50 protein-coding genes and 1 other annotated feature (1 of these 51 running past the window's edge) are annotated in these 57,671 nt (G+C 61.3%); of the genes, 23 read left to right on the plus strand and 27 right to left on the minus strand.

All coding sequences use genetic code 11. The annotated features are described in order from the left end of the window. Positions 1–401 precede the first annotated feature (401 nt). Positions 402–590: a Flp family type IVb pilin gene (locus tag ACFQ3C_RS06810; protein ID WP_380789828.1), complete on the minus strand. Its 189-nt coding sequence runs from the start codon at positions 588–590 to the stop codon at positions 402–404. 609 nt (positions 591–1,199) lie between these two features. On the opposite strand from ACFQ3C_RS06810, the gene ACFQ3C_RS06815 reads away from it, so the two are divergent. Continuing rightward, the gene (locus ACFQ3C_RS06815; RefSeq protein ID WP_380789829.1) at positions 1,200–2,093 is read left to right on the plus strand and encodes a DMT family transporter; all 894 of its coding nucleotides are present in this window, start codon (positions 1,200–1,202) and stop codon (positions 2,091–2,093) included. 153 nt (positions 2,094–2,246) lie between these two features. Here the strand turns inward: ACFQ3C_RS06815 and ACFQ3C_RS06820 are convergent, their stop codons facing one another. Next, positions 2,247–3,152, minus strand: coding sequence for an AEC family transporter (locus ACFQ3C_RS06820; protein WP_380789830.1), 906 nt, complete (start codon positions 3,150–3,152; stop codon positions 2,247–2,249). 517 nt (positions 3,153–3,669) lie between these two features. Here ACFQ3C_RS06820 and ACFQ3C_RS06825 point away from each other — a divergent pair. Further along, complete coding sequence (locus ACFQ3C_RS06825) at positions 3,670–4,314, plus strand: hypothetical protein (protein WP_380789832.1); 645 nt, start codon at positions 3,670–3,672, stop codon at positions 4,312–4,314. A 347-nt stretch (positions 4,315–4,661) separates the two neighbouring features. Further along, positions 4,662–5,003, plus strand: coding sequence for a hypothetical protein (locus tag ACFQ3C_RS06830; RefSeq protein ID WP_380789833.1), 342 nt, complete (start codon positions 4,662–4,664; stop codon positions 5,001–5,003). A gap of 439 nt (positions 5,004–5,442) precedes the next feature. On the opposite strand, the gene ACFQ3C_RS06835 is transcribed toward ACFQ3C_RS06830, so the two are convergent. Then, positions 5,443–5,577, minus strand: coding sequence for a hypothetical protein (locus tag ACFQ3C_RS06835; protein ID WP_380789835.1), 135 nt, complete (start codon positions 5,575–5,577; stop codon positions 5,443–5,445). A 229-nt stretch (positions 5,578–5,806) separates the two neighbouring features. Between ACFQ3C_RS06835 and ACFQ3C_RS06840 the strand changes: the two genes are divergently transcribed. Continuing rightward, positions 5,807–6,283, plus strand: a complete 477-nt coding sequence (locus ACFQ3C_RS06840; RefSeq protein WP_380789836.1) for a hypothetical protein — start codon at positions 5,807–5,809, stop codon at positions 6,281–6,283. Between the two features lie 1,214 nt (positions 6,284–7,497). On the opposite strand, the gene ACFQ3C_RS06845 is transcribed toward ACFQ3C_RS06840, so the two are convergent. Beyond that, entirely contained in the window at positions 7,498–9,216 is a 1,719-nt protein-coding gene (locus tag ACFQ3C_RS06845; RefSeq protein WP_380789837.1) for a lipase family protein, read from the minus strand. A 421-nt stretch (positions 9,217–9,637) separates the two neighbouring features. Between ACFQ3C_RS06845 and ACFQ3C_RS06850 the strand changes: the two genes are divergently transcribed. The 3 genes from ACFQ3C_RS06850 (at position 9,638) to ACFQ3C_RS06860 (ending at position 12,156) form a co-directional block, all read left to right on the plus strand. After that, positions 9,638–9,979 carry a hypothetical protein gene (locus ACFQ3C_RS06850; protein ID WP_380789838.1) on the plus strand — a complete coding sequence of 114 codons (342 nt, stop codon included), beginning with the start codon at positions 9,638–9,640 and terminating at the stop codon, positions 9,977–9,979. Between the two features lie 21 nt (positions 9,980–10,000). Then, complete coding sequence (locus tag ACFQ3C_RS06855) at positions 10,001–10,426, plus strand: lipocalin-like domain-containing protein (protein ID WP_380789839.1); 426 nt, start codon at positions 10,001–10,003, stop codon at positions 10,424–10,426. Positions 10,427–10,629: 203 nt separating this feature from the next. Beyond that, positions 10,630–12,156: a winged helix-turn-helix domain-containing tetratricopeptide repeat protein gene (locus ACFQ3C_RS06860; RefSeq protein WP_380789840.1), complete on the plus strand. Its 1,527-nt coding sequence runs from the start codon at positions 10,630–10,632 to the stop codon at positions 12,154–12,156. A 199-nt stretch (positions 12,157–12,355) separates the two neighbouring features. On the opposite strand, the gene ACFQ3C_RS06865 is transcribed toward ACFQ3C_RS06860, so the two are convergent. Next, complete coding sequence (locus ACFQ3C_RS06865; RefSeq protein WP_380789841.1) at positions 12,356–12,598, minus strand: hypothetical protein; 243 nt, start codon at positions 12,596–12,598, stop codon at positions 12,356–12,358. Between the two features lie 148 nt (positions 12,599–12,746). On the opposite strand from ACFQ3C_RS06865, the gene ACFQ3C_RS06870 reads away from it, so the two are divergent. From ACFQ3C_RS06870 to ACFQ3C_RS06885, 4 genes are all read left to right on the plus strand, one after another. Continuing rightward, the gene (locus ACFQ3C_RS06870; protein WP_380789842.1) at positions 12,747–13,931 is read left to right on the plus strand and encodes an alpha/beta fold hydrolase; all 1,185 of its coding nucleotides are present in this window, start codon (positions 12,747–12,749) and stop codon (positions 13,929–13,931) included. A gap of 228 nt (positions 13,932–14,159) precedes the next feature. Further along, positions 14,160–15,284, plus strand: a complete 1,125-nt coding sequence (locus tag ACFQ3C_RS06875) for an NAD(P)/FAD-dependent oxidoreductase (protein WP_380789843.1) — start codon at positions 14,160–14,162, stop codon at positions 15,282–15,284. Positions 15,285–15,471: 187 nt separating this feature from the next. Continuing rightward, entirely contained in the window at positions 15,472–17,274 is a 1,803-nt protein-coding gene (locus tag ACFQ3C_RS06880; RefSeq protein WP_380789844.1) for an FkbM family methyltransferase, read from the plus strand. A 422-nt stretch (positions 17,275–17,696) separates the two neighbouring features. Then, entirely contained in the window at positions 17,697–18,011 is a 315-nt protein-coding gene (locus ACFQ3C_RS06885) for a c-type cytochrome (protein WP_380789845.1), read from the plus strand. 174 nt (positions 18,012–18,185) lie between these two features. Here ACFQ3C_RS06885 and ACFQ3C_RS06890 read toward each other — a convergent pair whose 3' ends face one another. Next, positions 18,186–19,043, minus strand: a complete 858-nt coding sequence (locus ACFQ3C_RS06890; RefSeq protein WP_380789846.1) for a hypothetical protein — start codon at positions 19,041–19,043, stop codon at positions 18,186–18,188. Between the two features lie 298 nt (positions 19,044–19,341). Between ACFQ3C_RS06890 and ACFQ3C_RS06895 the strand changes: the two genes are divergently transcribed. Beyond that, positions 19,342–20,259, plus strand: a complete 918-nt coding sequence (locus ACFQ3C_RS06895) for a bile acid:sodium symporter family protein (protein ID WP_380789847.1) — start codon at positions 19,342–19,344, stop codon at positions 20,257–20,259. Positions 20,260–20,358: 99 nt separating this feature from the next. On the opposite strand, the gene ACFQ3C_RS06900 is transcribed toward ACFQ3C_RS06895, so the two are convergent. Continuing rightward, positions 20,359–21,240: an autotransporter domain-containing protein gene (locus ACFQ3C_RS06900; protein WP_380789848.1), complete on the minus strand. Its 882-nt coding sequence runs from the start codon at positions 21,238–21,240 to the stop codon at positions 20,359–20,361. A 634-nt stretch (positions 21,241–21,874) separates the two neighbouring features. Between ACFQ3C_RS06900 and ACFQ3C_RS06905 the strand changes: the two genes are divergently transcribed. After that, positions 21,875–23,326 carry an alginate export family protein gene (locus tag ACFQ3C_RS06905; protein ID WP_380789850.1) on the plus strand — a complete coding sequence of 484 codons (1,452 nt, stop codon included), beginning with the start codon at positions 21,875–21,877 and terminating at the stop codon, positions 23,324–23,326. After that, positions 23,307–24,647, plus strand: a complete 1,341-nt coding sequence (locus ACFQ3C_RS06910; protein ID WP_380789851.1) for a serine hydrolase domain-containing protein — start codon at positions 23,307–23,309, stop codon at positions 24,645–24,647. Before ACFQ3C_RS06905 ends, ACFQ3C_RS06910 begins: the two co-directional genes overlap by 20 nt. Positions 24,648–24,796: 149 nt before the next feature. Here the strand turns inward: ACFQ3C_RS06910 and ACFQ3C_RS06915 are convergent, their stop codons facing one another. After that, positions 24,797–25,972: an MFS transporter gene (locus tag ACFQ3C_RS06915; RefSeq protein ID WP_380789852.1), complete on the minus strand. Its 1,176-nt coding sequence runs from the start codon at positions 25,970–25,972 to the stop codon at positions 24,797–24,799. 275 nt (positions 25,973–26,247) lie between these two features. On the opposite strand from ACFQ3C_RS06915, the gene ACFQ3C_RS06920 reads away from it, so the two are divergent. Beyond that, complete coding sequence (locus ACFQ3C_RS06920; protein WP_380789853.1) at positions 26,248–27,063, plus strand: LuxR C-terminal-related transcriptional regulator; 816 nt, start codon at positions 26,248–26,250, stop codon at positions 27,061–27,063. A gap of 63 nt (positions 27,064–27,126) precedes the next feature. On the opposite strand, the gene ACFQ3C_RS06925 is transcribed toward ACFQ3C_RS06920, so the two are convergent. The 14 genes from ACFQ3C_RS06925 to ACFQ3C_RS06990 form a co-directional block, all read right to left on the minus strand. Next, positions 27,127–28,065 carry a hypothetical protein gene (locus ACFQ3C_RS06925; protein WP_380789854.1) on the minus strand — a complete coding sequence of 313 codons (939 nt, stop codon included), beginning with the start codon at positions 28,063–28,065 and terminating at the stop codon, positions 27,127–27,129. A 164-nt stretch (positions 28,066–28,229) separates the two neighbouring features. Beyond that, entirely contained in the window at positions 28,230–28,898 is a 669-nt protein-coding gene (locus ACFQ3C_RS06930; RefSeq protein WP_380789855.1) for an NnrU family protein, read from the minus strand. Between the two features lie 253 nt (positions 28,899–29,151). Continuing rightward, positions 29,152–29,571, minus strand: a complete 420-nt coding sequence (locus tag ACFQ3C_RS06935) for a c-type cytochrome (protein WP_380789856.1) — start codon at positions 29,569–29,571, stop codon at positions 29,152–29,154. Positions 29,572–29,706: 135 nt separating this feature from the next. Next, complete coding sequence (locus ACFQ3C_RS06940; protein ID WP_380789857.1) at positions 29,707–29,952, minus strand: acyl carrier protein; 246 nt, start codon at positions 29,950–29,952, stop codon at positions 29,707–29,709. Continuing rightward, positions 29,949–31,148: a dihydrolipoamide acetyltransferase family protein gene (locus ACFQ3C_RS06945; protein ID WP_380789859.1), complete on the minus strand. Its 1,200-nt coding sequence runs from the start codon at positions 31,146–31,148 to the stop codon at positions 29,949–29,951. Before ACFQ3C_RS06945 ends, ACFQ3C_RS06940 begins: the two co-directional genes overlap by 4 nt. A gap of 1 nt (position 31,149) precedes the next feature. Continuing rightward, positions 31,150–33,144, minus strand: a complete 1,995-nt coding sequence (pdhA, locus tag ACFQ3C_RS06950) for a pyruvate dehydrogenase (acetyl-transferring) E1 component subunit alpha (protein ID WP_380789860.1) — start codon at positions 33,142–33,144, stop codon at positions 31,150–31,152. Further along, positions 33,141–34,859, minus strand: a complete 1,719-nt coding sequence (gene acsA, locus ACFQ3C_RS06955; RefSeq protein ID WP_380789861.1) for an acetate--CoA ligase — start codon at positions 34,857–34,859, stop codon at positions 33,141–33,143. The genes pdhA and acsA overlap by 4 nt, the downstream gene beginning before the upstream one ends. A 232-nt stretch (positions 34,860–35,091) precedes the next feature. After that, a complete protein-coding gene (locus ACFQ3C_RS06960) occupies positions 35,092–36,303 on the minus strand; it encodes an MFS transporter (protein WP_380789862.1) in 1,212 nt (403 codons plus the stop codon). 107 nt (positions 36,304–36,410) lie between these two features. Then, positions 36,411–37,265, minus strand: a complete 855-nt coding sequence (locus ACFQ3C_RS06965) for a universal stress protein (protein ID WP_380789863.1) — start codon at positions 37,263–37,265, stop codon at positions 36,411–36,413. A 13-nt stretch (positions 37,266–37,278) separates the two neighbouring features. Then, a complete protein-coding gene (locus ACFQ3C_RS06970; protein WP_380789864.1) occupies positions 37,279–38,769 on the minus strand; it encodes a SulP family inorganic anion transporter in 1,491 nt (496 codons plus the stop codon). 61 nt (positions 38,770–38,830) lie between these two features. Continuing rightward, positions 38,831–38,889 (minus strand) — a sequence feature (sul1 is cis-regulatory element that is thought to sense ions involved in sulfur or methionine metabolism; They are found in Alphaproteobacteria). Between the two features lie 178 nt (positions 38,890–39,067). Next, the gene (cynS, locus tag ACFQ3C_RS06975; RefSeq protein ID WP_380789865.1) at positions 39,068–39,538 is read right to left on the minus strand and encodes a cyanase; all 471 of its coding nucleotides are present in this window, start codon (positions 39,536–39,538) and stop codon (positions 39,068–39,070) included. A gap of 30 nt (positions 39,539–39,568) precedes the next feature. Further along, positions 39,569–40,471, minus strand: coding sequence for an ABC transporter ATP-binding protein (locus tag ACFQ3C_RS06980; protein WP_380789867.1), 903 nt, complete (start codon positions 40,469–40,471; stop codon positions 39,569–39,571). Between the two features lie 12 nt (positions 40,472–40,483). Next, positions 40,484–41,317, minus strand: a complete 834-nt coding sequence (gene ntrB, locus ACFQ3C_RS06985; protein WP_380789868.1) for a nitrate ABC transporter permease — start codon at positions 41,315–41,317, stop codon at positions 40,484–40,486. A 3-nt stretch (positions 41,318–41,320) separates the two neighbouring features. Then, positions 41,321–42,697 carry a CmpA/NrtA family ABC transporter substrate-binding protein gene (locus ACFQ3C_RS06990; RefSeq protein ID WP_380789870.1) on the minus strand — a complete coding sequence of 459 codons (1,377 nt, stop codon included), beginning with the start codon at positions 42,695–42,697 and terminating at the stop codon, positions 41,321–41,323. A 207-nt stretch (positions 42,698–42,904) separates the two neighbouring features. On the opposite strand from ACFQ3C_RS06990, the gene ACFQ3C_RS06995 reads away from it, so the two are divergent. The 3 genes from ACFQ3C_RS06995 to ACFQ3C_RS07005 all read left to right on the plus strand — a co-directional run bounded on the left by ACFQ3C_RS06995 (position 42,905) and on the right by ACFQ3C_RS07005 (position 47,027). Further along, a complete protein-coding gene (locus tag ACFQ3C_RS06995) occupies positions 42,905–44,761 on the plus strand; it encodes a sigma 54-interacting transcriptional regulator (RefSeq protein WP_380789871.1) in 1,857 nt (618 codons plus the stop codon). A 237-nt stretch (positions 44,762–44,998) separates the two neighbouring features. Further along, positions 44,999–46,303, plus strand: a complete 1,305-nt coding sequence (locus ACFQ3C_RS07000) for a D-amino acid dehydrogenase (RefSeq protein ID WP_380789872.1) — start codon at positions 44,999–45,001, stop codon at positions 46,301–46,303. Positions 46,304–46,514: 211 nt separating this feature from the next. Next, complete coding sequence (locus ACFQ3C_RS07005) at positions 46,515–47,027, plus strand: fasciclin domain-containing protein (RefSeq protein ID WP_380789873.1); 513 nt, start codon at positions 46,515–46,517, stop codon at positions 47,025–47,027. Positions 47,028–47,310: 283 nt separating this feature from the next. On the opposite strand, the gene ACFQ3C_RS07010 is transcribed toward ACFQ3C_RS07005, so the two are convergent. Next, positions 47,311–47,547: a VPEID-CTERM sorting domain-containing protein gene (locus ACFQ3C_RS07010; RefSeq protein ID WP_380789874.1), complete on the minus strand. Its 237-nt coding sequence runs from the start codon at positions 47,545–47,547 to the stop codon at positions 47,311–47,313. A gap of 987 nt (positions 47,548–48,534) precedes the next feature. Between ACFQ3C_RS07010 and ACFQ3C_RS07015 the strand changes: the two genes are divergently transcribed. The 4 genes from ACFQ3C_RS07015 (at position 48,535) to ACFQ3C_RS07030 (ending at position 54,473) form a co-directional block, all read left to right on the plus strand. Beyond that, a complete protein-coding gene (locus ACFQ3C_RS07015) occupies positions 48,535–49,491 on the plus strand; it encodes a TAXI family TRAP transporter solute-binding subunit (RefSeq protein WP_380789875.1) in 957 nt (318 codons plus the stop codon). Further along, entirely contained in the window at positions 49,488–49,976 is a 489-nt protein-coding gene (locus ACFQ3C_RS07020; protein WP_380789876.1) for a DUF1850 domain-containing protein, read from the plus strand. Before ACFQ3C_RS07015 ends, ACFQ3C_RS07020 begins: the two co-directional genes overlap by 4 nt. A 73-nt stretch (positions 49,977–50,049) precedes the next feature. Further along, positions 50,050–52,092, plus strand: a complete 2,043-nt coding sequence (locus ACFQ3C_RS07025; RefSeq protein ID WP_380789877.1) for a TRAP transporter permease — start codon at positions 50,050–50,052, stop codon at positions 52,090–52,092. Between the two features lie 209 nt (positions 52,093–52,301). Beyond that, positions 52,302–54,473 (plus strand): S8 family peptidase, encoded by a 2,172-nt coding sequence (locus tag ACFQ3C_RS07030; protein ID WP_380789878.1) that lies wholly within the window; start codon positions 52,302–52,304, stop codon positions 54,471–54,473. Between the two features lie 143 nt (positions 54,474–54,616). Here ACFQ3C_RS07030 and hemP read toward each other — a convergent pair whose 3' ends face one another. The 3 genes from hemP to ACFQ3C_RS07045 form a co-directional block, all read right to left on the minus strand. Further along, positions 54,617–54,757, minus strand: a complete 141-nt coding sequence (hemP, locus tag ACFQ3C_RS07035) for a hemin uptake protein HemP (protein ID WP_380791111.1) — start codon at positions 54,755–54,757, stop codon at positions 54,617–54,619. Positions 54,758–54,783: 26 nt separating this feature from the next. Then, positions 54,784–54,963, minus strand: a complete 180-nt coding sequence (locus ACFQ3C_RS07040; RefSeq protein ID WP_380789879.1) for a hypothetical protein — start codon at positions 54,961–54,963, stop codon at positions 54,784–54,786. A gap of 142 nt (positions 54,964–55,105) precedes the next feature. After that, positions 55,106–55,801 (minus strand): fumarylacetoacetate hydrolase family protein, encoded by a 696-nt coding sequence (locus tag ACFQ3C_RS07045; RefSeq protein ID WP_380789880.1) that lies wholly within the window; start codon positions 55,799–55,801, stop codon positions 55,106–55,108. A gap of 248 nt (positions 55,802–56,049) precedes the next feature. Between ACFQ3C_RS07045 and ACFQ3C_RS07050 the strand changes: the two genes are divergently transcribed. Continuing rightward, positions 56,050–56,517 (plus strand): MarR family winged helix-turn-helix transcriptional regulator, encoded by a 468-nt coding sequence (locus ACFQ3C_RS07050; RefSeq protein ID WP_380789881.1) that lies wholly within the window; start codon positions 56,050–56,052, stop codon positions 56,515–56,517. A gap of 9 nt (positions 56,518–56,526) precedes the next feature. On the opposite strand, the gene ACFQ3C_RS07055 is transcribed toward ACFQ3C_RS07050, so the two are convergent. Continuing rightward, a protein-coding gene (locus ACFQ3C_RS07055; RefSeq protein WP_380789883.1) for a TRAP transporter large permease crosses the window boundary here: on the minus strand, positions 56,527–57,671 show its 3' portion. Its footprint extends 160 nt past the window's final position; the window shows 1,145 of its 1,305 coding nt (coding positions 161–1,305); its start codon lies off the right edge, out of view; it ends in the stop codon at positions 56,527–56,529.

Consider the following 57,671-nt stretch of genomic DNA (forward strand, 5'->3'; position numbering starts at 1 on the left):
CAAGGGCCAGCGTGTGATGAATGGCTGGCGCAATGCCGGGCTGGCCTGGAGCTACAAGATCAGCGATTCACAGGCTTATGACGGTGACCGCTACTGAAGCGAACCTCCCAGGGCTCCCGCATCGCCTTGAGCGGGGGCCCGACTTTATTATCCCCAAAAAGAATGTCATCCCAGAAATGTCCGTGACTTGAGGGTTGTCGAATTCTTTACGACCAAGCGTGTAGCAGGAAAGGATCGTGCCAGCATCCAGCCGAGGTTCAATTGCCCCTATCTCAGGTTCAATTCTTGCCGACAGGGGCGGCAGGGTTTCCATGATCGTCCCCAGCGCGAAATCACCACAGATGCAGGGCGTCAGTACGCCGCGTTGCGTGCCGAAGGCGTGTCAAACAAGGCACCAGAGGTCAGATTGTTATCGAGAGAAACCAAGTGCCCCATGCGACGAAGCTGGCTGAAAGAGAGGATCCGAAAACTGCAACAACGCCAATCACGCTGCCCACCAGCAACCCAAGCAGCATCAGGTACTCCATTAAAGCGACGCCGCTCTCTTCACGACCGAACAACTTTATCATTGAGAATGATTGCTTGATCATTTCGGTTTCCTTTTATCAAAACAGCTCAAAAAACTTGTAACACCTCGAGCTCACTGCATTCCGGTTTTCGAATTGGGTTCAACGTCTTTATCTTTAGTCGGCATTGCTTGCCTGAGCCTACACCAGCGCTTACCCTGATCCAAAAAATAAATGCAATTTCCGTCATTCTTTCATTCATAGTTATATCAATTGGCCATGATTTCGCTGATTGTGTACGGTTTCTTTCTTGCTTGCGGGGCTTACCCGATGGCCACGATCACGCCACAGGGCCGTGCGTAACCGCCGTATGTATATCGGCCTTTCAGGCAAAGTGCCGCTAACGACTGCTTTGCGCCCTCAATGCCAAGCGCCGCACCCTGAATGAAGGTGGCTTTCGCTCTGTCAGCAATCACTGATCTGGCCTTCAGGATGAACGCTGTATCCAATCACCCCTTCTGGACGCAAATCCAGGTGGGAAACCTTCGTCCCTGTCTCAAATGATCCTCACGCCAGAACATAACTGATCCCTGTCTTTTCTTATTTCCTCCGCTCTCTTGCCTCTCGGCATGGCTCCTCCTACTGCAGGTTCATCGTAGCTTCACATAATTCGTCAGATTGAGCGCAGCCCAGATGCCAACCAGTTCCCCTTCACACGTCACTGGCTACGCTGCGGCATGGACCATAGTTCTGGTCTGGTCATTTTGGCTGATCGTGAGCCGGGTTGCCAATGACAGTGGGCTAACGGTCTATGATCTGGCCGCGATGCGCTATGGCTTGGCGTCGCTGGTGGCACTGCCGCTTTGCCTTTACTACAAGCCCTGGCGTGGACTACGTCTGTCGCAAATCGCCGTGCTCTCGTTTATTTTGGGGCCCGTCTACATTCTGATTGTGTTTTCAGGCTTTCTTTATGCACCCGCCGCACATGGCGGAATTTTCATGAATGGGGTGCTGCCCTTGATCAGCATCCTTTTCGGGATTTTCCTTTTCCGCAAACTGCCTGGAACGCAGCAGCTTCTGGGCGCGGCGCTGATCCTTGTGTCTTCGGTTGTGCTGGCATGGGATACCAGCGTCACCAACATCCAGAATGCATGGGTCGGTGATCTGATGTTTGTGGTCGGAGCAATCTTTTTCTCTTCATATGTCATCCTGTCCGAGCGGTGGCAGCTCCGTCCGATGCAGATCATCTTTTGTGGGACCGTCGTCAACGCGGCTCTCTATCTGCCTGTCTGGGTTCTTTGGCTGCCTTCCGGACTTGCAGACGCGCCCTTGCGCCCGTTATTGCTCCAAGCTGTCTACCAAGGTTTTGTGCCAAACCTTATTGGTCTGCTCTTCGTGGCCCATGCATCACGGACAATCGGGAACGGAAACACCTCGTCCATCCTTGCCGCGGTGCCGGGTGGAGGAGCCCTTTTGGGACTGCTTATTCTGGGCGAAAGCTTGAGCGTGATAAGTGTCCTGGCGCTTGTTATTTTGACGATTGGCCTGTTGATGAGCGTGCGCCGGAGAACCCCTCAACTGGGCTGAAGGACGGCTTCTTGCCTTTCTGTCCTGTCCGGAAACATGACGGTCATTCGTAGACGGCCGCTTCGCGTCGCAGCGTCCAAGAAACACCCGAACGCGGCGTTCTTGTGCGCGCTGGAGCGTATGTGTGCAGCAGTTCCACAGCATCCGGTGGTGTCAGAGGCTAAGGGCCCACAGAACCAGTGGAATGGTGGCGATGGCGGCAATGGTCTGCGAGGTGACGATCCCTGCCATCAGCGTGCCGTCGCCATTCAACTGTCGGGTCAGCACATAGGACGTGGGGGCCGTGGGGATGGCCGAGAAAACGACCACCACCAGCGCCGCAACCCCGCTGAGGCCGAAGGCATACGCTATGAGCGCGGCAAGCAGGGGCATCAGCAGAAGGCGCAGGGCGCCGGCTGCAGCAAGGGTCAACCCGTCGCGACGCAAGGCGGCGGGTTGCAGAGCGGCCCCCACGCATAGCAGACCAAGCGGAAGGCTGGCTTGTGCCAAAAGGTCAAGAAAGCGCCCGGTGCCAAAGGGTAGCCCCCATCCAGTCAGGGCCAGCGCAATGCCCCCCAGACAAGCCAAGATCAGCGGGTTGCGCGCCACTGTGCGTAGCATGGCAAGGGGGGTGCGGGCCTGACCTGCCTCGGTCAGGGCCATGATCGACAGGACGTTGACCAAAGGCACGGCGACGGCAAGGTAAAGCGCCGCCTGTTCGATCCCGACAGGTCCAGCCAGCGTCGCCAGGATGGCCAGCCCCAGATAGGTGTTGAAGCGGACCGTGCCTTGCAGCAGCGGGCCAAAGCGGGCCGCCGGCATGGGGCGGGCGCGCCGGGTCAGGGCCAGGGCGATTGCGGCGAGCAGGATGATTGCGACGGCCGCACCTCCCAGACGCAGCACCTGTGGATCGCGAACAGGGGCATCGGCCAGACTAGTGATCAAAAGGGCCGGAAATAGCAGGAAATAGTTGATCCGTTCGGCGGCGGGCCAGAAACCGGGATCGGGAAAGCCGCGCTGGAAAAGGAAATAGCCAAGGCAGATCAGCGCGAAAAGGGGCCAGATGGTGAAGAAAAGCAATGTGATATCTCGCTGGCCCTGCCCTGCGTAGACCGGGATCCGCGCGGGTTCGTTGAACTACCCGTTAAAGACCGAAGCGCGGGGAGGGGCAAGCGGATTGCTGGACGGCAAGGAAGCCGGGCATCGGGGTGAAGTCCATAACGGGATCATACCATCCCAGTTGGTGGACCACTTCAGAAGGGGCACTCTAACTGGCGAGAACTGCAAGGAAATTTTCAGATACGATCTTGTTTTTACTTGTATTTTTGAAAGCGGCGAGGATCGGCTTTCGTGTGCGGCCCTTGAAATCTGTTCCTTTTTTGATACGGTTCACCCATGCTTCAATCAGATGACTTTATAGCAAAGCTTTCGTTTGGATGACCTTGATACCGAGACATCACAGCGGTCGACAGGCTCGAAAAGAACTGGCCCTCGACGATCCGATGTCCCGCGCCTTGCGAGCCGATCCAGCGCCAAAGCCTACTCGGCAAGTTGCTTTCAGGAGGGTCACTTGTCCTGCGTCCTGAAATGGTTTGCCGTGCTCACGCTGCTGTTGAGCCGCGCGGCGCTTTCCGAAACACTCCAGTGTTCGGATTACAGGTTTCGCGTTTCGTCGCAGGATGAAGCCCTTGCCAAGTACACTTGTGCCGTGGCGTCGCGGGCGGCAACCAGGCTTGCCGATTGCAACGTGATTGTCACTCGTCCGGTTCTTTTCGAATTGAAAGACGAAATGCCGGACGGTTGCATAGGGCTTTATCATTGCGGCGAAGACCGGATCGAACTGCCCACGCTAGAGACATTGCAGCGCATCCGAAAACCGGACAGCAGTCTCTCGCATCTCCCTCTCAGGGTATTTTTTGAAAGCGCGTTGACACATGAACTTGCACACCAAGCATTCGATACATTGCCCTGCCCTTTTGACGGTTGCCTGATCGCAAGTGAATATCTCGCCTACAACATGCAAATCATGTCGCTGCCCTCAGAACATCTGGCAGCTTTCGAAGCCAAGCTGGAGATGGACATCAAGGTACCTCGCGACGCCCTGAACCCCATATTGCTTTTCATGGCGCCCGATACTTTCATGCTTCGCGCGTGGACCCATCTGAATCAACGGCCTGATGCCTGCGCGTTTATTGACGACGTGATGCAGGGACGCATCCGAATGGACAATCCTCACCCTTGACGTGTGGGGCCCCTGCAAAGGGGTGCTTGTGCTGCCTTCTGCAGGGCCTCGATCTATCTCTGACGGATCACCGGCCTCGCCAGCCCCGAGCCAGGCGGTGCCGTCGCGCTCCGGACTGTACAGGCTGACTCTGCAGGGATGGCGGTGCAAGTGTGGGGCTGGTCGCTGAAAGCGAACTGAGTTCTCTGGTGCAATAGCCGGGTATACGCCAGCAAAGGTCAGCAAGTCGCGGAAGGCCGAACAGGGCACAACGGACGGACTCTCGATTGTTACCCATTTTTCTGTGGCCTGCCCCTGAGATTTCCCGCTAGTCTACTCTGAGTGGACAACTTGGGGTGGACTGTGACGTGAGTAACGGAAAGTTTGCACGAAGTTTATTGATATCGCTGGTTGCAGTTCAGCTGTTCGATATTGCGATTCATGTCGGCACCGGTCAGGTGGAGCCGGTCCGCATTCTTTCAAACGTGATAATTGGAAGTTGGGCCATATGGGGCCTTTTCAGCAAAGCGGCTGCTCTGTCAGGTCTTATCGCGATCGTGTTCTATGTAGGTCTGAACGGGTGGTTTGTTGCAATACACGGAATCACCAACCCGGATCAGGGCGGAGCGTTACGAATTACCTTGTTCTTCCTTGTTGGCTTGAGCACTGCAATCGCACTCTGGATTAGGGCAATAGTCGATCGAGATTAAGCGCCACCCAAAGGATCGGCCCTTCAACCCGGCCAACTGCCGCCGCAGCCGTTGCTCCAAGGACTGACGTTTACCACCCACCTGCTCTCACGCCAGAGCATTGCAGAAATGGCATCAGTGTTGGCCGCCGTGTACCGTCGGTTCGAATCCTGCTGCCCCAGCCAACTCACCTGAATAAATTGCGGTTCAGTCGGGCTATGCCTTGACGTGCGGGCCGGGTGTCGGTCGAGCAAACCGGTGGCCCAGGGGGATGGCACGGCTTCATCATCGCACCTCAAAAGAAACGACTACGGATGCTGGGCGGCAGTACACCGCGTTGCGAACCGAAAGCGGGATGCGAGGGGCCTGTCTTTCAACGGGGGGCAGGGTCGCTGACAGGGGCACAGATGGCCCAACGTGGTGTCTGAGCCAGTGATTCAGCAGAGTCCGTGCAGAACGGTCACGTATGTTTCTTTGCGAGTGCGGCGATTTCCGCGTTCCATTTTTCCCGCACGGAATAGGCTTCCCGCACTGGAACTCTGGCGATCTGCTCATCGAGAAAGGTTTGAAACTCCTTGCCGTAGGTGTGCCGCACATCCGAACCCTCCTGATTGCAGAGGCAACAGTGACAGCCAGACCCAGTTCATGGATCCTACCACTACGCGCAGCCAAAACCAAAAGAGCGATCAATAGACCTCAGATTGTCCAGAACAGCGAAAGTCCATTTCGAACCCGAGACAGCTATTGGCCCGTAGCGTTTCGAGACCCTATACTGCAGGAAGGCGATGGGCATAGCCATTGCAGTATTGGAAAGGCAAGCCTGAATGGATCTGTCAAACATCGCCGATATTGCCGATCTGGTCGCAGCCTTGGCAATTGTCGCCTCACTTGCGTTTGTCGGTTTCGAACTTCACATGACACGCAAGCAATCCGAACTTTCGAATTGGCGTGAGGTGTTGCAAGCTTTCACGGATTACAAGGCCGCAACGAATGACATCGCCTTCGCGGCTTTTCTGGTGCGCGCACATGAAGACTACGAAGCTTTGGATCCCGCCGAAAAAATGAGTTTCGGTTTGTTTCTGGAGCAAGGCGTCCACATCCTGGGCAACTTCCTGAAGCACAACGATTCACTGCCGCGCAAACTCGTCGGTCTGGAAGACGCGATAATGAACACCTTTGCAGAGATGCTGACCACGCCGGGAGGCGCGGCATGGTGGGCCGAGGCTCATGACCGAAAAAGGTTCATGCAGGATACCTTCAGGGTGGTTGATGGTCTGCTGGAACGTCGTCAAAATGCCTGACCCAATCGCGGGTCATGCCGGTGATGAGGTCGAAAAACGATAGCGGTCAACCTCTGGTGTGTCCGCATGGCAGAACTTGGTCGTGAGCGCCACGAAGGTCCGTTAGCGGCCCGGAGCGGTCTTTCAAAATCCGTGCAGCAAAAGTCGTCTTAGAGCTCAAATTAGACCAACGCGTGGGGAGTTTGTACGCTTTAAGGATATTGCGGCCCAGAGCCCCCCGCGCACCTTTGGCAAAGCCTCGCAACACGCAGAGCGGGCTTACGGGCCCGTTCCATCCCCGCCATCCACCGGGCTTTCTTGGATCTATATGAATCCTTCGCCGCCGCAATTCCGGCACCGCATGGTTTTCAAGCCAGAACATGCGCTGCAGCGGGTATGGGTCGGGTTCCCACGCGCATCACGTCCGGATACCACGTCCCCCCGTCCGCCGCATATCTCGCAAGGTATGCGACCGGAGCCACTGCAACGGGTGCATCTCCGCTTCTCTGGCTTTGGTTGTTCTCGACCTGTTTGCTTCCACATCGGGCTTTTGTCCTTGGTGCATCGATTGGCATATGCGACAGCGTCAGTCTGCACTCTGCACCCTTGAAAAGCAAAGTCGGAAACCCCCGGCGAGAACGCCGAGGGCTGCACGGGCCTTCATGGCCATGGTCCAGTGCGTGTTGCTTTTTTCGACACACAGGGCTTCGCGCTTTCCGCAAAGCAGTAGAATGCGCCAGATGTGTTGCGAATGGTTATTGGCCCGGCTGCATCCAACCCGTGTGGCGGTCCACTGTCAGTCTTTGGACCAGCGACCCTTCCTTCGTGACAATCTCGCTGTGATGGTATCGTCTCCGCCTTTGGGCATTTAGCCACAGATGCGATCATCTGACCCAAAACGGATCGGCTTTGCGTTGCCGCAGATCAACTCTCCCGTCGATCAGGCGAGCGTGATACATATTGAGCGTCCTTTATCCGCGGATGTTTGGGAGTCATTCTGAAACAGAAAACTCAAGCAACGCGGTCTTCTCGAACCAAAAGCCTTCCAAGGGTTGATCTTTTCTGTTCCGCGCCAAAGCGACACTATCCGCTCAATTGACCGGGTCTGGAAACCTTGATCCAGAAAAAGCCAGTTCGGGTTGATAGCAGGGCGGGTTCGCGTTCTCTGGATAGCGCGGAACATCCTTGCTCCTGAAACGCGTCGGTATGGAAAGCATGGGGCGGTTGGGTCGAACTCAGCCTCGGTCCATCAGTCGTTGGAACAATGCGTAATCCGCGCGCAGCCGTTGGATTTCGGAATCTGCAGAGTAATCTGCATAGAAGCCTTCGATCGCGTCAAAGAACCTGTCGAACACAGATGGCTGACCCCAATCAGTGCGTGCGATCCCCGGTGCGAATTCTTTCATGGGCCGATATCGCCATCCTGTTGCCGGCAGGCTTGGGTCGGACAACGCGCCAAGCATCCGGTCTCGGATATCCGAGGGTTCATGCAGCTTTGGATTGGCAAGCCCAAAGCGATTTGCAGGCGCGACGTAGACCGTTTGACCCACATGATGGCCACCGAGAAAGCGGATCGTCGTAATCGGGTCGGAAGCATGGAGCACCCGAAAACCGGCGGGTCGATCCGTGGCGGTCAGGCGCCGCAGAATATCAGGGTCATTGACGGGGAGTGCGTCAGGATCAGACAGGGTAATTCCAAGTTCCGGCTTACTGAAGAATTGTTCCTGCAACCTGCCAGAGGTCAGCGCCTGCGCCCAAGTGGTGTCCCCACTGACAGGTGCTGCGAAGTTGACCAGCTTTATGGATGACCAGGGCCAGGCGCGAAGTTGCCGCGGCATGTCTGGGCCCTGCCCATCCGGTCCAAATCGCTCTCCCAGCAACATCGCGCTCACGAAGTGCTGCGCAAGGCCACCACCAAGGCTATGTCCGGTCACGTAGATCCTCTTTGGCGCCCGTCCGCCCGCGCGGCTGGCGATGCGTGAAAAAACCGCCCTGAGATTGGGCAGCATGCTTCTCATGCTGTGGGCAAATCCACGATGAACCTGGCCGATGGCAGAGATGTCATTGGCCTGAATGAAATCGTAGCCCAGATCAGTGATCCAGTCAGGGTTTCCGCGCGCCCCACTGTCACTGAATGCCAGTCCCGCGGCACGTGTCAAAGAGCCGCTACGGCTGCCACGGAAGACAATGTGAACATCATAGTCACGACTGCCGTCGATATGTCGCATAAGGACAAAGCCCATCAGGCTTTGCGAGGCGGGTTGGTTTTCTTCGCCCTTGTCGCCGGTACCGCCTTCAAAGGCTATGAGCAGGTCACGCGCTCCGGGCAGACCTGCGGATCCGGCGCGCGCGACATCAGCAATGCGGGCGACACCTTCGCCTGCGGCAGTGGGACGCGCGCACATCTGAACCTCGGCTATGCGCCCCGTGATCGCCTGAGGGGTCTGTTGCTCGGCCCAGGTGGCTTCGGCGATGGATGCGGCCGGCACCCAGGGTCTGAGGGTGTCGTAGCGAAACAGGATTGGTTCGTGGCGTGGATTGTCAGCAAACCCCTGAAGCCTTCCCGGACCGCGATAACCGAAAGGCACTGGCGCCGCCGTTGACTGACGCGACTGCATCGAGCCAGCCCAGGCCTGCACCCTTTGCCGGTAGATATAGCTTGCCGCTGCGTTCGCGTGCTTCACGTAATAAGGGTCGAACGGCCAAACGAGAGATTGTGCATAAAGCTGATAGCTCAGGATGCATAAATCCATGTGAAACGGCAGGGGATGATATGGCAGCCCCTTGAGATCCGCAGATGTCGGCACCTCGGTGGGCGGCGACACCGTCATCGGGCTACAGGCACCAACTGCGGCAAATGAGGCCGCCCCTAGAATGAGGTCTCGCCGGCGCGGCAATGCTGCGGGTCCCGATTCATGATCGAGGCGGAATTCTCCGCGTTTATCAGAAATCATGGCAATTCCCGCGACCAGCGCGCCCCAACCGACATTCCGCAAGTGGCCTGCCATTTGATGGGATGATGGTCTGATGTCGCCAACCGATCAAGCGTTTTACACCCCACAGGTTGCAAAAGCTTGCCTGGACCACCGAAAGGAAGATGCCGGTCGCCAAGGCGCACAAGCCCAATCAACGCCGCGCAAGACTGACACTCAGTGGGACAAATGCATTGAAAATCCCGCTGCTTGGCAAGACGGGCACGGCTGCGATCACACCAAAAAGGCGAGGTTGGCTTCTGAAAAGCCGTGTCTCACGATCGCTTAGCAGTGCCAGATTTAACCGCGCCGGCTGCCATCCATCACGCGGTCGCCCCGCGCAGCAGCGCGGCAAAAGGCCAGCATGACGGTGAGGGATACAAGAAGGTATGCGATCAGCAGGATGGCAACGGTGCTCATTGTTTTGCGTCTCCCACGTGTTTCGGGCCTTCTGACCGTCCCTGACCGAAACCCTGGAGGCTCCGCGCACTGCGTGCTGTCGCCCAAGGGCAGTTCGTCAACTTTGTTCGCCATGGATTTTCAGCACAAAAGCAGCAAAATTAAGGCAATCCGCTTTTTTCAAGGAACCTTTGTCCAGAACTGGGAGGTTTTGTCCAGAATCCCGCAAGCTCCGGACGTCAAAATGGGGCTGATGGCAGCAGGGGTATTGCGCGGCACAACAGCCCGTGATCGGGTGAAATCGGTGCTATCATGGAAAAACGCCGAAGTTTATCCAAGACACTGAATATTGAATCGTGGAGGGGGCATGACAAGCGAAAGTGCATTGATCGGATCGTGGAGGATGCAAGAGTGGACCCGCACATCCGTCAGGACCGGAGAGATCAGCGATGCTCTGGGGCCTTCACCGATTGGCTATATTGCATATCATCCTGACGGCCGGATGATGGCCACCGTTTTCCGAAGTGACCGACCGGGGCCCAAGCATGGCGGGTGGACGGATGCCGAGAAGGCACAATTGTTTGACAGCATGCTGGCCTATGTCGCGTCATACCATCTGGAGGGGGATCAGGTCGTGCATCACGTCGATGGCTCGTGGAATCCGAACTGGTTCGGTGATCTGTCACGTCCATTCAAGCTTGCGGGTGATCGGCTGGTGATCAGCGGTGCCCCCGGCATTGATCCGGCAACCGGCGAAGACGTTGTTTACCGCATGGAATTCATCAAGGTCTAGAATACGACCGGTGTTCAGGCGTGGCGCGGCGCGTGTCCGGTCAAAACCATGCGATGGCGCGCATTGAATTTTCTTGGAAAATTCGGAAACTGGCGGCCCGCCAGCTTCCTTTGTGTCGGGTTTTGGGCTGGACACCCGCCAGAAATCACAGTTCCCTTTTCCACAAGGCCGTTTTCGCCGCTGATCGCCGACAGGGGATATCCATGACAGGCAACTTGTCTTTTCCTGGTTTCGAACTTCGCCCGGCTGAACGCGTGCTGTTGATCGAAGGACAGGTGACGCCAGTTGGCGCGCGGGCCTTTGATGTGCTGGCCTTTCTGGCGGCAAACCGTGACCGGGTGGTCAGCAAGGACGAATTGCTGGATCACGTCTGGCCCGGTGTGGTCGTCGAGGACGGCAATCTGACCGTGCAGGTTTCGGCCCTGCGCAAACTGTTGGGCAAGGGGATCATCTCGACCGTCACGGGTTTTGGTTATCGCTTCACACCGCCAGAGGGCGCCGGGGCGCCAAGGCCATCCGAGGGGCCGCCGCTGTCAGACAAGCCGTCGCTTGCCGTGTTGCCCTTTGCCAACCTGTCCGGTGACATGTCGCAAGAGTATTTTGTCGACGGGGTGGTCGGGGACATCATCAACGGCCTGTCCCGCGTCCGGGCGTTTTTCGTGATCGCGCAGAATTCCAGCTTCACCTTCAAGGGCCGCAACGTATCGGTCGGAGAGGTCGGGCGGGAACTGGGCGTGCGCTATGTGCTGGAGGGCAGTTTCCAGCAGGCCGGCCAGATGCTGCGCGTGAGCACCCAACTGGTCGAGGCCGAAACCGGGCGCATGATCTGGAGCGCGCGGTTTGACGGGGCACGGGATGACGTGTTCGCCTTGCAGGACAAGATCACCGAAAGCGTGGTGGCGGCGATCGAACCCAAGCTGATCATGGCCGAGATTGAACGGGCAAAGGCCAAGCCGACGGCCAGTTTGCAAGCCTATGATTTTTGCCTGCAAGCCCTGCCATCGGCGCTGGCCTGTTTTTCGCTGCCAGTGTTTGACGAGGCGCTTCGGTTGCTGTGTTTGGCGATCAAGGCCGATCCGGACTATTCCTATTCCAAGGCGCTTTATGCCTACGCGCATCTTGTCGCCGCCTCAAATCGGTTGATCCACCGCGAACGCGAGAAGGCGGCAATTCCCTATGCGCAGGCGGCGCTTGAACATCACATGGATGACCCCGCGACGCTGGCCTATGCGGGGGTTGCACTTGCCTTTTTGGGGCGCAGGTTCGACCCGGCCATGGACGCGCTGGATCACGCATTGCTGCTCAGCCCCAATTCCACCATCGTCCTGAGGAGTGCGGGATATGTCCGGCTTTACAGGGCCGAGCCGGATCAGGCCATCCTGCACTTTCAGCGGTCGATGCGATTGAATGCCTTGGATCCGCAAATAGCGATTGACCAGACAGGGCTGGGTCTTGCGCTGATGCAGAAGCAGCAATACGCACAGGCCGAGGACTATTTCAGGCGCTCGCTTGCCGGCATGCCGGGTTTTCAAACAGCCTTGCGCGGATTGATGCAATGTTATTTCAAGCTTGGCCGCATGGACGCGCTGCAAGAGGCCGGTGATCGGCTGCGTTCAATCCATCCCGATTTGACCCTCGCGGCAGTTCGCGAGTCAAACCCGGTCGTGGATCGCGGGTTCGTCGAAGAAATGTGTGATGCGCTACGTGCGGCCGGGTTTCCCGAGGCTTAGTGGATCACGTTCAGAAAACGGTCGACGCACTGGACCGCGCCTGCACGGCGCGGCCGGGCTGCCAGGGGTAAATGTCAGCCTGGCCGCGCTGTGTTGAATTGCATTGCGGGAGGTCTCGAACAAGACGGTGACCGCAACCGGGTTGGACGTGGCGTCTTCGTGCAGGTGAGGATGGACCCAGCAGGCCGCAAATCGCAGCTTACGCCGGCGTCCGATGACCGGCAGGCAAGGCAGTCCGCGCACCGCTCGCAGCCTTGGTCATCGGGGCGATCCTGATCCAGGTTTGACGCCAGATCATGGCGCCCAGAAGCGCAAGCCCCCTGCCGATCGCATCAATGGCCTTGCAGGCATCCTCGTTGCGGATCTCATGGGCGCGGCGGGTGTAATGGGCATAATCAATCGCGCCGCTTGATGTGGTCTTGTAGTCATGCTGGATGGTCATGTCAGGTCTCCTTGTTGTTCGATGTATTGAACTTACCGACCCTTGAACGCCCGCGCTTGAAGAAGACCTTCAGAACACCTTGGGATTTCCTTGATTTTCAATGCGAAACCTTTGACCCTAGCTCCGAACTGCTTGGGGGGCTTCTGAAATGCGCTACCGCTTTTCCGATTGCGTGCTGGACACGGTCAGCCACAGCTTCACACGCGATGGCGAAACCATTCCGCTTGAGCCGCAGGTTTTCGATCTTCTGCATCTTCTCGCGGAGCGGGCGGGAGAGCTTGTGACAAAGGACGAGCTGATCGAAGCTGTCTGGAACGGGCGCATCGTATCAGAAGCGACGATCAGTTCGCGCATCAATGCCGCGCGCAGCGCGGTGGGTGATACCGGAAAGGATCAACGCATCATCCGCACCATACCGCGTCGCGGTTTCGAATTGATGGTTGATGCGTCCCAAGAGCCCGTGTCCGCGGATGCCGCCGACGGCCTTGTGACGCAGACCGTGCGATATACCTCATCGGTGGACGACACGCAGATCGCTTACGCCATTTCGGGAACCGGACCGCCCTTGATGCGCGCCGGGCATTTCCTGACCCATCTCGAAAAGGACGCGCGCAACTCGGTCTTCCGGTCCTCAATCGAGATGTTCAGCGCGCATCACAAGCTGATCCGTTATGATCAAAGAGGCACCGGATTATCGCAGACAGACGTCGAGGAATTATCCATCGAGGCTTATGCCAATGACCTTCTGGCGGTCGCCGACGCTGTCGGGCTGGACAGGTTCCCGATCTTCGCGACCTCGCAAGGCGTGCCAATCGCAATTCATTTCGCCGCGACCCACCCTTCCAGAGTCAGCCGGCTTGTTCTGTGCGGCGGTTTCGCCCAAGGCCGTATGGTCCGAGACGACAACTATTCCCGCGAAGAGGCAGAGGTTCTGATGACCCTTGTCAGGATGGGATGGGGAAAACCCGACAGCGCGTTCATGTCGGCCTTCATTTCGATGTTCTGCCCGGATGCTTCACGCGCGGAACGCGCAAGCCTGGTAGAAAGCCAGCTGGCTTCGGCCACAGCCGAAATGGCGGCGCGCGTCCGCATGACGATCGACAAGTTCAATGTGGTGGACCTGCTTGGCCAAGTGCAGGCTCCGACCTTGGTCATTCACGCCAGTGGTGATGCCCTGCACCCCGTGTCGCAGGGCCGGTTGCTGGCGTCGAAAATCCCGGCTGCCGAATTCAGGCTGGTCGAAAGCAACAACCACATCTTTCTGAAATCGACCCCGGCCTGGGACGAGATCATGTCAGCCGCGCTGGAGTTTCTTGGCCGGGACAAGGTTTGATCAGGGCGCGTCCAGTCCGGCCAAATGCCCGTTGTCCTGCGGGACGCCGTGCATTGCGCGGCTGCACGGGGTCATCTTCGCAATGCTTGACTTATCAAGCAATGTCCCGCCTACTTCTGCCTTGTTTCATGTGAAAATGCGTATTCGTTCAATGAACCAGACCCTTCTCCAACAGACCTGACGTATTTTCGGGCCGCTGCGGGCTCGGTCGCATCAGCAAGGGTCACCATGAAATCACGAGTCCTTATTCTGGGCGCCGGCTTTGGCGGCCTGGAACTGGCCACGCTTCTGTCGGAAGCCCTGAGAGAAAGCGCGGATGTCACCCTGATCGACCGCAGGGATAACTTCGTTTTCGGGTATTCAAGGATCGACGTGATGTTCGGCAAGACCAAGCTGGACGATGTCAGCCTGCCCTACACGGCCTTCGAAAAACCCGGCATACACCTGGTCAAGGAGACGATCACGGCCATCGACGCCACCGCGAAGCGCGTGACCACTGATGGCGGAACATATGAGGCCGACGTCCTCGTGATCGCACTTGGCGCCGATTATGACATGGCGGCGACGCCGGGCCTTATCGAACATGGCAACGAGTTTTATTCCGACGCCGGCGCGGACCGGTTAAGCAAGGTGCTGCCGGGCTTCACATCGGGTCCGATCATCGTCGGGATCTGCGGCTTTCCCTACAAATGCCCACCCGGCCCCAGCGAATGCGCCCTGACCTTGCACCATTACCTGACAGAGCGCGGGATAAGGGCCGATTGCGACATCACCTTTGTCTCGCCGCTGTCCAGCCCGATGCCCGCCTCGGCCGAGATGGCCCAGGCTTTGATGGATTCGTTCGAAGAATTCGGCATCCGGCTTCTGAAGCAACGCACCGTCATGCGGCTTGATCCCGGAATGGCGGTTCTGGATGACGGCACCGAACTGCCCTTCGATCTGTTCCTTGGCGTGCCCAAGCACCAGCCGCCGCAGGTTGTCATCGACAGCGGGCTGACCGAAAACGGTTGGGTTCCCATAGACCTGCAGACGCTGGAGACCCGTTTTCCGGGCGTCTACGCCATTGGTGACATGGCGGCCACCGGCTTGCCGAAATCCGGCACATTCGCGGAAAGCGCGGCCCAATGCGTATCGACGGCCATCCTGGCAAAGCTCAAGGGTGGCGACGGGCAACGCAACACCGGCCAAGGCACCTGCATCGTCGAATACGGTGACGGGCGTGTCAGCTATGCACAGCTTGATTTCCTGACAGGTCCCAAACTCGAGGCCGTGTATCATCCGCCGTCGCTGGCCGGAAAGCACTTCAAGCAGGTCTTTGACGAAACGCGACGATCGCGCTGGTTCAATCTCTGAACGCGAAGCCGAAGCCATGGCCGAAGCCGCAGGCGATCGCATCCGCCCGCGCGGAATCCCGGCGGTCTACCGTGATCCCCAAGGGATGAAAATCGACTTTACGGCTTGATCGTGCAGGTCTTTCAGACCATTCTTGCAAGTCGAAAAGCCCTCGGTTTACGAATGAAAAAGTGTTTAGGTGTCCCCAATGACAGAGATCGTTGCAACCTGTCATGGGCTGCGGATTCCGGCGTCCAACTTCCTGAACGAGACCCGCATCAAGCGGATCAACGCGGCGCGCTATGAAGGCACGGAGATTGCGGGCGCGCTTCATGTCGTGGAACCCGGTGACAGGGTGCTGGAACTGGGTGCGGGGCTGGGCATTGTCGGCGCGGTGACAGCCCTGAACCGCAAACCCCAGGCCGTCCTGTCCTTCGAGGCCAACCCGGCGCTATTACCGCATATCAACGCGCTTTATGCAGAAAACAAACTGTCCGAACGTATCCGCGTGGTGAACACCGTGCTGGTCGCGGGCACGGAACAGCCGGACACGGTGACGTTTCACGTGCACAGCTCATACCTTGGGTCATCGCTGATCGACAACGCAAAGCGGAAAACAACCGCGATAGATATTCCCACGGCAGACTTTGATGACACCGCAGCCGACTTCGGCGCAACAATCCTGCTGATCGATATCGAAGGCGGAGAGCTGGAGCTTTTTCGTCAGATCGACCTGACGCGCTTTCGTGCCGTGGTCGTCGAATTCCATCCCGAAGTCTATGGCATTGACGGGATGAAGGAATGCAAGAACATCCTGCGCCAGGCGGGCTTTTCGAAGATCGGAGAAAAGTCGACCAGAACTGTCTGGACCTGTGCGCGCGCGGTATCCGATGTGCAGGACAAGACCTCGTTGCCAGACGATGCGGCCAGGTCACTGCCCCCGCCGGCCCCCGATGGCGGCTGGTCCACCCGCATAACGGAGCTTGCACAGGCGGTTGTCGTGCCACCTGAAAGCCGCAGCTTCGTTTCGGCATCTGGCGTGCTTGATGCCGATGGCGCCCCCTGCCCCAGCGCCGCGCTGTGGCGCAATATTCGCCCCCTTACCCTGTCGCCAAAGATGCCATCGGGCGAGACCCGGAAGTTGCCCGGCACCTGGATCTGGGGCGGAACATTGGCCGGGCATTTCGGTCATTTCCTGATGGAAAGCACTGGGCGGCTCTGGGGTCTGGACGAATATCCCGAAGCTGACGGCATTGTCTTTGTTCCCAAGGGGCCCAAGCTGACCGCGCTTTATCAGTGGCAGAAAGACTTTCTTGACCTGGCCGGTGTGACAAAACGCATTGAACTGGCCACCAGCCCCTTGCAGGTGGAACGCCTTCTAGTGCCCGGCCAGGGCCTGGGACTGGGCGACATCGTTCAGGGAACGCAGGCCACGCGGGCATTCTTTTCCCGGTTCGGAGCGTCAATTGCCCCTGACGGGGGTGAAAAGCTCTATATCAGCCGCTCGGGTCTATCCCTGCAAAAGGGGCTGCTGATCGGCGAGCACGAGCTGGAAGACAGGCTTGCCGCAGAAGGGTACGAGATTTTCCATCCGCAAAAGCACAGGCTTTCCGTTCAGGTCGCGCGGTACAAGGCGGCACAGAAGATCATCGCGGCAGAGGGGTCTGCCGTGCATTTCTTTGCGTTGGTTGCGCGGCCTCATCAACAGTTCGGGATGATCATCCGGCGTCGGTCACGCGCAACAGATCAGATCAATGCCCATCTGCAAAGCTTTGGCGGCATTGAGCCTGTGAATTTCGATGCCTTGCGGCGCACATGGGCCCGCCCGAACCAGCCACGCGCTCGGCTGGCCCTGGGTGAGCTGGATCTGCCCCGCCTTCAAGGAATGCTGGCCAGCAACGGTTTCATTTCGACCGATGCGGCGGCCTGGTCACATCTGGAAGAGGCGGCGATCATCGCGCGGATAGGGCGCAAGTTTCGTCCGAAAGACATCGTGCAAGCCCAGACCTGACCCCTACGGATCGCCTTGCCGTTTGTGAAGAACCGATCTTCCGTCTGTGGAATTTTCCTTGCCGGTCAGTTGGCTTGACCGAATGTCCAGCGGCATGGCGGCGGCGACACATAGGCGGCCTTCTGAACCGGCAGCCCGATGGTCCCCCAAAGGCAGAGCCCCTTGCGCGTGCGACGGTCGTGGATTCATGCGCGACCTGTCGGAAGGTGCCCAGCACGGTATCGGAAAACGCATTCGCGGCCATCGCGATGCTGGGGCCACAAAAGTTCAGGTACGACATCAAAATCCTCTGCGGGGATGAGGGTGCCGAAGTCTGACGCGGGTCCGCCATCCCGAGGCCCTGCAATGATTCAGATCATGGACCCGTTCCCGCAGGGTATGGTCGAGTTTTTCATCAGCATTTCATGAAGAGGAGTGGGAAGATGAAAGTGTCATGCATTGTTTTCGCTGCCATCACTGGTCTTGCCTCGTTGGCGCAGGCAGAAGATGCCTATATCGCATCCGGCAAACGCACCGCCGAGGCCAATTGCGCCCAGTGCCACAACATTGCCCCCGGCGGCGCCTTCAAGCTTTATCCACCAAGCTTTCAGGCAATCGCCACCTACATGGATCCCGAGATCATGCGGTTGAAGATCATGTATCCGGACCATGTGTCGATCATGCCGCAGTTTCACACCTTCATTTTCGAAGGCACGCTGGACAATATCGTGGGGTATATCCAGTCGCTTGATCAGTGACCGATCGGTACGGGCGGCGCGGGACGGGCAGCACGGGCGGCGGACCTGCTGCCGAAGATGGGATGCCGTCATTCTTGCGCGCTGGTCAACGGGTACGAAGGCGGCAAGGCCGGGAATGGCCCACAGGCAACCTTGCCCCCTGACTGCGCGGTCAAGACCACGCAGCCGCGGGTCTCAGCTTGACGATCCCGCGTAAAGCCCGGGAACCAACCCTTCGGCCAGCTTTTTCAACGCCTCCGCCGAGGTGCCCGCGGGCTGTACCGGGCCGTAATACACGTCATAGCTGCCACCAAGCTTGGCCAGAAGTTCGGACACGTAACGCAATGAGGCGACCGTGCGCGCAAAATCATCGTTTCCGCCGCTGATCACCCGGGCAAATTTCCGCGTTTTGTAATAATGCACGGAATTGCACATGTTCGCAGAGGCCGGGACGATCGGGGCCTTGGCGGCCGCGGATGTACGCGTGATGCCAGAGCGCCAGGGCGGCTCGCATAGCAGGCCGTCCTTCATATCCGGCACACGTCCAGATCCGAAAACCAGCAGCGCGCCACCGTCGTGCAGATGTGCCAGCATCCCCGCGCTGGTCTGGCGGGCAGAGACGACCTTGTCCCTTCGATCGAAGTCCACCGCGATGATGCGCTCTGGCCCCAGAAACCGTTCTGCCTCGCGGTTTGCCACAACCTTGAGGTCGGGGCGGTGATCCAGAAGTGCACCGGCATGGGCGATGAAATCAAACGTGCCGATCGGGTGGGTCGCCCCGATGACAACCGCGCCTTCGGTCGGAATATTGTCAAGGCCATGCGCCGTGATGGTTGTGCCGCCTTTCATTTCCAGCAACGCCCGCACCAGATCATGCCCGGTTCTGTCACCAAGTTCGATCAGAACCTGTTCGGTTTCCCGAAGCGCGAAAAATGCCTGCCCCATGACGCGCTGGCAAATCCTGTCCACGCCTTGCATGCCAAGTCGCAGCGCTTTCAGACGCAGGTCCGCGCCTTCTGCAATACGCAGCCGCGCGCGCAAAAGGGCATCCATCGGGTTCTGTTTCCTGGCTTTGACCACGTTGTTCCCTGAACGAAAGACCGCTGTTGCGAACACGTCGACATGGCATTCCCCCGGTCTGTTCAAGGTCAGGCAGGTTCAGCGGCGGCCAGCTTTATAATGCCACCTTTTTCCCGGACCAGAAAGACACTGCTGCCGCAGCCGACGGATCGCCCGGCAGACAACCGATGAGGCATGTCAAAGATATTCGTAAAGTGTATCATCCACCGCAAGCAGCTTGTCCCACGATCGCCACCGGCAAGGTTGGCCGCATGCACCGAGAAACGGCATCATGAACAATCAAGTCACCGCAGGCATTGACGAGGTGCTGCTGAACTTTTCACCCACCAGCCTGCAGATCCTCAATGCCGTTCTGGCCGTGGTGATGTTTTCCATCGCGATCGACCTCAAACCCGGCGACTTCAAGCGGCTGGGCCGCGCCCCGAAACCCCTGCTTGTCGGATTGCTTTCGCAATTCGTCGTCTTGCCGGCCCTGACCTTTTGCTTGATCCTTGTGACTGCGCCGCAACCGTCCATTGCGCTTGGGCTGATCCTTGTCGCGGCTTGCCCGGGCGGCAATATCTCGAACTTCATCACGCATCGCGCGCGCGGCAACGCGGCGCTGTCGGTCTCGATGACGGCTTTTGCCTCGGTCGCGGCCATTGTCATGACGCCTTTCAACCTGGGCTTCTGGGGCAGCCTTTATGGACCGACCCGGGAATTGTTGCAGAAAACCTCGATTGATCCGGTTTCGGCGGCGATCACTGTCGGGCTGATGCTGGTGCTGCCCCTATGCCTTGGCGTGATGCTGAATGTGAAGCGGCCCGATGTCACCGCCCGCCTGCGCCGGCCACTTCAATATGTGTCGATGGGGATTTTCATCGCTTTCATCGTCCTGGCACTGGCGGCAAACTGGACGCTTTTCCTGCAGTTCGCAGGCGCTGTGACTTTTCTTGTGCTGTTGCACAATGCCCTGGCGCTTGGTGGCGGGTACGTCACTGCAAGCGTGATGGGACTATCGGCCTTTGACCGCCGCGCGGTCATGATCGAGACCGGCATCCAGAATTCGGGTCTTGGCCTGATCCTGATCTTCGGGTTCTTCGGCGGGCTGGGGGGAATGGCGGTGGTGGCCGCTTTCTGGGGGGTGTGGCATGTGATTTCCGGGATCGCGCTGGCTGGGCTGATGTCGCGCACCGAAGCCGCCCGATGACCATGGCGCACCCCGGGCGGTCTTCGGACGGCCTTGCCACTTCGGCCAGGGCCTGTGTGCGCGCAGGTGACTTTCGAACCTCAGGCGCCTTTGCCCGCGTCAGAAGCTGAACCCGTAGGACATCTCGATGCCGACACCATAGACATCGGATCGCACGTAACCGATGTCTATGCTTGTCGACAGCACCCCTGCGCCCAGATCCCCCGTGACCCCCAGTCCGACCCGGGGGGAGAGGAAATAGTCGATCACGCCAGTCGTGTCTTCCTGGTGGCCATACTCAAGATCGAAGGACGCCCAAGGCGTCAGGCCGCCCGCCATGACAGTCGCGTTGAACGCATGTCGTGCACCGACGGATCCGATGAACTGTTCTGTCGTCCCACCCGTCACGCCGCCAACCCCAAGCGGGAAATCCTCCCAGGAACCGGACAGACGCATGCGTGGCTGCAACACGCCTGTAGACATGGCGACTGCCCCGCTGACGGAAAAACCGGCCTGCGTTCTTGTCGTATCGAACGCGGCTGCACCCACCTCGTAATCCAGGGCGGAATGGGCCAGGTAGAGGTCGATCACGACACCGGATGCGAAGGCATGCGCGGCATAGGCACCAACCGTGTAGGACGATGTGCCGGTTTCGGGGGAAACGGAATCCTCAAGATCGGTCTTGCCTGCGCCAAGCATCAGACCAAGCACGCCAGACTGGCCAAGACGCCAGTCCATGCCAGCTGACAGATCGGCAGAATACCCCTCATAGCCATCGAAATAGGAGGCCCCGCCGAACGCTAGCCAGGCATTCGCCTCATGCGCGGCGCCAGAATTTCCCTGCGTCGAGACGAACAGGTCAGACCGGGTCACCGCATCGCCGGTTCCCGAGGCGCCCGGCAACTGAAAGCGTCCGCGCAAGGTCTGGTCGATTGCGTTGCGCGCCGCATGGCCCTGCTGAAATCCACCGACCCCAGACAGGGCAAAGACGGCCGCATCCATGGACGGTCCGGTAAACTGTCCGGTTTCAACTTGTGCAAATGCTGGGGGTGCAACGCCAAATAGGACAGACGCGGCAAGGGCAAGGCGGTACTTGGTCATCTGATTATTTCCTGCTCAATTCTCATTTCAATCAACTCAAGGTCGATTTTTTTAACTCAATAGAAATGGAGAGGGTGTTTTTTATCAAGGGAAACAACGATCTGGCGGGGTCCGCAAACTCTTTTGTGGCATTTGAAACACTTTACCATCACCTGTGGTCACGCCCCGCCCGGTGCATGGGGCGGCAAGGAAGCCATGCTTGCCCACCTTCCCGCCTGGATTTCCCGGCCGACTGTTCTTGCTGAAATGTCCCGTGAAAACCCCGGCGCCAGATGCAGGGGACCTAGCCATTTCACAGCCTGCGTGGCAGGCGAAATGGCGGCAAGTGACCCGATGCTTCATGTGGATGATTGCCACAGACCACCCCGGACAGGCGCCGAACATGCCCCGTTCATTCTGGTGATCTCGGGATTACGGGTCAGCCGTTCCGTCTTACCGTAAAGGTTGACTGATCAAGATTTGCAAAAGTAGAAATTCAAAAAAGCCCCTTTTTAAATGCACCCTTTTCGCGCCATGCTGATGACAAGGACGACAGATGCGAAAATCCCGGCTGCCGCATCACGGCAATACAACAGGCGGAATTCTGATCCTTGGCATTACCGCGGCGCTGATGTTTTCCGGTCATGCCCGGGCACAGGACCGCACCACGATCGTTGAGACGGACGCCCTGACCCTGCGCTGGCATCTTCAGGGTGGGCTGAACGCTGTCAGTGAAAGCAACCTGTTCTGGGACCTTGCCACGGCGACGGCCTCTGGCAGTGGGTTCGATCCGAACACGCAATGGCTGGAGGGCTATTTGAAGCCTGGATTGAGCTTCGACTACCAGCTCGATACGGGCGCGACCCTTTACGGCAAAGTCTCGGCGGTGTCCTCCCATACCTGGGGGACAGACGCATTCGACAGGGGCGACACGGGTGCCACGACGCTTGAAGAAGCCTACTTTGCCGTGCGTGGCGTGTCGGGTTCCGGCCTGTCCTGGGATCTGTCGATTGGCCCGCGCGAGTTGTCGCTTGGAACCGGCATGCTGATCGCAAATGGCGCGACCAGCGGCTTTGAGCGCGGCGCGCTGAAATTCGGGCCGCGCAAGGCCTGGGAAATGGCCGCGATCGGGCGATTGTCGCAAGGCAATCTTGCAGCCACGGCCTTCTACATCGACCCGAACGAGTTGCCATCGACGGACGGGAACAACGAACTGGCGGGCCTGGACCTGCGTCTTGACGACCCGCGGGGCGGGTATCTCGGGGCGACTTATGTGCATGTCCTGAAATCGGATTCCCCCTATCCGCAGGCGGCGGCCGGCGGATCTGGCCCGCCCAGGGTGACCAGCGGCGCGCGCGAGGGGACCAACACCTTCAATCTTTATGCCAGGACAAACCCCTTTGCGGACACCCTTGAGAACTGGACCTTCACGGGTGACTTTGCCTATCAGTGGAACGACAGGATCGACATGGACGCCTGGGCCGGGCGCGTGACAGCCGGGTATGCCTTTGCCAACCTGCCATGGTCGCCCAACCTGACCCTGGGCTATCAGACCTTTTCCGGGGACGATCCGGACACGACCACGCTGGAACGGTTCGATCCGCTTTATTACCAGGGCAGCCCAAGCGCCTGGGCGACGGGATCCAAATCGGCCTCGACCTTCATCAATTCGAACGTGAACGCCTTGACGCTGGCGCTGCGGGTGCAACCCTCACCGCAGGATACCTTGACCCTGCGCTATGCCCATATCCGGGCTAACCAGCTGAACAGCCCGGTGCAATTCGGTCAGGCGACCCGTGTGGACGCGAGCGGAAACATCGTGTCCGGCGTGAGTGATGCACATCTCGCCGATGACCTGTTCCTTGAATACAGCCGCATTATCAATCGCCATGTTTTTCTCACGGCCGGTGTCTCGGTCTCCTATCCCGGACGCGGGATCAAGGATGTGGTGGGGGGAGACGCGGAACCATGGACAGGGGGGTTCATCAATGTCGTTTTCAACTTCTGACATTTTCGCCGCAGCGGCGGGTCTTGCCATCGCGCTTGGCGCGTCAAGCGCGGCGCAGGCGCAATCCGCGCCGCTGTCGGCACAGGAGTCCGACCCGGCCGTGATGGGCTGGATGCAGGGCTTTCCCCCGCCTGTGGACAAGCTGATCACCCAACCGGATGCCAATTACTTCAGCTTTCCCAAGCTGCGCTGGTCGGTTTGCCATCTGCGGGAATTCCTGCCCACCGAAGAGATCAGCCGCGGTCTGGGTGCGCCCGTCCCGCTTGACTATCCGTCGCCTGCGGAATTTGCCGACCTGCGCGCCCGGATCGACGCGCTTGCCTTCACGCCGATAGATGGCACCGATCAGATGACATGGCAGGACTCGCTATATGCCAACTATACCGACGGCATGCTGATCCTTCACAGGGGCAAGGTCGTCTATGAGCGTTACTTCGGCTGCCTTGAGGAGGACGGCAAGCACGCGATCATGTCGATGACAAAGTCCATCACCGGCCTGTTGGGCGAAATCCTGGTGGCCGAGGGCACGCTGGACGACAGGGCCCTGGTGCGCGATATCATCCCTGATATCGGCGACAGCGCCTTTGCCACGGCCACCGTGCGGCAGGTCATGGACATGACCACAGGCGTACAATATTCCGAGGATTATTCAGACCCCAACGCCGATATCTGGGTCTATTCGCGCGCCGCAAGCCCGCTTCCCAAGCCCGAAGGCTATGACGGGCCAGACGGCTATTGGGAGTACCTTCAGCAGGTGAAGCCCGACGGCAATCATGGTGACGCGTTTCACTACAAGACGATAAACTCGGACATGCTGGGCTGGATCATCAGCCGCGTCACCGGCAAGTCGGTCACCGATCTTGCGTCAGAGCGGTTGTGGCGGCGCATGGGTGCCGAACAGGACGCCTATCAGACGGTTGACGGCAAAGGGGTGCCCTTCGCGGGTGGCGGGGTCACGGCCGGCCTTCGGGATCTGGGCCGCCTTGGCCTGCTGATGCTGAACGAGGGGGTCAGCAACGGCCAGCGGCTGTTCCCCGCGGCGGTGGTGGACAAGATCCGCACAGGCGGCGATCCGTCGAAATTCGCAGGCTTCCCGACCATTCCGAACGGCAGCTACACCAGCCAGTGGTGGGTGTTCCATAACGACCACGGCGCCTTTGCCGCCCGCGGCGTGCATGGGCAGACGATCTATGTCGATCCGACCGCCGAGATGGTGCTGGTGCGGCTGTCGTCTTATCCAAGGGCGCAGAACGGGTTCATCGACCCTACCTCGCTGCCAGCCTATCAGGCGGTGGCAGAGTTCCTGATGACCAGAGAGTGACAAGAGCCTGCATTCACATGGTGCAGCCCGCACCGGCGCGCTTTTGCGCCAGCGCCAAGGCAAAGGGGCAAACCCAACCTTTCGCCGCCCCAAAACCGGGTTTGCTGGCTTGGGTTACGGGCTGGGGTTGCGGGCTGTGGTTGCGGGCGTCATGCGCCCGTCTGAACGCTGGCCGCAATGGCCCTGGCCTTGAGCATCCGGAACAGGAAGGCGGCAGGCAGAACAAGGGCAAACAGCACGGCCCCGAACAGGATGGCATCAGCGGGTGCGCCAGTACGATCAAGGATCCAGCCGGCCATCGGCGGGCTTGCCGCCATGATCGCATAGTAGACCGTGAAGAACACGCCCATGCCAAGGGCGCGCCGTTCCGGCGCGACAGCCTGGCCAGCCAGCGCCATGATCACCCCGGCGGGCGCCATCCCGAGCAGGCCGAAGATCAGGCTTGCGGCAAGACCCGCGCCCGGCATGCTGAGCAGCATCATCGCCAGGACCGCGCTGAACATGCAGACGGTCAGGATCGTGTCACGGCGTCCGAACCGGTCAGCGATCTGGCCGCAGGCTGCGCCTGACAGGATCATGACCCAACTGCCGACGCTGATGATCGACGCGGCGGCCAGGATGTTCATCCCCTGCGCCTCAAGCATGGAAGGGCCGAAGCTGAGATAGACGACATAGCCTGCATTGAACACGCCCCAGGCGATGCCGGCACAGAGGATCAAACCCACCTCGCGCGGCAAAAGGCCCTTGATCCGGCTTGACACCAGTGTCGGCAGATCCTCGCGTGAACGATAGAGGGTGAACACGGCAATGGCCGCCAGCAGGCAATAGACCGACGCCACCGCGAAGGGCATGCGCCAGCCGTAAAGCCCCGCAAGCCAGGTATGCCCGACCTGCCCCATGGCAATGCCGAAGGGCCAGCTCATCACGAGGATGCTCATCGCCGTTGCGATCTCGCGGCCCTCGAACCAGTCCGCCGTCATCTTGGTGAAATACAGCGTGGAGAACAGAAACCCGGCACCGGCCAGGGCGCGCCCCAAACCGATGAATGTGGGGCCAGCCGCCAGCGCCGTTATGGCGCCCCCCAAGGCCAGGCACATCAGCCCCAACCCGGCCCACATGCGATCCGAGGCGAAACGGCCGACAAATCCGGCGGGCAAGGCCAGGAACAGACCCGGCGCCATGAACAGTCCGATCATCAGACCGATCTGGGCATTATCAAGCCCGAATGTATCCGAAAGGTTCGTACCGACCGACCCCATGGTCTGAAACTGCAGCCCCAGGCCAACACGGGCGGCAAAGAGCAGGGCAAGAATACGCCAACGCATCACGCGCACCCCGGCTGGCGCAGGGCGGCATCATCAGTCCACCCGTCGCCTGTCTTGCATGCCCCGGCCGGGCCGCGTGATGTCTGTGCCTTGCTCATCTGTCCGTCCTCCGCGTCATCACGGGGCATGTTACGCCTTTCCGCAGGCTGCAGCAGTCCGGCATATGCTGTATTTTGCGCCCGCAACCTGTAGTAATCTTCTACTGCAACTGCAGGATTGCCTGATTGCGGCGCTTCCAACAGAATGGCAGGGCGTCTCAGTAAAAGGAAATTGGCGTGACCCTGTCGCCCGATGAAATCCTCAGCCCGCGCGAAATCGAGATCGCCACCGCATACGCGCAGGGCGACACCTACCAGGCGATCGCGGCGCGGCTGTGCATCGCCCCATCAACGGTGCGTACCCATCTGGCCACGATCTATCGCAAGCTCGAAGTCTCGTCCAAGCTTGACCTGCATGCCCGGCTTGTCGGGGCATTTCCCTCGGCCGAGGTGCAGACAGACCATGCCGCCGTGATCTCGGAACTGGCGCTGAGCCTGGAGGAGGCGATCCGCCGCGAGCAGACACTGGCCGAGGTGCTGCGTATCATCAGCCGTTCGCGCGGGGATATCGACAGGGTCATGTCGGCGATACTGGGCTTCGCCCTCGACCTGTGCGAGGCGGAATTCGGCATCCTGTTCGACCACCATGGCGAGGGGCAGTTCGCCGCCAGCCATTCCCGCGGCATCCCGCAACCCTTCCGCGACTGGCTGGAGGCGCAAGACATCTTCCGGGTCAGTCCACGCACAGGCCTGGGACGGGTCTTTACCGGACATGGCATCGTGAACATCTATGATGTTCAGGCCGAAGAAATCTTCCAGACCGACGATCCGCTGCGCCATGCCACCGCGGTTCTTGGTGGCGCGCGATCCTTCGTGGCGATCCCGATGATGTCGGGCGACCGGCTGGTGGGCGCCTTCACGATCTACCGTCAGAACGTCCGGCCGTTCAGCGCGCAAACCACTGCCCTGGCGCAGGTCTTTGCGGATCAGAGCGTCATCGCGCTGGATAACGCACGCATGATCAGCACGCTACGCAGCAAGATGTCGTCCTGACAAGACCGCGCGGCGCAATCTGTATGTAGCAGGCTGGCGGCAGCCCCCTTTCGCGGGGGCAGCTCAGGCTTGCTTGTTCTCACGCTCTACCGCGTCAAGAAAGGCCGCGAACTTGCGCTTGGCCTTCGCCCAGGGGAATTTGTAGTAGGGATCGGACACCTGCCACCCCGCCCCGTAGTTGATGGCAAGCATCGCCTCGGGTTCTGCCGGCACGGGCAGGCCCGTCACCGCGCATGGCCTGGTCGGCAAAACCTGCGCCACATCCAGCTCACCACAGGTATGCGGATAGACGTAGACGCGCCCATCCTCGACCCAGGCGGGGAACAGATCAACCATGTAATCGCCTGCCGATGTCGCCTTGAGGATGGCAACATTCTTGGGATTGTAATGTTCTTTCGAGAACAATCCCATGCTGATCAGCTTGCCACGCAGTTCGATCCATTCGCGCGCGGCCCCGGCTGCGTCCTGCGCCTTCATCACGAAAGCCAGATCAATGTCGTCATCATGCGCGATCAGCGCCTTGTCGCGGGTCACACCCAGAAGCGTGCCGGAGTTCAGGAAAACGCCCGGCCCCAGATCGCTCAGGCGGGCGACCGTGCCCCTCAGGTCGTTCCAGATCGCGTCATGGTCCATGGACGCGAAAACACTAGGTGCAAAATCATGCGCTACCAGAACATCGCTGCCGATGGCTTCCTTCAGAAAGGCGTCGAACTCGGTGAATTGCGCCAGTTCACCATTCTCTTCCCGCTTTTCACGCAGAAATCCAAGCAATTGCTTTGTCCGTGTCGGGCGCAGGCGCGCACCAAGGCACAGCATGATCGTGGCCTCGAGGTTTTCCACCGTCCGGCGCCGCGCCGGCGACAGCAATTCCAGTTCGTCGATATAGACGAAGGGGTCGAAGCCCTCGCGCGGCGCGGTCAGTTGCGCCAGCGCAATGGCCCTGATCTGCTCTTCGCGCTCGCGGCGCTGCCAGGGTCGCATGTTCTTGATTGTATCGTTCACTGGTAATCCCTGCCCCTCATACCTGCCTTGCGATGGCATTGTTCTGCGCCTTCTGAAACGCGGGCCGTCGCGAAGCACTGTCCGTTCCTGTCGCGGGAGTCTTCCTGTTTTGAAACCAAAAGGAAAGCCGCGATCGCATCCAGTGGCGCAGGAAAACGCGGATTTCAGGGCCAGGGCGAGACGCCGATTGCCGCGGGATGCAGCGCCAGCAGCAGCGCGTAAAGGCAAAGCCCCAGAAAAAGGCGCAGCGCGGCACCCGTCCGGCTGACCGGCTTTGGCCAGGCCGGGCCGGCAGCGACCATGGCGGCAAGGGCCTGCCACCGCGCGCCCATCTGATGCTGGCGTCTCCGGTCGATCATCACCGTGCCCGCCAGCGCGAACACCAGGAAAAGGCCGAACAGCAGCACATGCGCCAGATCACCATTGGCGACAAGATGCGCCCCCGCCCAGATTATCAGCGCAACCGGCACCGGATGACGCATCCAGCGGATGATCCCCGGCCTTGCCGGATCGAAATCCGCATCAGATGCGCCACCGAAGGAAAAGGGGTTGGGCCTTGCGAGTGAAAAGCCGAGGATCAGGCAGGCTGGCCCCATCGCAAGGATCGGCAGATGCCTTTGCCAGGGGGCCGTATCCCAAAGCGGCACGTGGGGCATGCGCCCGGCCGCAGAGATCAGCCAGACCAGCAGGGCCAGTGACAGCAGCGAATAGATCAGCGTGAAACCGCCCGCGCCCAGCCGCGCAACAAGCCAAGGCCGCAGCGGCGGGCGCACCGGCAGCGCGTGCGACAGCAGGAACAGGCAGATCACGACACCGAATTCGACCCACGCCATCTGCCTGCTCTTTCATATCCCGGTTTCAGAACGCAGCCCGTTACCGCGTCAGGCCAGACGACATCAGGCCGCTTTTGCAGCACAGAGCCCTGGCCGCCCGTTTACCCCACGACCTTTGGCGAAGGCGATCGCGACGGTGTCAGGATCGCCTTCGCGCTTTGCGTTCACGGGCAATACCCCCTCAAGTCTTGCCACGCCATTGGCAACGAACCGACCGCCGATGCCGGCTGATCGGCCAGCCGCGAAAGCACGCTTATTCCTGGATTGACGAGATGAATTCGACCAGGGCCAGAATGCGCGTGCGGATGAAGGTTTCCTCATCATCGGGGCCATAATAGAAACCCAGGCTTCTCGGCGCTGCGCGGGAATAGCGCATACCCCATGCCGGCATGTCGGCTCTGCCATGGGCCCCGGATGCGGACTGACCATCAATGGTCGAATAGACCGCCGACACTGGGAAAACACCGCCGTTGTTCTTCTGGATCTGGGTCAGATCCGGCAGCTTCGTGTTCAGAAACCCTGAAATGACACCATCCCCCTTGCCCGCAGGGCCGTGGCACTGCGCGCAACTGTTCATGTATTCGGCCTCGCCGATCGACAACCCATCGGCCTGAACGGCCAAGGGCAATGCACCAAGTACAACCGAGAAAGCCACTGCACTGAAACGTCTCATGTCTGTTCTCCTCCTTGATGTGATCCCCTCGATCACATTTAAAATCATAGATGAACGACGGAACGGCCACCTTGTCGCAGATCAAAGCGTGCCGGAAACCGTGGACGCGCAGGGTGCGGCCCCTTGACGTGCCCCCTAGCCAAGCTGGCGCGCGATCCAGTCCACGGCGCGGGTCAGTGTCGCGATTTCAGGGTAGCTGTCTTCGGGAATGTCGATGCCAAGCCTTGCATGCAGGGCCGCCACCAGGTTCAGGATATCCATGGAATCAAGACCAAGATCATCCTGCAGATGCGCGCCGGGCCCGACCGTTTCAGGGTCGATATCAGGGGCCACCCTGGTCAGCTCCTCCAGGAAACAGGCCCTTATGTCGTCCTTTGTCATGATGCCTCCGGGCTGTGAAGATGGGTTTCGAACGCCGCGATGAAGCGTGACACCTGCCGTCCGTCGACGGCGCGATGATCGGCCGATACGGTCAGTGTGATCAGAAGGCGCGGCACCACGGCCCCGGCCACCACCCATGGCCGGACCTGTGGCGCACCGATGCCGATCAGCGCCACCTGCGGCGGAAAGATTACGCCGGTCATCGCCTCGGCCCCGGTCTCGCCCAGGCTCGACAGGGTCAATGTGCCCATCGTCACCTCGGACACACGCAACCGCCCGGCGCGCGCCCGGCTGACCAGATCGCGCATGCCTTGCATTGTCTGTGACAGCGACAGGGTTTCGGCCCCCATCAGGGCGGGTGCCACCAGCCCCCCGCCACGCAGCGCAATGGCGAAGCCGGCGTTCACGGTATCGGCCGGGCGAAACCCGTCCTCGACCCAGTGGCCGTTGATATCCGGCACATCCACCGCGGCCCGCGCCGTGGCGCGCAGAAAGACTGCCCCCGGCAGGATGCGTGCGTCAGGCGGGCGTGCGGCATTGTCCTGTTTCAGCCGGTCCATGACATCCTGGATGTCGATGGACTGGGACAGGTAGACATGCGGTATCGTCTGCTTTGATCGTGTCATGGCCGCCGCGATGGCGCGGCGCATCTCGGCCCCTGGGGCTGGCCGGACCCCGGAGTTTGGCGCGACACCTGTGTCCCTGGCGGCGCGGGCCGCATCCTCGACATCAGCCAGCACGATCGCCCCGCCCGGACCGCGCCCTGCAAGCCCGCCCAGGTCGATGCCCAGCGCCCGTGCCCGGGCGCGCGCCGCGGGCGATGCCCGAACACCTTCCCCAAGCGCCCCGACCTCTGGCAAGGCAATGGCGGATAGCGGTGCGGCACGGGGTTCACCAACAGCGGGGGCTGCGGGGGCTGCGGGCGACACCGCTTGGCTGTCAGCGTCCGGGTCCACCTCACCCTGCGCCAGGATCACGGCCATCGGCGCGCCAACCGGCAATTCCTGTCCTATCGTGGCGATCAGGCGGTCCACCCTGCCGCTTTCGAATGTCTCGACCTCGATCGCGCCTTTCTGGGTTTCGACCACGGCCACCACATCACCGCGCCTGACCGTGTCGCCGGGGGCAACAAGCCATTCGACAAGCTGTCCCGCCTCCATGTCGGCGCCCAGCGATGGCATGGTGAACAGACCCATGTCAGCGCCCCATCTGCGCGCGGGCCGCAGCCACGATCTTGTCAACCTGCGGAATGGCGGCCTGTTCCAGATGCGCGGGATAGGGGATCGGCACCTCTTCCGAGCAGACACGCCCCAGCGGGGCGTCCAGCGACCAGAACGCCTGTTCGGAGATCCGCGCCATGATTTCAGCGGCCAGGGATCCGCTGCGCCAGCCCTCGTCCACGACCACCGCGCGCCGTGTCTTCGTGACCGAGGCCATGATCGTGGCGTCATCAAGCGGGCGCAGGCTGCGCAGGTCGATCACCTCGGCGGAAATACCTTCGGCTTCCAGCACCTCGGCGGCCTCAAGGGTTTTCCAAAGCGACCAGCCATAGGTGATCAGGCTCAGATCACGGCCTTCGCGCCGCACCAGGGCCCGGCTGATATCCACCGGCCCGGCCGCCTCGTCGATCCGGCCCGTCATGTTGTAGAGCATCACGTTTTCGAAGATCAGGACCGGATCGGGATCGTCCAGCGCGGTCCACAGCATCCCGCGCGCATCCTCGACCGTGGCAGGGGCCAGAACCTTGAGGCCCGGAATATGGGCGTACCAGCCTTCAAGACTGTGGGAATGCTGTGCCGCCAGTTGCTTGCCCGCGCCGGTCGCCATGCGGATCACCACGGGCACGCCGAACTGACCGCCCGACATGTGCCGGATCGTGGCAGCCGTGTTCATGATCTGATCAAGCGCCAGCAGGCTGAAGTTCACCGTCATCACCTCGACGATGGGGCGCATTCCGGCGGCCGCCGCGCCGATACCGGCCCCGACAAAACCGGATTCACTGAGCGGCGTGTCGCGGATACGGTCCTGCCCGAACTCCTGCATCAGCCCCTTGGATACCGCGTAGCAGCCGCCATAGGCGCCCACATCCTCGCCCATCAGGAACACACGGTCGTCGCGTGTCATCGCGTCGCGAATGGCCTCTTTCACGGCTTCGCGATAGGTCGTCTCGACCGTGCGGCCCGATGGTGCGGCGGGCGTGGGCGGCGCAGGTTGCGGCCCCAGAACGTGCCGGGACAGGTGCTCGACCGGCTCCCAAGGCGCGGCTTCGGCAAAGGCTGTGGCGGCGTCGATTTCCGCATCAACCTCGGCCTCGATCCGGTCCACATCGTCGCGGTGGATCAACCCGTTTTCCACAAGCCAGCCCTGGAACCGCAGGATCGGGCCTTTCTTGCGCCATGCCTCGACCTCCTGCTTGTCGCGGTAAAGCTGGGCGTCGAACATCGAATGCGCGCGGAAACGATAGGTGGCGCATTCCAGAAACACCGGCTGTCCCGTCGCGCGGATAGCTGCGATCGCCTTGCGCGCGGCCACTTCAACGGCCACCACATCCATGCCGTCAACGCGCTGTGCCGTGACGCCGTAGGCTGCCGCCTTGGCCTGGATATCGACCTGGGATTCCGTGCGCGCCAATGCCGACCCCATGGCGTAGCCGTTGTTTTCGCACACGAACAGGACCGGCAGCGACCAGAGCCGGGCAAGGTTCATGGTCTCGTGAAACTCGCCCTCGGCCACGGCGCCTTCACCGAAGAAACAAGCGGTCACGCGATCATCGCCACGCAGCCGGTCAGCCAGCGCCAGGCCGGCCGCCAAGGGAAGACCGCCGCCGACGATGGCATTGCCACCATAGAAATTGGTCGCCGCATCGAACAGGTGCATCGACCCGCCGCGCCCGCCGGAACAGCCCGTGGCCTTGCCGAACATCTCGGCCATGACCGTGTTCATCGGCACGCCCCGCACCAGCGCATGACCATGTTCACGGTAGGTGCCGACGATCCTGTCCTGATCGGTCAGAACGGGTATGACCCCGGCCGCGATCGCCTCTTCCCCGTCATAGAGATGCAGGAAGCCGCGAATTTTCTCTTGCGTGTAGAGTTCCGCGCAGCCCTGTTCGAAGCGGCGGATACGGATCATGTGACGCAGCAGCATCAACACATGCGCCCGGTCCAGTTTCGGCTTGTCTGACGTGCTCATGTCTCATCAGTCTCCAGCGTGGAAATATCCCCTTCGGGCAGACCCAGTTCGCGCGCCTTCAGCAGGCGGCGCATGATCTTGCCGGACCGCGTCTTGGGCAGGGTGTTGCGGAACACGACCGCGCGCGGGGCTACGGCGGCGCCCAGCCGCTTGCGGGCGTGGCCGCGAATGTCACGCTCCAGCGCTTCGGATGGATCAAAACCGGGGTTCAGCGTGACAAAGGCCTTGACCACCTCGCCCGCGGTGTCGTCGGGCAGGCCGATCACGGCCGCCTCGGCCACCGCGTCATGTTCGATCAGGGCGCTTTCGACCTCGAATGGGCCGATCAGGTGGCCCGAGGATTTGATCAGGTCATCGGCGCGCCCCACGAACCAGTAATACCCGTCCTCGTCCCGCATCGCGAGATCACCGGACAGATACCATCCATCGCGGAACGCCTTAGCATATCGCGCCTCTTCGTGCAGGTAGGCCCGCATCATCGAGGGCCAGCCGGGCCGCAGGGCCAACTCGCCGATCTGGCCCGTGCCGAGTTCGGTGACGGTGCCATCGGCAGTCTCGACAATCCCCGCCACGATACCCGGCAGCGGCTTGCCCATGGAGCCGGGCTTGATATCCATGGCGGCGGTATTGGCGATCATGATGCCGCCGGTTTCGGTCTGCCACCAATTGTCATGAAACGGCTTGCCGAAGACCTTGTGCGACCAGACCACGGCCTCGGGGTTCAAAGGCTCGCCCACGCTGGCCAGAAAGCGCAGCGATGAAAAGTCATGCCCGCGCGCCGCGTCCTCGCCTGCACGCATCATCATGCGGATGGCCGTCGGGGCGGAATACCACACCGCGACCTTCTGGCTGGCAATGGTCTGGTACCAGCGTTCCAGGTCGAATTCGGCCTCATCCACGATCGTGACGGCACGGTTCACCAAAGGCGCGATGATCCCGTAGGAGGTGCCCGTGACCCACCCCGGATCAGCCGTGCACCAGTAGACCGTGCCGGGTTCCAGCCCCAGCGCATGGCGCCCCGAAAACGCGTGATACCTGACCGCGCCATGGACATGCACCGCCCCCTTGGGCCGCCCCGTGGTGCCGGATGTGAAATGGATCAGCGCCGGCGTTTCCGGATCGGCGGGAAAGGTGGTGAATTCCGCCGAGGCCGCCTCCAGCGCGGGACCAAGGGCAACACAACCCTCTGGCGCATCGTCATCTGTGACCAGCACCAGTTTCAGACCGGGGACCTGATCGCGCAGGGGCGCGATCTTGCGGGTGTAGATCGCGGCGGTCGTGACCAGCGCGGTGCAGTCGGCGATCTGCATGCGGGTCAGGATCGGTTCGGGCCCGAATGCCGAGAACAGCGGCGTAAAGATCATGCCCGCCTTCAGCGTGCCCAAGGCCGTGGCATAAAGCGCAGGCTGGCGTCCCAGCAACCCGAAGACCCTGTCACCGGGGACAAGCCCATGGGCACAAAGCACATTGGCCAGGCGCGACGACATCCCGGCCAGCGCGGCATAGGTGATGTCGTGCTGACCTGTGTCTTTCGACAACCAGCGCAACGCGGTCTGCGCGCCGTGACCGGCCGCCAGGTGACGATCCAATGCCTCATGCGCGATATTGATCCTGCCCTGCGGCAGCCCTTCGATCAGCGCGTCCCAATCCGGGGGGGCCGCCGATTGCGGGTCCTGCGCGGGCGCTGCCGCCTTGCGAATGATGTCGAATGTCATGGCCTGCCCCTCCTCCCCAGGATGGTCCGCCTTGCGATCAGGATTGCGGCAGATGCGCCGGGGCGCCTTGATTCAGGTCAAGCCTGCACCTTTGGGTGGCCTGCACGTCCCGGGTAAGGCGCAGGTATGCGATCGGCCCGCCGGAGACCGTCAGCCGCTACCGCAGAAGGGCCATGAAACCCATAGCCCAACCTGCCGGAATTGGGGAGGGTCGGATGCATCGCCGCTTGGGTCAGCTTCGCGCCTGCGCCCCGCGTCCGGCAAGCCCCGCCAGCGCAGAGGCGAGGGCGAAATACAGCCCGATCCCAAGGCTCTGCGCCGGGAAGTCGATCCCAAGATCGATCAGCGCGCCTGTCAGGGCGGGGCCGATCGCGGTTCCCAGCACCATGATCGCGGCCATCATCGCGCGGATCGAACCCAGGTGGCGGGTTCCATAAGCCTCGGCCCAGAAGGTCGCCATCATCGTGACATGCATGCCGACCCCTGCGCCCATCAGCATGATGGACAGGGCACCCGCGCCGATGCCACCGGCCAGCGAAAACCCCAGATAGCCCAGGGCCAGCGGCACAAGATAGACCCCGGCCAGACGGGTGCTGCCAAAGCGGTCAACCAGCCCGCCGGACAACAGCATGAACCCGACGCTTGTCGCCGTGAACAGCGGAAACAGCGCCACAAGCGCGACATGCCCCCAACCTTTTGCCTCGGCCAGGTGGACCTGCTGAAAGAAAAAGGCCGTGTTCCAGGCAGCGGGGCCCATCAGGGCGGGCAGCATCAACCAGAAGACCGGGTGGCGCAGCACCTCGGTGCGGGTCCACATCCGCCCGCCGATGCCAGCGGCGCCCGTGGACTGGGCAAAGGATTGCGGGGTGCGTTCCTGCCGCAGCAAAACCCAGAGCACGGGTACCAGCGCCAACAGGGCGCAGGCCGCCACAAGCCAGAGGTTGCGCCAATCGCCAAGGGTCAGGGCCGCTGCGAAGACGATCGGCAACATCGCCTCGCCCAGCGCGACGCCAAGCCCCGCGACCGATACCGCGCGCCCCCGCGTCGCCACGAACCAGCGCGCCATGGCGACCATCGCGGTATGGCCCATCAGCCCCTGCCCGAACAGCCGCAGCAGGAAGATCACGATGACCAGCATCCAGACCTGGGTAGCATGGGCCATGGCGATGCCGGCGCAGGCGAGCCCTGCCAGAACCACCACCCCGATATGGCGCACGCGGAAACGATCCGTCAGCCCGCCTGCCAGCAGCATGACGGCCGCCGATCCCATGGTCGCGGTGGCGTAAACCGCGCCCCAGGCCCCATGGCTCAGATCGAAGGCGCTGCGGATCTCGCTGGCGAAGACCGAGATGAAGAAGGTCTGCCCGAAACTGGATGCGAACGTCAGCAGGAACCCTGCGGCCAGCCAGCGGGCGTTCTCGCGCAGGAAATCAAGGAAAGTCACAGCCCCGCCCTTTCAACACGCGCCGCCGTCAGGGCGCATCGGCATCGGGCCGCTGGCGCGCAGCATCAGGCCTTGCCTGATGTTGCGGTGTCGGGTCCGTTCCTGGCCTACCGCATCAGAATGACAGGCACCTTGCAAGAGCGGATCATCGCCGTCGTGGTCGATCCGATGATCAGGCTGCGGATACGGCTGTGCCCGTAAGCGCCCATCACCAGCATGTCGAACGGCGCCTCTTCGACCAGGCGGGACAGCGCGGTTTCGGGCTGCCCCGGCAGGATCGCGGTGTCGACGACCAGACCGGCGGCCCTGAGCAGAGCCTTGGCATCCGCCAGCCCCTTCGCCGCCTCCGGGGTGGGCGCGCCCACGGTCACGACATGCAGTTCCAGCCCCTGAAACAGGGGGCTGCGGGCAATGTGATCCACCGCCTTCATCGCCGATGTGCCGCCATCATAGGCCACAAGCACCTTGCGGATCGGCCGGAAGGCGCGGGACGCCACGAAGACGGGTTTATGACTGGCGCGCACGATGCGTTCCAGATTTGATCCCAGATGGCCACGTGCGAAATCCGCCGCCTCGCCACGCTTGCCGATCAGGATGACGCGGGCATCGCCCTCGACCTCGGCCACGGCCTCGACGATGTCGCCGTGACGCAGGCGGGTGGTGATCTCGGTCACGCCATCTTTCTCGAGAATGGCGCGGGCATCATCCAGGATAGCGCGGCCGCGGTGGCTGATCAGCTTGGCGCGCTGTGCGTCAAGCGCGGCGAGTTCCTCAAGCAATTGCGAGCGGGCGCCCAGCCTGATCGAGCCTGACAGGTCATGCTGCGCGGGGGCCTCGCGTCGCCCCAGGACATGGATCAGCTCTACCGGCGCTTCTGTCCGGCTTGCGATCCAGGCGGCGTGATCGCAGACGCTTTCGGAATAGATGGAGCCGTCCACCAGCGCGATGATCTTGTCAGTCATGATATGCCCTCCCTCAATGCGCGATCAGCTTGTCCATCGCGCCTGGCTTGTCATGCAGGGCAAGCTGGTCAACGATGGTTTCAGACGCCGCGTTCATGCCCACGATCTCGACCTCCGCGCCGTCTCGGCGGAACTTGAGAACGGCCATGTCCAGCGCCTGGACACTGGAAATATCCCAGATATGCGCGCGGCTGACGTCGATCACGACACGCTCCAGCGCCTCGCGGAAATCGAAGGCGTTCATGAAATCCTCGACCGAGCCATAGAACAGCTGCCCCTCGACCACATAGGTGCGTTCCGTGCCATCCCTTGAAATGGTCGAGGTGACCTTGAACAGTTGCGCGATCTTGCCCGCGAAGAAAATGCCCGACAGCAGCACGCCGACCAGCACGCCAATCGCCAGGTTATGCGTATAGACAACGGTCGCGACGGTCGCGAGCATGACGATCGAGGAGGATCGCGGATGCGTGCCAAGGGCCTTGATCGACGACCATGAGAAGGTCCCGACCGAGACCATGATCATGATCGCAACCAGTGCCGCCATGGGAATGATGCTGACCAGATCGCCCAGGCCCACCACCAGGATCAGCAGGAACACCCCGGCCACGAAGGACGACAACCGCCCCCGCCCGCCGGATTTGACGTTGATGATCGACTGGCCGATCATGGCGCAGCCTGCCATGCCGCCGATAAAGCCCGTGGCGGTATTGGCCAGGCCCTGACCGATACATTCCTGGGTGCGGCTGGACTTGGTGTCGGTCAGATCATCCACGATATTCTGTGTCATCAGGCTTTCCAGCAGCCCCACAACCGCAACCGCGATCGAATAGGGCAGGATGATCATCAGTGTCTCAAGTGTCAGCGGAATGTCCGGGATCAGGAACACCGGCAGCGTATCGGGCAAGGCGCCCATGTCGCCGACAGTACGCACATCCATGCCCAGCGCCCAGACCAGGGCGGTCAGCACCAGGATCGTCACCAAGGGCGAGGGGATCGCGCGCGTCAGCAGCGGAAAAAGGTAGATGATGGCAAGACCGGCCGCGACCAGCACATAGGTGATCCATGGCACCGCGCGCGGATCCAGTTCGGGCAGTTGCGCCATGAAGATCAGGATCGCCAGCGCATTGACGAAGCCCGTCATCACGGATTTCGACACGTAGCGCATCACGAAACCCAGTTTCAGGATCCCCGCCCCGATCTGGATCAGACCGGCCAGAACGGTGGCGGCCAGCAGGTATTCCAGACCGTAATCGCGCACCAGCGTGACCATCAGCACGGCCGTCGCCGCTGTCGCGGCCGAGATCATGCCGGGCCGCCCGCCGGTGATCGCGGTGATCACCGCGATGGAAAAGCTGGCGTAAAGCCCGATCTTGGGGTCCACGCCCGCGATGATCGAAAAGGCGATGGCCTCGGGGATGAGGGCCAGCGCCACGACCAGCCCTGAAAGAAGGTCAGCGCGGATATTGCCCGTCCACTGCCGGCGATAGGCGTCCAGTGATATCATTCAGCTTACCTGCGCGCCCGGTCTGATCCTTGCCCGAAGGCGTGGCGCGGTCCCTGTCTAGCGTTGTCCAGCGGATCGGCGGCTGGAAGAGCCACCCGGCACCTGTGGGCCGGGTCCATGTTCGTGCCTGCCCCCCGTAACCGCTGAGGTCCGGAAAGCCAAGGCGCGCACCCCGGAAATTACCCGGCCGCAACCAGTGATTTGCCTGCAGAGTGTGCGGACAGGCGAAAGCCGCAAATGAAAAGGGCGCCGGGTGCGACCCATCGGCCACGCCCGGCGCCCCGTTGGCATCAGCCGATTACCAGCTGTTGTAGCCCAGGAACTTGCCCGACATCTCGACCTTGACGCGGTCGCCCTTGGGATTGGCGACGCGGCTGATCTTCATGTCGAAGTCGATGGCCGACATGATACCGTCACCGAATTCTTCCTGGATCAGCGCCTTCATCGTCGGGCCGTAGACGCCCACGATTTCGTAAAGACGGTAGATGCAGGGATCGGTCGGCACGGCCTGTTCCCAGATCTTTGTCGGGTATTCCTCCAGCACGGACACGGCCTCGGCGGGTAGGTCCAGCAGGGCCACCAGCGCTTCGGCCTTGGCCTTGGGCATGGCGTTCATCCCCATGCAGGCGGAATGGGTCCAGACCGGGGACATGCCGATGCCCGATGCGATCTCTTCCCATTTCATCCCGGATTTCTTCTTGGCGATCAGGATGAGCGTGGTCACGTCTTCCTTGGTCATCAGTGCGGGCATGTCCAGATTGTCCTTCATGTCGTCCTCCAGTTATTCATCTTGTCAGTATCAGGTGTTCACGGCCCGAAGCCGTGGCTCGGGTGTGGGTTCATCGGTGGCATCGGTCAGGTCGATGCGAACCGTCTCGGGGCTGTGCGTGCCGCCATCCGACGCCTGTCCGGCCAGTTCCCTGGACCGCTTGCCCAGGAATTGCACCAGATGGTTGCGGATCGCATAGTAGTTGGGATGCTCGACGATGGCGGTCCGGTTGCGCGGGCGCGGGATGGTGATTTCCACCGATTCCGCGACGCGGGCGAAGGGGCCGTTGGTCATCAGCAAGATACGGTCAGCCAGCAGGATCGCCTCGTCGATGTCATGGGTGATCATGAACACCGTCTGACCGGAATCGCCCCAGATCTTCAGCAGCTCGTCCTGGATCGTGCCCCGCGTCAGGGCATCCAGCGCGCCAAAGGGTTCATCCAGCAGCAGCAGCTTGGGATGGTTGGCAAAGGCCCGCGCAATCGACACACGCTGGCGCATCCCGCCCGACAACTGGCTTGGCTTGCGGTGGATCACGTCACCCTCAAGCCCGACCATGGCCAGATATTTGCGCGAATGCTCCAGCACCTCGGCCTTGGACCATTCGGGATGGCGCGCGGCCACACCGAAGCTGACGTTCTTGAGCGTGCTCAGCCAGGGCAGCAACGAATAGTTCTGGAACACCACGCCACGATCAAGGCTGGGGCCGGAGACCTCACGCCCGTCCATCACCACCACACCGCTGGTCGGTTCGGCCAGACCGGCAAGGATGTTCATGATGGTCGACTTGCCGCAGCCGGAATGGCCCAGGATGCAGACGAATTCACCCTTTTCCACGCCGAAGGTTGCATTCTCGAAGACGGTCATCGTGCCGCCCTGCCCGTCCGGGTAGGTCTGGGTCAGGTTTTCGATCGACAGAAACGGTTTTGTCATCGGGAACTCTCCTTATTCCGCATAGGCCACGGCACGCTGGAGCGAGGCAAAAGCCGCATCCAGCATCATGCCGACGACGCCGATCATCAGGATCGAGAAGATGACCGAGGTGAGGTCGAGGTTGTTCCACTCGTTCCAGACGTAGTAACCGATGCCGGTTCCGCCCACGAGCATCTCGGCCGCGACGATCACCAGCCAGGCAATCCCGATCGAGATCCGCATCCCCGTCACGATGGTCGGCGCGGCCGCGGGCAGGATCACGGTAAAGGCGGTCTTGAGATGCCCCAGCTCATGGGTGCGCGCCACATTGACCCAATCCTGCCGGACACCGGCCACGCCGAAGGCCGTGTTGATCAGCATCGGCCAGATCGAGCAGATGAAGATCACGAAGATCGCACTGGCCTCGCTGTCCTGGATGATGAACAGCGCCAGCGGCATCCAGGCCAGCGGCGAGATCGGGCGCAGCACCTGGATGAACGGGTTCAGCGCCTTGTAGGCCACGGGCGACATTCCGATCAGAAAACCCAGCGGAATGGCAACCACGGCGGCCATCAGGTAGCCCGACAGAACGCGATAGATGGAATATCCGATCTGGATGCCGATCCCCTTGTCGTTGGGACCCGCGTCATAGAAGGGGTTCGACAGTTCTTCCCAGGCCTTGGCGATGACCTGGCTGGGTGGCGGCACACCAGCCTTGGGCACACCGCCGCCGGTCAGCCGCTCGTATTCGGTCAGCTCGCCCACCGCCTTTTGCGCGGGAATGGCGGCCTCCCATACCAGGAGGCCGACAACAAGCATGACCACCGACAGCAGCAAGGCGCGCTGGTTCAGTGACAGGGAGGGCATTGATCAGCCCCTCCCGATCGCGAAGCTTTTCACATAGGCTTCGGGCTGTGCGGGATCGAAGGTCTTGCCCATGATGACATGGGATTTGTAGGTCACATCAGGTGCGGCATAGCCCAGGTCGTTCATGACCTTCTTGGCGTCAGCCGCCAGATAGACCTGCTCGGCCACGGCCTTGTAGTCGATCTCGTTCTCGATGTAGCCCCAGCGCTTCATCTGCGTCAGGATCCACACACCCATCGAATGCCAGGGGAACGGATCGAAATCGATCCGGTCGGGCACGTTCTTCACCTCGCCCAGACCATCGGCGTAGATCCCTGTCAGGACCTGCTCGATCACCTCGACCGGCTGGTTGAGGTAATTGGTCGGCGCGATGGCGGCAGAGATCTCTTTCCGGTTCTCCGGGTTCGAGGCGTATTGCGTGGCGTCGATGATCGACTTCAGCAGCGCGCCATAGGTGTTGGGCAGTTGCTCGGCAAAGGACAGGGGTGCCGCGAAGGCGCAGCAGGGGTGACCGTCCCAGATCTCTTTCGTCAGCATGTGGATGAAGCCGATGCCTTCCCAGACAGCGCGCTGGTTGAACGGGTCGGGCGACAGATAGCCGTCAAGGTTGCCGGCCCGCAGGTTGGCGACCATCTCGGGTGGCGGGACCACGCGGATCTGGATGTCCTTGTCGGGGTCCAGGCCGAACTCGGCCACGTAATAACGCAGCAGGAAGTTGTGCATCGAATATTCGAAAGGCACACCGAAGGTCATGCCCTTCCACATCTTGGGATCGCGCTTGTCCAGGTGCTGGTTCGACAGAACGATGGCCTGGCCGTTGATGTTTTCCACGGCAGGCATGATGTAGGGCTGTGCGACCGAACCCGCGCCCAGTGTCATCGCCAGCGGCATCGGCGTCAGCATGTGGCTGGCGTCATATTCACCCGACAGCGACTTGTCGCGCGCAACGGCCCAGCCAGCGGTCTTGATGACGCTCGCGTTCAGGCCGTAACGCTCATAAAAGCCCAGCGGCTGCGCCATGATGATGGGCGTGGCGCAGGTGATCGGCACGAAGCCGATATTCAGGTCTGTCTTTTCGGGCGTGCCCAGATTGTCGAGGATCGCAGCCTTGGCCTTGTCGATCGGGAACACCGAGGCCAGCGCCGCGGCCACCGTTCCGCCCCCCATCATGCCCATGAAGGACCGTCGACCGATGTCGCTGTGCCCGAAGACCGAGCGGACGATCGCGCTTTCCACCGCGCGTTCCATCATCGCTTCCGACGACATGACCTCGGTCGCATGGTTGTGCTGCGCGCTTTTGCAGCTGTCGCATCCGCAAGCGGCGCCGTGTCGCAGATCCGAATTTTCGGAAAACGGGTTGCCTAGGCTCTTCATGGTCATGTCAGGTCCTCTCGGTCAGGTGTTGTTGACCCATATTCTGACAGGGAGGGTGCATCACAAAAGGGGCACGCACAAAAGTTAGGCATTAATTTTTTCTAATTAATATTAATAGCTTATACTCAAATACACCCTGGATTGCTTTACGATATTTCATAATTTACGATTTTTCGTATTGCCATGCTGCGCCGCAGCGGGCCTGATTGGATCATGCTTGATCTTCACACCCCTCCCGATTCCCTGCTCAATGCCCTGTCCGAGGCTGCGCTGCTGATCGACCTGGCCGAGGACAGGACAGTCGCCGCCAACAGCCGTGCACGCGCCCTGCTGGATCTTCCACAGGACCCGGAGACAACATTCTCGCCGCTGGTCGGTGCGACACTGCCGCAATTCATCGTTTTCGTGGATGAAATCGCCCATCGCGGCGAAGCCTGGAGCCGCGACATCACCCTGGCGACGGCGGGCGGCACACCCCTGCGCTGCGAGATCCGGGGGCGGCTGCTGGAAGACAACCCCTCGCATCTGCTGCTGACCGTTCTGGACCTGGATGAGATGGAGCGGCATGACCGCATCGCCGAAGCGGCCGAGTTGCACCGCTCGGGCCTGCTGGAATGGCGGCGCGCGCAGGGGTTCTTTTCCGAACTGGAACGGCAGAACCAGCTGATCCTGAACGCGGCGGGCGAAGGCATCTACGGGGTCAATGCCGACGGCAAGACCACATTCCTGAACCGCGCGGCACAGGAAATGCTGGGCTGGACCGCAGAGGATCTGCTGGGGCAGGACATCCATTCGGTGATCCACCATCACCATCTGGATGGCGAGGTCTATCATTCGCATGACTGCCCGATCTACCAGTCCTTCCGCTTCGAACAGGTCGCCCGGATCGAGGACGAGGTATTCTGGCGCAAGGATGGCAAGCCGATCCGCGTCGAATATGTCTCGACCCCGATCTATGACCAGAAGGTGCTGGCCGGTGCCGTGGTCATCTTCCGCGACATCACCGAGCGCAAGGAAAACGAACGCAAACTGCGCGAGGCGATGGAAGAGGTCGCCGCCCTGCGCGACCGGCTCGAACAGGAAAACGCCTATCTGCAAGAGGCGATCACATCCGAGCGGGCGCATCATGACATCATCGGCCGTTCGCCCGCGATCCGCCAGCTTGTCACCAAGATCGGGCTGGTCGCCCAGACTGACGCGACGGTTCTGATCACCGGCGAGGCCGGAACCGGCAAGGCGCTGGTCGCCACCGCCATCCACAGCGACAGCCCGCGCCGCCGCCGCCCGCTGATCCATTTCAAATGCGGATCAGTGACCGCCGACGCGACCGAGGCGGAATTGTTCGGGCAGATGCGTGGCGCCTTTCCCGGGGCGCTGCGCGACAAGCCCGGCAAGCTGGAACTGGCCCATGGCGGCACATTGTTTCTGGATGACGTCTCGGAACTGCCGCTGGAACAGCAGGGCAGGCTTTTGCACGCGCTTCAGGCGGGCGAGGTGTCGCGCCTGGGTGATACGCGGGTGCGCCAGATCGACATTCGCGTGATCGCCGCCACGACGAAGAACCTGGAACACGAGGTTGCCGCCGGGCGCATGCGCGAGGATCTGTGGCTTTTCCTGAATGTCTTTCCGATCACCTGCACCCCGCTGCGCGACCGGCCCGAGGATATCCCCGAACTGGCGGTGCATCTTCTGGATATCGCCTGCAAACGGATGAACCGGCCCCGCACCGTGATCACCGAACGCATCATGGAACGCCTCTGCGCCTATCGCTGGCCGGGCAATGTGCGCGAATTGCGGAACGTGATCGAACGCGCCGCGATCCTGTCTACCGGGGGCAAGCTGATGGTTGAACTGGGCAATGATGCGCCGGTCCGCACACCCGCGCCACAAGCCATCCGGACCGAGGCCGAGATCCAGCAGGCGATACGCGACAACCTGGTGGCCTGCCTGCGCGAAACCGGGGGAAAGGTGTCGGGCCCCGATGGCGCCGCAGCCCTTCTGGGGGTGCAACCCACGACACTTTATTCGCGCATCCGCACGATGAAGATCACCCCGCAGGACTACGGCTGAGGCAGCCCTTGCCAAGCCGAAACAGCGCGGCGGGCAGATCGCCGGCGATTCCTTGAATCGTCCGTCGATAATTCGCAAGACATCGAATAAGTTCGAAGATTGTTCCATCTATCGGCACTAATGTCGTGTTTTCTTCGGAAAACTTGGGTTTCCGGCATGACAATCGCCAGAACATTTCCAACGGGATGCCTATGATGCCGCGCAATCTGACATCTGTCCTATCGGAAGGGATCTGGCATGAAGATCGTGGTTCTTGGCTCTGGCGTCATCGGGGTAACTTCGGCCTGGTATCTGGCGCAGGCCGGGCATGAGGTGACCGTGATTGATCGCCAGCCCGCCGCAGCGCTGGAAACCTCTTTCGCCAATGCGGGCGAGATCAGCCCCGGCTATTCCTCGCCCTGGGCTGCGCCGGGCATCCCCCTCAAGGCATTGAAATGGATTTTCATGGAGCACGCGCCCCTGATCATCCAGCCGAAACTGGACATGACGAAACTGCGCTGGATGGCGCAGATGCTGGGCAACTGCACGACAGCGGCCTATGCCGTGAACAAGGCGCGCATGGTGCGGCTGGCCGAGTATTCCCGCGACTGTCTGACCGCATTGCGCGGCGACACCGGCCTCAGCTTTGACGAGCGTCAGCAAGGCACGCTGCAACTGTTCCGCACCCAAAAGCAACTGGATGCCGCCACAAAGGATATCGAGGTGTTGCGCCAGGGTGGCGTTGCCTTCGAACTGCTGGACCGGGCCGGTTGCCTTGCCGCAGAGCCGGGATTGCGCGCATCAGCCGACCGGATCGTGGGCGGGCTTCGCCTGCCGGGGGACGAAACCGGCGATTGCTTCAAGTTCACCCAAGGGCTGGCCGCGAAAGCCGCAGCGCTTGGCGTGACCTTCCGGCACGGCATATCGATTGATCGCCTGAACATGGCGGGCGGCCGTATCACGTCCGTCACCACATCGCAGGGCGACGTCACGGCAGATGCTTTCGTCATGGCGCTTGGCAGCTATTCCCCCCGGCTGGTCGCGCCCCTGGGCCTGCGCCTGCCGGTCTATCCGGTGAAGGGCTATTCCATCACCATGCCCATCGTGGACGAAGCCCGCGCGCCGGTATCGACCGTCATGGATGAAACCCACAAGATCGCCATTACCCGCCTTGGCGACCGTATCCGCGTGGGTGGCATGGCCGAACTGGCCGGTTTCGATCTGTCCCTGAGTGAAAAGCGCAAGCGCACATTGCTGCATTCGGTCGAGGATCTTTTCGGCGGTGCAGGCGACACCCGGCAGACGCAGTTCTGGACCGGCCTGCGCCCGATGACGCCCGATGGCACGCCGGTTGTCGGCAAGACCCCCGTGGCAAACCTGTTCATGAACACCGGCCACGGCACACTGGGCTGGACGATGGCCGCAGGGTCGGGACGGGTGCTGGCCGATCTCATCTCGGGCGGCGCCACGCAGATCGACAGCAGCGACCTTGGACTTGACCGTTACACCCGCACCCCGGCGCGCGGCATGGTCAAGGGCAACCTGAGACCAGCAACCGCCTGATTGCCACGCCAAGCCGCGCGACAGACAGCGTTATCCTGATCCGCAGTCCACCCTGTCAGCCCGCAAGGCTGGCAGGGATCAAAAATGTTCCGGCGGATCAATCACACGCATGACGTGTTATTGTGAACGAAATTGATCCAATGGGAACCGATCTCCGTAACCTCTGATAGGCGTCCGATTTTAGGGATGCTTTATCAACTGGGAGAATACTATGCAGTTTACCATGAAATCCGCCACCCGCCGCAATGTCTTCAAAGGCGGAGCAGCGCTTGCATTTGCCGCGACCCTTGCCGCCTGCGCCCCCATGGCCTCCGAGCCTGATGTCGTCGACATCCTGGCCAGCAACGACCAGTTCAGCACGCTTGTCGCCGCAGTCGGCGCTGCCGGTCTTGCCGAGACGCTCAAAGGCGACGGCCCCTTCACCGTCTTCGCCCCCACCAATGCTGCCTTTGCCGCCCTGCCAGCCGGCACTGTCGAAAGCCTGTTGCTGCCCGAGAACAAGGACACTCTGGTATCGATCCTGACCTACCATGTGGTGCCGGGCGCGGTAACCTCGGACCAACTGGCAGGCCAGCGTCTGGATGTGGAAACCGTGCAGGGCCAGACCGTGCACATCAACGCCACCGATGGCGTGCGCGTGAACAAGGCCAATGTCACGCAGGCCGACATCATCGGCTCGAACGGTGTGATCCACCGTATCGACAGCGTGCTTTTGCCGAAGTGATCCGGCAAACACCGGTTTTGTGACACAAAAACGGGGGCAGGTCATACCTGCCCCCTTTTCTTTATAAGCACCGTTCCGATGCCACGGCGGGGGATCATCCGCGTCGCGCGCCCTCAATTCTTTGCCACCTTCGCCTGCGGCGAGACTGGTCCGAGACTGGGCCGATACTGGGCGTTTAGGGAGATGCCAGACCGCCAAAGCCGGTCAGAAAAGCTGTTTCCAGCAAAAAAGGGGCGCGGGGATAATGTCCCCACGCCCCCTTATTCATCCGCCGGTGCCTTGATCAGGCGCGCTGGCGACGATTGCGTTCCCAGACCAGCGCGACCACTGCCAGAACGGCAGCCAATGCCAACAGGCCGGTCGATGCGTCGATTTCCGGGACACTGGCCACAGAGGTGTTGGCAGGCACAACCTCGCCACCCGACACCGGCGTGTTGGTGCCCGAAGAAGACAGGGTTGAGCTGGAGTAAGACGACCCACCGCCCGGACGGGACGAGCGGCCACCCATTGCCAGAGCCATTGAAGCGGTCATTGCGAAGCTTGTAGCAGCAACAAGCGACGTCGAGATAATTCTTGATGCAATCACGCTATGCGTTCCTTAACTAGATTTTCCCCCAAGACGACGGCAGCCGCCTGACTAGAAACAATTCACTCGGAACGGATACTATTTCAAGTTGACTATACATATAGAATTGCACCTCGGGCAATGAAAAACCTTCTTTTTGCCACAATTAATTGGCTCTTTCTGGAAACACCGCCCCTTATTTTGCACAGATTGTCATCAATTTGTGGACGATTGGCAGGGTTCTGACCACTACAGGTAGCTCAGCGGCGCCGATCAGACCCTTTTTTGCGAATCTCGGACTCCAAGAACCACCTTTGGATAGCACGGGAATTTCCAGCCTGCCCCAAGGCCATCGGCACATAGGCTGCAAGACGGGACAGGCGCAGAATGGTCGTCACCCCCGCCCAGATGGACACAGCCCCTTGGATCCGGACCTTGCCGGGATGAAGACAGGATCACAGCCCCGGGATGAACAACTCCGCCGACGATCGGAGGGGCATGCGCCCTCAACCCGCGCGACCCCGCCCCCACCCCGTCCGCGCGGCAATCAGCGAATTCGTGACGTCTTGTCAGCAAAGCCCGCTGAGACCCGTGATCTGGATGGCTTTTGATGTCTTGCCGCCGCGTGAGACACCGTTTGGCGAAAATCTCGGATGCCTTGCAACGCGGGTTGAGGCGGCACCCTGCGCGCCAACCCATTGTTACAACAGAAATTATCTGGATTTGAATGCCGGGTGACGCCAAGTGGCGGCTTTTCTGCGCGCCACTTTGACAGAACGTCTGGCTGTCGCAGGACAGCCGGATTCACATCCGGATCGCAAAATATGCAGCCGGCGATGCGCGTCTGCATCCGATCTTGGTTGACCTGCGGGGCTTCAACGTGTTTTTTCCCTGCACCAAAGTTCGCGACAAACGCGACATCATTACCGGGAGAGAGTAACTATGAAACATCTGCTTATCGCAGCAACCGCGGCCCTCGCACTTGGCACCGCGGCCCATGCCGAGGAGCTTTCGATTGCCACCGGCGGAACCGGTGGCGTCTATTACCCCTATGGCGGCGGTCTTGCCGAAGTGATCGGCAAGCATGTCGACGGCTTCACGGCCAGCGTCGAAGTGACCGGCGCATCGGTCGAGAACATGGCGCTGATCCAGCGCGGCGAAAGCGATCTGGCGCTGGCGCTGGCTGATGCGGTCTACCAGGCCTATACCGGCACCGGCAAGTTCGAGGGCAAGGCGATCCCGGAAGCGCGTGCGCTGGCCTCGATCTATCCCAATGCGGTGCAGCTCGTGACTCTGGCCGACAGCGGCATCACCAGCCTCGAGGACCTGCGCGGCAAGCGCGTGTCCGTGGGTGCGCCCGGTTCGGGTACCGAACTCAGCGCTCAGGTCATCCTGGCTGCCAACGGCATCACCTATGAGGATTTCGACCCTCAGCGCCTGAACTTCAACGAGACTGCCGATGCAATCCGTGACGGTGACATCGTCGCAGGTTTCTGGAGCGTCGGACCGCCCACCTCGTCGATCATGAACCTGGCGGCCACCCGCGAGATCAGCGTCGTCGCACTGACCGCCGACGAGATCGCAAAGGCCCGCGCGGCCGAACCGACCTTTGCCCCCTACACGCTGCGCGCCGGCATGTATGACGGCATGGCCGAAGCGGTCACGACCATCTCGACCCCGAACGTCCTGGTGGTGCATGCCGACATGGACGAAGAACTGGCCTACAACATCACCAAGGCAATGTACGAGAACGTGGCAGAGCTGATCGCGATCCATCCCGCGGCCAACGACACCACGATCGAATTCTCGATCGCTTCCACCCCGATCCCCTTCCACCCCGGCGCGCTGCGCTACCTGGAAGAAGTGGGCGCTGCCGTGCAGGATCACCAGCGCAAGTGATCCGCTTATTGGCGGGGCGGTTCTTCGGAACCGCCCTTCTTGCTTGCGTGGCGACGGCAAGCCTGATCTGCGCCGCACCCGTTCTGGCCCAGCCGCTGCTTGTGGCGGAAAGCCGTCAGGGACTTGTGATCGGGCAGCTGCGTTTCGATCCTGGCCAGGAAGTCTGCCTGTCCTGGTCGCATTCCGTGACGGGCGGCCCTGTGTCCGACTGTTTCGAAAACAAGGATGGCATCCTGATGCTGACGCGATCCTATCTGCATGATTTCGCCGCCGGCCTTGGCGAGGTTGCTGGACGCGGGACCCTGCGTTCCGCGGAAGGTGGCGGCTACTGGATCGACGGCATAGACGAGCCGATCCCCGGCAACGCGCTTCCCTTGCGCGTGGGCGCCCCGCGCGTCGCACATGTTCTGCGAGGGTCCGGGCAACGGCTGAACCTCAGCGCACGGGCCGCTGGCGCGCGCGTCAACCTGCGGCTGATCCCGTAGAATCCCTGACACGACAACCCCAAGGCTGACCCGATACCGAAGTGCCACCCCCGTGTACCGACAGGACCACATCATGACCGACCCGAAAACCGATCCAACCGCCGCAACATCGTCGCAAGCCGCATTGCCGCCGACCGCGCAATTGTCGGATCTCGTTCAGCCGCGTCCGATCCTGTGGATCATCACGCTGTCCGCAATCGCCATGTCGCTGTTCCAGATGTATACGGCCGGGATCGAACCGCTTGGCCTGTTCTACCAGCGGTCGGCGCATCTGGGTTTCGTGCTGTTCCTGGCGTTCCTGATCTTTCCCGTCACAGGCCCGACCAAGCCGCGTGGCACGATTGGCTGGATCATCGATGCGGCCTTCCTGACGGCGGCTTTCCTGAGTGGTTTCTATATCTTCTACTTCCTCGACGATATCATCGACCGGGCGGGGTGGTGGACCCAGACCGACATCGTGATGGGGATCATCGCCACCGTGGCCGTGCTTGAGGCCAGCCGCCGCGTTGTGGGGCTTGGCATGACCATCATCGGGCTGATCGCCATTGCCTATGCCCTGGCCGGTCCGCGCGGGGCCCTGCCCTGGCTGGGCGAATGGATGCCGGGGATCCTGTCGCATCGCGGCGCCAGCGTGGATCGCCTGGTGGGGCAGCTCTATCTTGGTCAGGAAGGGATCTTCGGCCTGCCGCTGGGGGTGGCCGCGACCTATGTGTTCATGTTCGTCCTGTTCGGCGCCTTTCTGGAAGTGACCGGCGCGGGCAAGTTCTTCATCGACCTGGCCTTCGCCGCCACGGGCCGCAAGCCGGGCGGACCTGCCAAGGCGGCCGTGATCGCATCGGCGGGCATGGGGTCTATCTCGGGCTCGGCCATCGCCAACGTGGTCACGACCGGCGCCTTTACCATCCCGCTGATGAAAAAGCTTGGCTACAAGGCAAAGGAAGCGGGCGGGATCGAGGCCGCTGCCTCGACGGGCGGGCAGATCACACCGCCGCTGATGGGCGCTGGTGCGTTCCTCATCTCGGAATATACCAATGTGCCCTATATCGACATCGTGATGGTGTCGATCTTCCCGGCCATCCTTTATCTGGGCACGGTCTACCTGTTCGTGCATCTGGTGGCGATGAAGGCGGGCATGACCGGCATGTCGGCAGCAGAATTGCCCGTGGTGCGGCATGTGCTGGCCGCAGGCTGGCAGTTCATCGTGCCGCTGCTCGTGTTGATCTGGCTGCTGGTCAACAACATCTCGCCGACGCGCGTGGGCTTCTGGGCGATCATCTCGGTCATCGCGGTCACGGCGCTGCGCTCAGGCTTTACCCTGATGTTCCTTGACCCGAAAGCCGGCAAGCCCCTGACGGGGGAACGGTTGCGCGAAGCGATCTGGAGCGGGGTCCGCCTGATCGGGCAGGCGCTTGAGCTGGGCGCGCGCAACGCAGTCGCGGTCAGCGTGGCCTGTGCGGTGGCCGGCATCATCGTGGGGGTCGTGGGCCTGACCGGTCTGGGGCTCAAGTTCTCGTCGATGATGATCTCGCTCTCGGGCGGGAACCTGGCGCTTGCGCTGATCTTCGTGCTGATCGCCAGCCTGATCCTGGGCATGGGCCTGCCGGTGACAGCCGCCTATATCGTGCTGATCGTTCTGGTCGGTCCGGCGTTGAACCAGGAATTCGGCGTGCCGCTGCTGATCGCGCATCTGGTGGTGTTCTGGTACAGCCAGGACAGCAATGTGACCCCGCCGATTGCGCTGGCAGGTTTCGCCGGGGCCGCGATTGCGGGATCGAAACCGATGGAAACCAGCATGCAGGCCTGGAAATACGCCAAGGGCCTGTATCTGATCCCCGCCTTCATGGTCTACAACCCCGAGATCATCATGGGCGGCGAGACCTGGTATGTGATCTGGACAGGTGTGATCGTGGTGATCGGTCTTGTCGGGTTTGCGGCCGCGATCGAAGGCTATCTGTTCACCTGGATGGACAAGCTGTCGCGCATCCTGGTGGTGCCCGGCGTCATTGCCATTTTCAACCCGGATGAGATCATCGAAGCGGCGGGCGCCGCCGTCGTTCTTGGGATCATCGCGTTGAACTGGGCCAAGAGCCGGCGGAACAGGCCACAACAGGCCTGACCTTTCGTACAGGTTATCCGCCTGACGCAGCCCTGTCGCGACCGAAAAACTGGCGCCCGGCCACGAAAGTGTCCGGGCGGCCCAACGACTGGTTGCCCAGAAAGCAAAGCTTGCGCTAGAATCATATTTACCGTGCGTCCGTTGTGTGACCTTCAACTTTATCTGGTGCTTGCCGGTCCTACAGCCTGAACCATAAGAGGCACGTCCGCGTGGGTCGCTACCTGAAAAAGATGCATCTTGCGGCCATGTCCTGCCTTGTTCTGGCGGGCTGCGGCGGCGGCGGCGGTGGCACGGCTACGGCGGTGCTGAACCTGATGGTCGAGACCCTGACCGGGGGCACCTTCAGTGCCGAAGCCTTGTCGGTCAGCCGCTACCAGAGCATCACGACCGATTGGCTCCGCGCGGCGCAAGACGAACGCAACACCGCGCGATTCCAGATACAGAATTTTTCGTGGTACGCGGACAGCAACGGAAACGGACAGCAGGATACGAACGAGAGAGGTTACGAGAGCTTCTCGCTTGCCTCATCGCGGGTGGACTATGCCCATGCTGCGGGGCTTGCCGGAACCGGGCAGATCATCGCCGTTGTAGACGGTGATTTTCTGCCAACCCACGAGACCATTTCAGGCCGCGTCCTGTCATACACGCCCCCCAGTGACACGACCAATTTCACCCGGGAAGAGATTGACCATGGTACGGCGGTGGCCTCTGTTGCCGCAGGTCTTTCCGGGTCCATGATCGGTGTCGCCTATGAGGCGGAATTGTTGCTGAACTCCTACAGCACGCTGCAGGATCTGACCGATGCCACCAATCTGGCGCGAACCAGGGGCGCCATCGTTCAGAACAATTCATGGGGTTTCGCGAATAGTCCCGCAACAAACACCACGTTTAACAATGCGTTGCAGACCCCCAGTGGCAGCAACTACCTGAACGCCCTGCGAAACTATACGCAGAATGGCATCGTTGTCTTTGCTGCGGGAAACAACCCGACAGATACCACCGCCGGGTTGATGGAGGCGCTGCCCCTCTTCGTGCCCGAACTGGAGCCGGGCTGGCTGACCGTGATCAGCGGCGTGCCGGTTTTCGACGACACCCGCATCCTGAGTGTGCAAAGGATATCCGCCCCCTGCCTGCAAGCGGCGCGCTGGTGCATCGCGGCCGACGGATCATGGAGTGGCGCAAGTGCGGACAGTGCCAGCAGCTATGCGACACGTCCGTTGATCGGCACGTCCTTCGCGGCCCCCGTGGTATCCGGCGCCATCGCGTTGCTGGCCGAGGCGTTTCCGACGCTGACCGCCCATGACCTGCGCGCCCGCCTGATCGCCACGGCGGACAATCAGTTCGCCGGCTTCAACGCCTCGGGTCGGCTGGAGGTCATACCCGGTTCCGGCGTGTTTCACGATTTCAGCACCGAATGGGGTCACGGCTTTCTGGATCTGCGCGCCGCCCTTCTGCCCATCGGCACGCCGGTGGCCCGCATGGCCGACGGCACGGTGCAGGTTGCCGATCAGCCGATGATCGTGGCCGGTGGTGCCACTGGGGACGCGGTTGCGCGCAGCCTGGCGGCTGTGCCGGTGCTGGTTACCGATGCTCTGGGCGGGGATTTCACCATGCCGGGGTCCGCCCTGACCGCCGCGCCATCCGCCCCGCCGATCAGTGCACAGCTGTTGCAGAGCCTGTTCAGCGGGGATCAGCGTCCGGGCGTGATACAGGCCTATGGCGGGGCTGACATGGCCATCAGCAATGGTGGCTTCGAAATGGCATTCATCGCGCCTGACGCCAGCCGCACGGTCAGTGGCGATCCCGCCATGGCCGCCACCGTCGGCCAGAAAATTGCCGCCGCCGGGGGCGAGGTTTTCATCGGCCTGAACATCACCCGTGACGATGGCACGTTGCTGCCGGGGATCGGCGGGCAGTCGAACACGCTGGCCGCGCTGGAACTTGGCTTTACCCACCAGAACAGCAGCGGCGCCTTCCTGGAACTGGGCGGCAGTTTCGGCATGGCCCCCGGCGGGGCTGGCGCGGCCCTGTCACAGCAATCCGACGTGCGCTTCAACGCCTTTCGTGTCGAGGCGGGGCAAAGGGATGTGCTGCGGACCGGCGACAAGCTGCGCTTCAGCGTCTCGCTTCCAATCGCGGTAACATCGGGCAGGACCGAAATTGCCCTGCCGGTAGCCCGCAGCGCAACAGGCATCAACTACCAGCAGGTCGGTATCGACTATGCCCCGCGTGATCGCGAGATCAACCTGTCGGTCACCTATGACGCCCCCATCGGACGTGGCACGGATCTGTTCGTGGGCGCGATCCATGCGATCAACCACGGTCACATCGCCGGGCAGCGGGACACGGCCGCGATCCTGGGGTTTCGCAAGACATTCTGAAGGGTAGTGACAAGGCCGCAGGCCCCACTGCATCACTGTTAAAGGTGCGGTTGAGGGTGGCTTGTGGATGGGTCCCACAGCCACAAACCAGCCAGACCTGCTGGCGCCGCCGGGGCATGGCCCTGCGGTCGCCCGGCTTGCGTTCACTTCGTCAGGATCAGCTTTCCGGCGCGTGTGATACGCAGGGTATAGATCTGGCCATCCAGTTCGATCCGGGCTTGTGATCCGCCTTGAGTCAGGTCGCGCGCGGCATGGCTGGGCGGCCCGTCGGGGCGGGGCTGCATCTGGGCGGTGACTTGGCGCAGGGTGATCATGGGCGTGACCCGCGACCGTTGGTGTATTCGATCCGGTCAAGCCAGGTTTCGATGTTGCAGGCATCCGGCAGGCTCAAGCCTTGCAGCAAATCCAGCGCGATCATGTGATCGCGGCCAGTATCGACCGGGGCATGCGGTCTTTCGAAAAGGGGATGATGTCTGTTCTGGGGCGACATGGCGGAAGTCCTTTCATCTTGCGATTCGGGCTTCCCCTCAGTGAAAGCGGGGGTGGCTGGAACACCTCCATATCTGACAAAAAAACCCGGATACGTCAATCCGAGTTTTTCTGTCAGGTATTAATTTCCCGGCTCCCCTGCGTCAGGCTGCAGCGCCGATCGTCAGGCTGATCGGCTCAAGCCCGTCGATCCCTCCGGTGATCACATCGCCCGGCAGAACGGCGCCAACACCGGCAGGCGTGCCGGTCATGATCAGGTCGCCGGGCTGCAAGTGATAGAAGCCGGACAGGTGGCTGATGATCTCGGGGACGGACCAGACCAGTTCAGCCAGGGTCGCGTCCTGCCGGACTTCGCCGTTCAGGGACAGGTGAATGCGCTGATCTGCAACCGCGCCAAAGGCGGCGGCCTTGGTGATCGGGGCGAACACGGCGGAATTCTCGACATCCTTGCCCAGATCCCAGGGGCGTTGATGTGCCCGTTCGGACAGTTGCAGATCCCGCCGCGTCATATCCAGCGCGCAGCAATATCCGTAGACGCTATCCATCGCCTGATCGACGGCAACCTTGAAGGCCGGTGCGCCAATGGCCACCGCCAGCTCCATCTCGTAATGGTAGTTGTCCGTGCCCGGCGGATAGGGCGCGGTCGCCCCGCTGAGGATCGCCGAGGCCGTGGATTTCGTGAAATAGAATGGTTTCTCGCGATCCACCGCGATCCCCATCTCGGCAGCATGCGCGGCATAGTTGCGCCCCACGCAGAAGATGCGACGGATCGCATAGGTCGCGGTCTCGCCCTTCACGGGTATCGCGGGAATGGCGGGCAGATCGAACAAATGGCTCAACGGTTGGGCTCCTCTTGTTTGCCCATTGCCTCCTGCAATGGGCGTCGTGTTGCGGCTCAGGGTGCTGCCCTGCCCCGCATCGTGATCTATAAGTCCAAAATCCGGCAGGGAAAACGTATCTTTTCCCGGCACAGTCCAAAGCCATGCCACGGCCCGCGGATCACGTCGCATACAAACGATGTGCATACTTGTCTAATGCGATCCGGCAACGGTAACCTGCCGGGGAACAGCGCAGCGATTGGAATTGCATGATTGAACTTCATGACATGGCGGGACACCTGATCAGACGGTTGCACCAGATCTCGGTTTCGGTCTTTGCGGAAAGGATGAAGGCGGCCGGCGTGGATTTGACACCGGTGCAGTTTGCCGCCCTCTGCGCCCTGGACGCGAACCCTGACATAGACCAGGCCACGCTGGCCGGACTGATCGCCTATGACAGGGTCACCATCGGCGGGGTCGTTGACCGGCTGGAGGGCAAGGGCCTGATCAGCCGCACTGTCAGCCGACAGGACCGCCGCGCCCGTTCGTTGCGCCTGACCGCTGCGGGTGTGGCCTTGCTGGACCAGGTGCGCCCGATCGTGCGCGGCTTTCAGGATGATATCCTGACCGGCCTGTCCGCCGATGAGCGGGCGCAGTTCATGACCCTGATGCGCAAGACCACGCGGGCCGGCAACGACCAAAGCCGCGCGCCGCTGCAAGCGCCCAGGCCGGGCTGACCGCCCGCCCTAGCCCGGCAGCCAGAGGGCCAGCGGCGGGAACAGGATCAGCAGCGCGACCAGGCAGAGCGAGCACAGGATGAACGGGATCGCGGACATGTAGATGTCGCGCATCGTCGTATCGGGCGGAGCCACGCCTTTCATGACGAACAAGAGCAACCCGAAGGGCGGTGTCGTAAAGCTGATTTCCAGCGCCAGCAGCATGATCAGGCCGAACCAGATCGGATCGAAGCCCAGGCTTGCCGCCAGCGGAAAGAAGATCGGCACGGTCAGCAGCATCATGCTGATCTGTTCCATGAACATGCCCAGAAGCAGAAGAACCCCGAACATCACCAGCAGCATGGCGATGGGTTCCAGATCGAAACCTGTGGCCCATTTGATCAGCCCGCTGGAGGCGCCCGAAAACGCCAGAAGCTGGCTGAAGGTGGCGGAACCGAAGACGATGAGATAGGCCATCAACGTCACGCGCAGCGCGCCGACGATGGATTTCTTGACCGCCTCCCATGTCAGGCAGCGGAAGATCACGGCCAGGATCAGCACGCCCAGCGCACCGAAGGCCGCCGCCTCGGAGGGGGTGACGACCCCGCCGACCATCATCGCCACGATCACCACCATGACACCCACCATGGGCACCACATCGCGCAGGAACAGCGAGAGTTTCTGGCCCAGGGTCATCGGCTCGACCTCGTAGGCGGGGGCGGCGTCGGGGTCGATTTTCGTCTGGATGAAGATCGTCGCCAGGTAGAAGGCGGCAAGGATCAGGCCGGGGATTATTCCCGCGATCAAGAGCTTGCCCACGTCTATCCGCGCCAGTGTCGCCAGCAGCACCGCCAGCGCCGAGGGCGGGATGATGATCGCCAGACCACCCGTGCCCAGGATCGGGCCGATGGACATGTGTTTCTTGTAACCACGCCGGTTCATTTCCGGCACCATCAGCGATCCCAGCAGCGCAGTCGATCCCATGGACGAACCCGAGAGCGTGGAAAAGCCGGTGCCGCCCAGAACGGTGACATAGGACAGCCGCCCCGGCAGCTTGCCCAGCAGCTTGTCGATGGCGTTGAACATGCGCCCGCCAAGCCCGGTATGAAAAAAGATCTCGCCCATCAGCAGGAACAGCGGGATGGGCACCAGCGCGAAACTGGTCAGCGATCCCA

Origin of the sequence: Seohaeicola saemankumensis, from assembly GCF_042678485.1 — a bacterium.
In the GTDB taxonomy this organism is placed as follows: domain Bacteria; phylum Pseudomonadota; class Alphaproteobacteria; order Rhodobacterales; family Rhodobacteraceae; genus Seohaeicola; species Seohaeicola saemankumensis.

Excerpts from the sequence above, each read along its gene's own strand:
- ACFQ3C_RS07005 (WP_380789873.1), top strand. The coding sequence starts at position 46,515 with ATGCAGTTTACCATGAAATCCGCCACCCGCCGCAATGTCTTCAAAGGC.
- ACFQ3C_RS06915 (WP_380789852.1), bottom strand. The coding sequence starts at position 25,972 with ATGCGTTGGCGTATTCTTGCCCTGCTCTTTGCCGCCCGTGTTGGCCTG.
- acsA (WP_380789861.1), bottom strand. The coding sequence starts at position 34,859 with ATGACATTCGACATCATTCGCAAGGCGGCAGCGCCCGCGCAGGACCCG.
- ACFQ3C_RS06930 (WP_380789855.1), bottom strand. The coding sequence starts at position 28,898 with ATGGCGTGGGTCGAATTCGGTGTCGTGATCTGCCTGTTCCTGCTGTCG.
- ACFQ3C_RS06970 (WP_380789864.1), bottom strand. The coding sequence starts at position 38,769 with ATGATATCACTGGACGCCTATCGCCGGCAGTGGACGGGCAATATCCGC.
- ACFQ3C_RS06980 (WP_380789867.1), bottom strand. The coding sequence starts at position 40,471 with ATGACAAAACCGTTTCTGTCGATCGAAAACCTGACCCAGACCTACCCG.
- ACFQ3C_RS06905 (WP_380789850.1), top strand. The coding sequence starts at position 21,875 with ATGCGAAAATCCCGGCTGCCGCATCACGGCAATACAACAGGCGGAATT.
- ACFQ3C_RS06880 (WP_380789844.1), top strand. The coding sequence starts at position 15,472 with ATGACAGAGATCGTTGCAACCTGTCATGGGCTGCGGATTCCGGCGTCC.
- ntrB (WP_380789868.1), bottom strand. The coding sequence starts at position 41,317 with ATGCCCTCCCTGTCACTGAACCAGCGCGCCTTGCTGCTGTCGGTGGTC.
- ACFQ3C_RS06990 (WP_380789870.1), bottom strand. The coding sequence starts at position 42,697 with ATGACCATGAAGAGCCTAGGCAACCCGTTTTCCGAAAATTCGGATCTG.
- ACFQ3C_RS07040 (WP_380789879.1), bottom strand. The coding sequence starts at position 54,963 with ATGTCGCCCCAGAACAGACATCATCCCCTTTTCGAAAGACCGCATGCC.
- ACFQ3C_RS06865 (WP_380789841.1), bottom strand. The coding sequence starts at position 12,598 with ATGACCATCCAGCATGACTACAAGACCACATCAAGCGGCGCGATTGAT.
- ACFQ3C_RS06815 (WP_380789829.1), top strand. The coding sequence starts at position 1,200 with ATGCCAACCAGTTCCCCTTCACACGTCACTGGCTACGCTGCGGCATGG.
- ACFQ3C_RS06895 (WP_380789847.1), top strand. The coding sequence starts at position 19,342 with ATGAACAATCAAGTCACCGCAGGCATTGACGAGGTGCTGCTGAACTTT.
- ACFQ3C_RS06840 (WP_380789836.1), top strand. The coding sequence starts at position 5,807 with ATGGATCTGTCAAACATCGCCGATATTGCCGATCTGGTCGCAGCCTTG.
- cynS (WP_380789865.1), bottom strand. The coding sequence starts at position 39,538 with ATGAAGGACAATCTGGACATGCCCGCACTGATGACCAAGGAAGACGTG.
- ACFQ3C_RS07025 (WP_380789877.1), top strand. The coding sequence starts at position 50,050 with ATGACCGACCCGAAAACCGATCCAACCGCCGCAACATCGTCGCAAGCC.
- ACFQ3C_RS06845 (WP_380789837.1), bottom strand. The coding sequence starts at position 9,216 with ATGATTTCTGATAAACGCGGAGAATTCCGCCTCGATCATGAATCGGGA.
- ACFQ3C_RS06935 (WP_380789856.1), bottom strand. The coding sequence starts at position 29,571 with ATGAGACGTTTCAGTGCAGTGGCTTTCTCGGTTGTACTTGGTGCATTG.
- ACFQ3C_RS07000 (WP_380789872.1), top strand. The coding sequence starts at position 44,999 with ATGAAGATCGTGGTTCTTGGCTCTGGCGTCATCGGGGTAACTTCGGCC.
- ACFQ3C_RS06885 (WP_380789845.1), top strand. The coding sequence starts at position 17,697 with ATGAAAGTGTCATGCATTGTTTTCGCTGCCATCACTGGTCTTGCCTCG.
- ACFQ3C_RS06945 (WP_380789859.1), bottom strand. The coding sequence starts at position 31,148 with ATGGGTCTGTTCACCATGCCATCGCTGGGCGCCGACATGGAGGCGGGA.
- ACFQ3C_RS06870 (WP_380789842.1), top strand. The coding sequence starts at position 12,747 with ATGCGCTACCGCTTTTCCGATTGCGTGCTGGACACGGTCAGCCACAGC.
- ACFQ3C_RS06890 (WP_380789846.1), bottom strand. The coding sequence starts at position 19,043 with ATGGATGCCCTTTTGCGCGCGCGGCTGCGTATTGCAGAAGGCGCGGAC.
- ACFQ3C_RS06940 (WP_380789857.1), bottom strand. The coding sequence starts at position 29,952 with ATGACAAAGGACGACATAAGGGCCTGTTTCCTGGAGGAGCTGACCAGG.
- ACFQ3C_RS06860 (WP_380789840.1), top strand. The coding sequence starts at position 10,630 with ATGACAGGCAACTTGTCTTTTCCTGGTTTCGAACTTCGCCCGGCTGAA.
- ACFQ3C_RS06910 (WP_380789851.1), top strand. The coding sequence starts at position 23,307 with ATGTCGTTTTCAACTTCTGACATTTTCGCCGCAGCGGCGGGTCTTGCC.
- hemP (WP_380791111.1), bottom strand. The coding sequence starts at position 54,757 with ATGCAGCCCCGCCCCGACGGGCCGCCCAGCCATGCCGCGCGCGACCTG.
- ACFQ3C_RS06875 (WP_380789843.1), top strand. The coding sequence starts at position 14,160 with ATGAAATCACGAGTCCTTATTCTGGGCGCCGGCTTTGGCGGCCTGGAA.
- ACFQ3C_RS06855 (WP_380789839.1), top strand. The coding sequence starts at position 10,001 with ATGACAAGCGAAAGTGCATTGATCGGATCGTGGAGGATGCAAGAGTGG.
- ACFQ3C_RS06810 (WP_380789828.1), bottom strand. The coding sequence starts at position 590 with ATGATCAAGCAATCATTCTCAATGATAAAGTTGTTCGGTCGTGAAGAG.
- ACFQ3C_RS06850 (WP_380789838.1), top strand. The coding sequence starts at position 9,638 with ATGGCAACGGTGCTCATTGTTTTGCGTCTCCCACGTGTTTCGGGCCTT.
- ACFQ3C_RS06995 (WP_380789871.1), top strand. The coding sequence starts at position 42,905 with ATGCTTGATCTTCACACCCCTCCCGATTCCCTGCTCAATGCCCTGTCC.
- pdhA (WP_380789860.1), bottom strand. The coding sequence starts at position 33,144 with ATGAGCACGTCAGACAAGCCGAAACTGGACCGGGCGCATGTGTTGATG.
- ACFQ3C_RS07050 (WP_380789881.1), top strand. The coding sequence starts at position 56,050 with ATGATTGAACTTCATGACATGGCGGGACACCTGATCAGACGGTTGCAC.
- ACFQ3C_RS06965 (WP_380789863.1), bottom strand. The coding sequence starts at position 37,265 with ATGACTGACAAGATCATCGCGCTGGTGGACGGCTCCATCTATTCCGAA.
- ACFQ3C_RS07010 (WP_380789874.1), bottom strand. The coding sequence starts at position 47,547 with ATGGCTCTGGCAATGGGTGGCCGCTCGTCCCGTCCGGGCGGTGGGTCG.
- ACFQ3C_RS06900 (WP_380789848.1), bottom strand. The coding sequence starts at position 21,240 with ATGGATGCGGCCGTCTTTGCCCTGTCTGGGGTCGGTGGATTTCAGCAG.
- ACFQ3C_RS07015 (WP_380789875.1), top strand. The coding sequence starts at position 48,535 with ATGAAACATCTGCTTATCGCAGCAACCGCGGCCCTCGCACTTGGCACC.